The organism is Bradyrhizobium sp. Ce-3 (assembly GCF_022835695.1).
Taxonomy (GTDB): domain Bacteria; phylum Pseudomonadota; class Alphaproteobacteria; order Rhizobiales; family Xanthobacteraceae; genus Bradyrhizobium.
On the sequence record NZ_BQUV01000007.1, the window covers coordinates 393,255 to 444,691 of the forward strand.

A 51,437-nucleotide genomic window follows, 5' to 3' on the forward strand; every position below is an offset into this window, starting at 1 on the left:
GACTGCCCGACGACAAATGGGGCGAGCGGATCGTCGCCGTGGTGCAGCCGCGCGCCGGCCACATCGTCGATGCGGCGGCGCTGGCGGCATTCGTCAAGCTGCAGATCGGCAGCATCAAGACGCCGAAGCAGATCGAGGTCTGGGACGATCTTCCGCGTTCCAAGGTCGGCAAGGTGCTGAAGCCGGATATCCGCGCGCGGCTGACCGGGCGTTAGCTCCGCGCGATCCGGCAGCTACCTCTTGCCGTATTCGGTGAACACGTAGTCGCGGTTCTGCACCACGGTGTGGCACGCGTAACCGCACTTGGCGTCGTTCTCCTGTGGCGGATTGTCGGCCGTGGTGGCGGGCCTGAACACATCCGACGCCGGATCATACTCGAACGCGCCGTATCCCCAGCCGCCGCTATCCGCGAACCGCTTGCTGTCCTTCACCATGAAGTCGACGTCATGCTGGGCGCCCGGCACCGTCGGCTGGCCGGGATACGCCTCCTGCTTCTTCGGGATCCAGTGAATCTTCGCCATCTTGGCGCCATCCGGGAACGGCTTGCCGTTGCCGGGCACGCCCTCGCGGTAGGCGCCGATCATCGCCGGATTGCCCAGGATCACGGCGATGACGCCTTCGTTCTCGCTGATCGCGATCACGGGCCAGTCCTCGTATCCCCTGAACTCGGAGAACGCGAGCCCACCAGGCACTTGCAGGCTGTACTTGTCCTGCGCGGAAATCGCGACACCGGTCGCGAGGATGGAAATCGACACCGAAGCAACGAGATTGATCAGCGCGCTCTTCTGCATGGTCGCATCTCCTTCAATCGATCTGGCGGGGAATAATTCTTGCGGGAAATTCCTTTGTCGCACTGCCTTTCACGGGGACTGATTACAGCACGGAATTGGACGGGGCGAAATGGAGCCGCAGCCATCGTGCGTTGCCCAAGCTGCACAAACGAAAGGCCCAAATTGAGCGGACTGTGGCCGGCTACTGTGCATGGGGTTGTTTTCGATGTTTTTCGCCTGGTGTGATCGAAGGCGTGCGCGCCTATTGACAACCGGCCGGCGACGCCAGAAGACCGACGGGCGCAACATTGCGCATGCGAACCAAGGGATGACGGATGTCCCGCGATTTTCGCCTTGATCGCGTTCCGGTCGACGTTCTCGCTTACGAGCTCGCCGAGGAAAGGGCGAGTGCGCTCGGGCGCATGGGCCGCGCGCTGGAACAGGCCCTCGACAAGTTGCGCGCGTTCGACGCCGCCGGGCCGCGCGCTGAGGCGCCGGCATCCGCCCACCATGCGCGGCGCATCCTGGTGCGTGAAGCCGGTCACGCGCTCTGGATGTTCGTCGTGCAGCGGGAATCTTGCGGTATGCGCGACAGCCGCGCGATCATGCGCACGTACAATGTGCCCGGCGAAGTGCAACTCAGCATGGGACCGCTGCTCACCACGTCGACAACATCGTCATAAAAAAATGCGCGGGCCGCCTCGATCGGTATCGAGGCATGCCCGCGCATTGAACTCGCGGATGCTTGGTTCAGCCGTGTGTCAATGGACGCTGACGGCTTGCAGCTCGTTGCTCCAGGCGTTCGCGATCGCGGCTTCGCGGCTGTCGGTCAGCATGATCGGCGTGCCGTCGGCGGCATGCAGTGCGAACAGCTTGAGGCCCGGCGCGATCTTCGGCGCCTGCGGGAAGAGATCGGGTACGTCCTCGGAACGGACCTGCTTCACATAGGCGATATGGCCTTCGCCCAGATGAGCCAGTGCTTCCGGCGTGACGCCGTCGGATTGGTAGATGATACTCGCTTCACTCATGGTCTCGACTCCTCAGTCAGATAAGCGGTCGAGTCCGCTCGTTGTTTCTATTATTCGTGCTCATTGATAGCGATTGTCTTAACGACCCGTTCAGGTTCTGGCCTGGCCAGGTCGATCGACAACAGCCCGTTCTTCAGATCCGCGCCCAGCACCTGCATCCCCTCCGCCAGCACGAAGGTGCGCTGGAAGTGGCGCGCGGCAATGCCGCGATGGATGTACTGCCGAGCCTTGTCGTCCTGCTGGCGGCCGCGGATGACGAGCTGATTTTCCTCAATAGTTACATCGAGTTGGTCGCGGGTGAAGCCCGCTACTGCCAGCGTGATGCGAAGCCGTTCAGGCTGGCCGTTGGTACGGTCGCACCGCTCGATGTTGTACGGAGGATAGCCGTCGGCGCCCTTTACGACGCGGTCGAGCGCACGCTCGATCTCGTCGAATCCCAGAAGGAACGGACTGGACAACGATGGAACACGAGACATCACAAAGTCCTCTCGAAGCGACTTTGAGGGGCCCTTGCGGCGCCCCATGCAACCGGCGGGCCGCCTGGCCTGCCGGTCAGTGAGGGATATGGGGGCGATCTGGTTAGCGTTCAAGCAGCCCCGAAACCAGCCTAAACGCCCGCAACATGAGGGTAAATTCTTCCCGATCGGTTACCCTGCGACCCGCTTGCGGCCGTCGGCGGTAAAGAGATGCAGTTTGTCGCGCGGAGCGACTGCCCGGATCCGCTCGCCGATGGCAGGTCCGGTGGCGCCGGGAACCCGGACGATCACCTCCCCTGGCGGCAGCTCGCCCGGGTTGGCGGCAACGCCCTGCTCCTCGCGCTGGCGGCTGCCGTAGACGAAGGTCTCGGCGCCGACATGCTCGATCGCCTCGACCGTCAGGCCGAGCGCGATGCCGCCGGATGCGGTCTCGCTGGAGATCACGAAATCCTCCGGCCGGATGCCGACAATGCCGGCACCGTCGGCACCCGTGATCTGGGAGGTCAGCTCGTCGGAGCGCAGCGGCATCAGGTTCATCGGCGGAGCGCCGATGAAGGAGGCGACGAAAGTGGTCGCCGGCTTCTGATAGATATCCAGCGGATTGCCGATCTGCTCGACCTGGCCGCCATTCATGACCACGAGGATGTCGGCCAGCGTCATCGCCTCGAGCTGGTCGTGGGTGACGTAGATCGAGGTGGTGTTGAGCCGGCGCTGCAGCTTGCGGATCTCGACCCGCATCGCGATGCGCAGCTTGGCATCGAGGTTCGACAGCGGCTCGTCGAACAGGAATACCTTCGGCTGGCGCACGATGGCGCGGCCCATCGCGACGCGCTGGCGCTGGCCGCCGGAGAGCTGGCGCGGCTTGCGTTCCAGCATCGGCGAGAGCTCGAGCACGCGCGCGGCTTCCTCGACGCGGGTCCTGATCTCGGCTTCAGCCATGCCGCGGTTGCGCAGGCCGTAGGCCATGTTGTTGTAGACGCTCATATGCGGATAGAGCGCGTAGTTCTGGAACACCATCGCGATGTCGCGATCGGCCGGCTCGACCTGGTTGACGACGCGGCCGCCGATGTCGATCTCGCCGCCGGTGATGGTCTCGAGGCCTGCGACCATGCGCAGCAGCGTGGACTTGCCGCAGCCGGAGGGGCCGACCAGCACGCAGAACTGGCCGTCGCCGACGTCGACATCGACGCCCTTGATGGCCTCGAAGCCGCCGGGATAGGTCTTGCGGACGCTGCGCAGCGTGACGTTGGCCATTACTTCTCCGTCTCCACCAATCCGCGCACGAACAGTTTCTGCATCACGACGACGACGAACACCGGCGGCAGCATCGCGAGCAGCGCGGTCGCCATCACCACCGGCCATTCGGTCAGCGCATCCGTCGTCGTGATCATCTTGCGGATGCCGACCTGGATGGTCTGCATGTCGTCGCGCGTGGTGATCAGAAGCGGCCAGAGATACTGATTCCAGCCGAGGATGAACAAAATCACGAACAGCGCGGCCATGTTGGTGCGCGACAGCGGCAGCAGCGTATCCCAGAAGAAACGGAACGGGCCGGCGCCGTCGATGCGCGAGGCCTCCAGCAATTCATCCGGTACCGTCATGAAGAACTGGCGGAACAGCAGCGTCGCGGTGGCGGACGCAATCAGCGGCAGCGACAGGCCGGCATAGCTGTCGAGCAGATGCAGATCGGCGACGATCTTGTAGGTCGGATAGATGCGCACCTCGACCGGCAGCATCAGGGTGATGAAGATGATCCAGAAGATCGCCATCCGGAACGGAAACCGGAAATAGACGATCGCATAGGCCGAGATGATCGAGATCGCGATCTTGCCGACTGCGATCAAAAGCGCCATCACCAGCGAGTTCAGCATCATGTTGAGCACGGGCTCGCGGGTCGAGCCGCTCGTGCCGACAAACAGCGTCTGATAGTAGGTCTCGAAGAAATGACCGCCGGGCAGCAGCGACATCTGGCCGTTGGCGATGACGGCATTGTCCTGGGTCGAGGCGACGATCGCCAGATACACCGGGAAGGCGACGATCGCGATCCCGATCCACAGGATGAAGTGAGCCAGATAGCGCTGGAAGCCCTCCTCCTCGACCATCAGTAGGTCACCTTGCGTTCGACGAAGCGGAACTGGATGCCGGTCAGCACGATGACGATCACCATCAGGATCACCGACTGCGCCGCCGACGAGCCGAGATTGCCGCCGAGCAGGCCGTCGGTATAGACCTTGTAGACCAGCGTCTCGGTCGCCTTGCCGGGACCGCCGCGCGTCATCGTGTCGATAATGCCGAAAGTGTCGAAGAAGGCGTAGACGATGTTGATCACCAGCAGGAAGAAGATGGTCGGCGACAGCAGCGGGAAGATCACGGTCCAGAACCGCCGCATCGGACGGGCGCCGTCGATCGCGGCGGCCTCGATCACGCTCTTCGGGATGCTCTGGAGACCTGCGAGGAAGAACAGGAAATTGTAGGAGATCTGCTTCCACGCCGCGGCGAGGATGATCAGGGCCGCTGCCTGGTCGCCGTCGAGCAGCGGATTCCAGTCAACGCCCATGGCGCGCAGATAGCGCGACAGCACGCCGAGCGAAGGGTGCAGCATGAACACCCAGAGCACGCCGACCACCGGCGGAGCCACCGCATAGGGCCAGATCAAGAGCGTGCGGTAGAGCGTCGAGCCGCGCAGCGGCCTGTCGGCCATGACAGCGAGCAGCAGGGCGAACGACAGCGAGGACACCGCGATCGCGAACGAGAACGCGAAGGTGCGGACGATCGCCGCGAAATAGGCCGGGTCCTTGAACAGCTCGAGATAGTTCTCGAACCAGACGAAGCTGGTGGAGAGGCCGAAGGCGTCCTGCAGCAGGAAGGACTGGATCACCGCCTGCGCGGCCGGCCAGTAGAAAAAGATCAGGACGATCGCGAGTTGCGGGGCAACCAGCGCGTAAGGCAACAGCTTTGACTGGAAAATCGCTTGCTTTTGCATGATCTCGAAAGAATTGGCAGGCCGCGCGCTTGCGGCCTGCCGGTTGATCGCCTCAAGGCATCATCATGTCAGTGGACGGCGGTCTTTTCAAACTGCCGCAGCATCTGGTTGCCGCGCTCGACGGCGGAGTCCAGCGCCTGCTTGGCGGTCTTCTTGCCGGCCAGCGCCTGCTCGATCTCCTCCGACCACATGTCGCGCAGCTGCACCATGTTGCCGAGGCGCAGACCGCGGGAATTCTCGGTCGGCTCCTTGTTGGTGAGTTCGAGCAGCGGGGTCTCCAGATAGGGCTGGTCCTTGTAGAAGCCCTCTTCCTTGGCCTTGGCGTAGGCGGCCTTGGTGATCGGCAGATAGCCCGAGGCCTTGTGGATCCAGACCTGGCGGTCGGTGTCCGAGAGGAAGGTCAGGAACTTGGCCACGCCCTTGTATTCCTCGGCCGACTTGCCGCCCATCACCCAGAGCGAAGCGCCGCCGATGATCGAGTTCTGCGGCGCGCCCTTGACATCGGGATAATACGGCATCGGCGCGGCGGTGAAGTTGAACTTGGCCTGCGCCTTGACGTTGCCGAAGAAGGCCGACGAGGTCAGGTAGATCGGGCATTCACCCGAGGTGAAGCGGCCCTCTCCGGTGTTGGTGCGTCCGGCGTAGTCGTAGGTCTTGTCCTTCTGCAGCTCGACCAGGTTCTCGAGATGCTTGACCTGCAGCGGGCCGTTGAATTCGAGCACGGTGTCGAAGCCGTCGAGGCCGTTGGCCTTGCTGGCGAGCGGCACGTTGTGCCAGGCCGACAGCTGCTCGAGATTGACCCAGGTGACCCACGAGCCGGAGAAGCCGCAGGTGGCGTAACCGGCGGCCTTCAGCTTCTTGGCGTCCTCGAACACCTGCGGCCAGGTCTTCGGGATCTCCGCGATGTTGGCCTTCTTCAGCGCATCGAGATTGACCCACATCACGGTCGACGACGAGTTGAAGGGGAACGACAGCATCTCGCCCTTCGAGGTCGAGTAGTAGCCGGTGATCGCGGGCAGATAGACGCTTGGATCGAACTTCTCGCCGGCGTCGGCCATCAGCTTGTAGACCGGCTTCACGGCGCCGGTGGCGGCCATCATCGTCGCGGTGCCGACCTCGAATACCTGCATGATATGCGGCGCGTTGCCGGCGCGGAATGCCGCGATGCCGGCGTTCATGGTGTCGGCGTAGCCGCCCTTGTAGGTCGGGATCACCTTATAGTCGGACTGCGAGGCGTTGAAGTCGCTGGCCAGCTTGACGATGACGTCATTGTTGGCGCCGGTCATCGCGTGCCACCATTGAATCTCGGTCACCGCAAATGCAGGCGACGCGAATGCAAGGGTAGCAGCGGCTACAGCAGCAGCGCCTAATCGTCGAAAAATCATCAAAAGCCCCTCCCGGTTGGAACATCATCTTTCGTTGCGCGCGTTATCAGCGCCGGATGACGTTCAAATGACCGTATAAACGAAAGCCATGGTAGGGGGGAAGCCGAGGCGAAGGGAAGCGGTAAAAAAGGCGGAGATCGCCGCCGGCGCTGTGCGGTGCAACGCCGGACGCGACGTTGCACCGCAGGGCGATGCGCGGGCGCCGGTTCGATACGAGCGGCCCCCGGCTTTCTTATAATGCGCTAGCGCTTGCGCTGGGGACCGCAGACCACGCCCTTGTCGACCAGGCCGTTGATCTCATCCCTGGAGTAGCCGAACTCGCCGAGCACTTCCGCAGCGTGCTGGCTGAACTTCGGCGGCGTGCGGCGCAGGCTCGGCTTGGTGCGCTCGAGCCGGATCGGCGAGGCGACGCCCTTGTACCAATCCTTCTCGATGACGTCGCCGCGGTGGATCGTGTGCGGGTTGGTCAGCGCCTGGTCGATTTTCTGCACCGGGCCGGCCGGTAGGCCGGCGGCGAGCAGCCGATTGCACAGCGGCTCGGCCTCGTGCTGGCTGAACACGGCCGCAAGCTCGACCCGCAGCGCGTCGCGATTGGCGATGCGGTCCTTGTTGCGGGCAAAGCGCGGATCGGTGCCGAGCTCCGGTTTGCCGATTTCCTTGGCGAGCTTGCGGAAGGTGCCGTCATTGCCGACGCCGATGAAGATGTTGTCGGTCTTGGTCGGGAAGATCGCGTAGGGCACGAGGTTGGGATGCTCGTTGCCGGTGAGCGAGGGCGGCTTGCCATGCATGAAATAGTTCGCGGTGTGCGGATGCATGATCGCAAGCCCGGTCTCGTACAGCGTCGTCTCGATGAACTGGCCGAGCCCCGAGCGCTGCCGCTCCGACAGCGCCATCAGGATGCCGATCGCCGCGTAGAGCCCGGTGGTGATGTCGACCAGCGGCACGCCGATCCGCATCGGGCCGCTCTCCGGCGAGCCGGTGGCAGCGATCATGCCGGTCATGGCCTGGATGATCGCGTCATAGCCGGGATTGCCGCCGCGCGGGCCGTCGGCGCCGAAGCCGGAGATCCGGCAGTGCACGAGGCGCGGAAATTTCCCGCGCAACACGTCGTTGCCGATGCCCCATTTGTCGAGCGTGCCCGGCTTGAAATTCTCGATCAGCACATCGGCGGTCTCGAGCATCTTCATCAGCACCACGCGGCCGCCCTCGGAGGCGAGGTCGAGGCCGATCGAGCGCTTGTTGCGGTTGATGCCGACGAAATAGGCCGCGTCTTCCTCGTGGAAGGGAGGGCCCCAGTCGCGCACCTCGTCGCCGGCGGGCGGCTCGACCTTGATCACGTCGGCGCCGTGGTCGGCGAGGATCTGGGTGCAATACGGGCCGCCGAGCACGCGCGTCAGATCGATCACGCGCAGTCCGGTCATCGCGCCCGTAGCCGCTGGGGTATTCATGGAAGCAACCTTCGCTCAGTTGGGATCGGATAACGAGGTCCCAGAGCTAACGGTCTTCAGGCGGGGCAGCAATGCTTCCGTCGGCGCAGGCCCATGCAGCGGGCAGCGCGTGCGTTCGCCAAGCGAACCGAAAAGAGCGAACTGGCATCAGCAAGGCAATGCTCTCTTGAAACGCAATAGTCCGCCACGCGGCACGTGGCGGACTATTGGCAATCGGTGATTTAGACGACGCTCAGCTTGACGTCGACATTGCCGCGGGTCGCGTTCGAATAGGGGCACACGTGGTGGGCCTTCTCGACCAGCGCTTCGGCGTCGGTGCGGGACAGGCCGGGCAGCGAGACGGCGAGATCGACGGCGAGGCCGAAGCCGCCTTCCGAGCGCGGGCCGATGCCGACCGTCGAGGTCACCGAGGCGTCGGCGGGAACCTTCGGGCCGCCCTGCGAGGCCACGAACTTCATGGCGCCGATGAAGCACGCGGCATAGCCGGCCGCGAACAGCTGCTCCGGATTGTTGCCGGCGCCACCGCCGCCACCGAGCTCCTTCGGGGTCGTGAGCTTGACGTCGAGCGCGCCGTCGAGCGTTGCCGCATGGCCGTCGCGGCCGCCGGTTGCCTTGGCGCTGGTCTTGTAGAGCACGTTCACAGACATCGTGGTCTCCCTTGGGTTTGGACTTCAGTTTGAATTCGACGGGCGATGTATTGCACACAGTTAGATTGTGCACAATATAAAATATGCCGCCTCACATTTAATTGTTCGCAATTGAATTCGCGGCCCGGTGCGGCCACAATGACCCGGAAACGAGATGGATTCGATGGGAATCATGGTCAGGAAACAGGCGGCGGCGGATCAGGCGCTGCGGCTCGACAACCAGATCTGCTTTGCGGTCTATTCGACCGCACATGCCTTCAACCGCGTCTACAAGCCGCTGCTCGACCGGCTCCGGCTGACCTATCCGCAGTATCTGGTGATGCTGGCGCTGTGGGACCGCGACGACGTGCCGGTGAAGGACCTCGGCGAACGGCTGTTCCTTGATTCCGGCACGCTGACGCCGCTCCTGAAGCGGCTGGAGGCGGCGGAGCTGATCAAGCGGACCCGCAGCACCGAAGATGAGCGCGTCGTGCTGATCGCACTGACGCCGCAGGGTCAGGCGCTGCGCGAAAAGGCCAAGGCCGTCCCGCAATCGATCCTCGCGGCCTCGGATTGCACGGTCGGCGAACTGATGGCGATGAAGGACGAGATCGTCGCGCTGCGCGACCGGCTGAATGCGGTGCTGGGGGAGTAGGCGGCCGAGCTGGTCAGAGGCGCTTTTTGGCGAAGGCGCGGCCGCTGTGGGATTTGAGATATTTCTCGAATGCCAGGGCTTTGTATTTGTCCGGAAACGCGCAGTACCAGACGAGGTGCCAAGGCTTGAATTTTGCAGTGTGGGCGGACTTGCCGGCGTTGTGCTCGGGAATCCGTCGTTTCAGATCCTCGGTGGCGCCAACGTATTCCTGATCAGGGAAGTTGATGCTGCGGATGATGTAGACGTACCACATTCGCATCCACTGAAGCGCGGGCAACAGAACCCTTGGCAGTCCGTCTTCGCCCTTCGGGCTACGCCGGACACCATGCTTCGCCCCTCGGGCTCTGCGCGGCTGCGCCACGCGTAGCCCGAAGGGCGAAGCGTGGTGGAGCCAGGCGGGATCGAACCGCCGACCTCTTGCATGCCATGCAAGCGCTCTCCCAGCTGAGCTATGGCCCCTTATCCAGTTGGGACGATCCTGGGGGATCAGTCCCGGCCCGCGCGGCCTAGGCGACTCGCGCGGCAGCACCGTTGATCACAGATCGGCGCCGATCTCAAGTCTCTTCGTCGCCGCCGACGTCACCAATGATGTCGGTCACGTCCTCATCGCCTTCTTCCTCGTCGGCGATGAAGGTCGAATCGTCGTCGTCATCGTCATCGATGGTCTCATCGACCTCGATATCGTCCTCGGATTCGGGAACCTGGGCCTTGACCTTGCCGGTGTTCTCCTCGGCATCGGCCTCCTCGAGCGAGACCGTCTCTTCGGTCTCGGCCGTTTCGGGCATCTCGGCGGCGGTCGCCGGCGAATGCACGGGCGCGCTACGGCCCCGCGGCGGGGCAACCGGCGCGATCGGCACGACCTCGCCGGTGTAGGGCGAAATCACCGGATTCTTGTTGAGGTCGTAGAACTTCTTGCCCGTGGTCGGGCAAATGCGCTTGGTTCCGAGCTCGGACTTGGCCAACGTGGTCATCCCAGAATTTTGCTGAAAAACGGTGCTTCACTTGGCTAGTTGAGCAGCCGCTGTCAATAGCGGTTTGCGCGCAAGTGACGGGCGCGTGACGCGGTGTTGCCTATGTGATACCTGCCGCGGCGCGAGAGGACACAATCTTGGCCCAATCTGACACCCCGACCCCGCTGGAATCGCGCGCTTGCGGCCCCCTGGCCGGCAAGGTCCGCGTTCCCGGCGATAAATCGATTTCCCACCGTGCCCTGATCCTGGGGGCGCTTTCGGTCGGTGAAACCCGCATTTCCGGCCTTCTGGAGGGCGAGGACGTCCTCAATACCGCCAAATCCATGCGCGCGCTCGGCGCCAAAGTGGAGCGCACGGCGCCTTTTGCCTGGTCGGTCGCGGGCGTCGGCGTCGGCGGCTTCGCCCAGCCCGCGGCGCCGCTCGATTTCGGCAACTCCGGCACCGGCTGCCGGCTGGTCATGGGCGCGGTGGCCGGATGCCCGATCGCGGCCATTTTCGACGGCGATGCCTCGCTGCGCTCGCGGCCGATGCGCCGGATCCTCGATCCCCTGGAGCTGATGGGCGCCCGGACCAGCGACATCATGGAGGGCGGCCGGCTGCCGCTGACCCTGCACGGCGCCCGCTATCCGGTGCCGCTCACCTACAAGACCCCGGTCGCCTCGGCCCAGATCAAGTCCGCGGTGCTGCTGGCGGGCCTGTCCGCGCCCGGCATCACCACCGTCATCGAGCAGGAGGCGAGCCGCGACCACACCGAGCTGATGCTGAAGCATTTCGGCGCCGAGATCTCCTCCGAGAAAGAGGGCAGCCACGGCCGCCGCATCACGCTGAACGGCGAGCCCGAGCTGCGCGGCGCCAACGTCGTGGTGCCCGCCGATCCGTCCTCGGCGGCGTTCCCGATCGTCGCGGCGCTGATCGTCGAGGGATCCGACGTCGTGTTCTCCGACGTCATGACCAATCCGCTGCGCACCGGCCTGTTCACCACGCTGCGCGAAATGGGCGCCTCGATCGAGGAGAGCGATGTGCGCGGCGACGCCGGCGAGCCGATGGCGCAGTTGCGCGTGCGGGCCTCGAAGCTGAAGGGCGTCGAGGTGCCGCCGGAGCGCGCGCCGTCGATGATCGACGAATATCTGGTGCTGGCCGTTGCGGCGGCGTTCGCCGAAGGCACCACGATCATGCGCGGCCTGCAGGAGCTGCGGGTCAAGGAATCCGATCGTCTCGAAGCCACCGCCGACATGCTGCGCGTCAACGGCGTCAAGGTCGAGGTCTCAGGTGACGATCTGATCGTCGAGGGCCACGGCCATGTTCCGGGCGGCGGCCTCGTTGCCACCCACATGGATCATCGGATCGCGATGTCGGCGCTGGTGATGGGCTGCGCGTCGGACCGGCCGGTCAAGATCGACGACACCGCCTTCATCGCCACCAGTTTCCCTGATTTCATTCCGATGATGCGCTCGCTCGGAGCTGATTTCTCATGATCATCGCCATCGACGGACCCGCCGCCTCGGGCAAGGGCACGCTCGGCAAGCGGCTCGCTCACCACTACGGCTATCGCCATCTCGACACCGGCGTGATCTACCGCGCGGTGGCCTATGCGATGATGGCGCAGGGCGCCGACCTCAACGACGAGGCGCTGGCGGTCGCCGTCGCGCTCGAGCTCGACCCCGAGAAATTCGGCAATCCGATCCTGAAGACCCAGAAGGTCGGTGAGGGCGCGTCTTTGGTCTCGGCGTTTCCCAAGGTGCGCGAGGCGCTGGTGAACTTCCAGCGCCAGTTCGCCGCCGATCCGCCCGGCGCGGTGCTGGACGGGCGCGACATCGGCACCGTGATCTGCCCGGATGCCGACGTGAAGATCTTCGTGGTCGCCGATCCCCGCGTGCGGGCGCGGCGGCGGACCCTGGAGGCCCGTGCCCGCGGCGAGGATGCCGACGAGGCGGCGGTGCTGGCCGACATCCTCAAGCGCGACGAGCGCGACCAGAACCGGGCGATCGCGCCGTTGCGGGCGGCCGCGGACGCCCACACGCTGGATAATTCGAACCTCGACATCGAGGCCGGTGTCCGTGCCGCCATCGCCATCGTCGAGGCGGCGCGCGCCGCCAGGCGCTGATCCAGCCGGTCCCTGCAAAGAAAAACGCGATGACGAGGTCATCGCACCAAGGTCTTTGGACCTTCTGCTTCGGATCCGTCGGATCAGTCCTTCGACCAGTAGCGGTCGAACGGCAATTCCTGCTCGGCCATGCTGAGCAGCGGCTGTGCCGCCGTGGCCGATCGGCCGGGCGCAGCCGGGGCAGCGCCGGGCATCGCGGCAATTGCATTTCCAATCGTCAGGACGGCGATCGCCGCCAGCACCATAAAGCTTTTCATTGGTAATCTCCCTGTTCTGAACGGTGCTATCGTACGGGCCGTTGCTTAAGGGCGGGTTCCCGGACATTTGCCCGCGGGGCATTTCGCGCGGTTCGGTCAACAGCGCGTTGAGAGGCCGGATTGGTGCCGCCGCCCGGCGCCGTGATTAGCCTTAAACGCCCGTAAATCGGGCATTTCCGGCTTGCCCAAAATGGGCCCCGGGGCTATATCAGCGCCGTTCGGAGCAGCATCGACGGTGTCGAGGCCGTGTCTGAGCGGGCCGGCGCCGGGTTTGAACCCTCGCCGCATCTGGAGGAACGCCCGCTCCCAGGTCTTGAAGTCGATATTTTCGTTTCAGGCTCCGGATCATCAAAACGTACCGAACGTGCAGTTTTACTGCCGGCCCGCTGTTGCACCTCCTGCAATGAGCGGTCGTCAGGGTTTGCGGATCCCTGACACTTCACGAGCGGTGCGCCCATCAACCCGAATGGCCGGCGAGATCCCGTATCTGGAGAACAAATGGTTTCGAATTCTGCGTCTTCTTACACCCCGACCCGCGACGATTTCGCGGCGATGCTTGATGAGTCCTTTGCCGGCGGCAACCTGCAGGAAAGCTCGGTCATCAAGGGCAAGGTGGTTGCAATTGAGAAGGACATGGCCGTCATCGACGTCGGCCTGAAGACCGAGGGCCGCGTCGCGTTGCGCGAATTCGCCGGCCCCGGCCGTGAGAGCGACCTCAAGGTCGGCGACGAAGTCGAAGTGTTCCTCGACCGGATCGAGAATGCGCTCGGCGAAGCCGTGCTGTCGCGCGACAAGGCGCGCCGCGAGGAAAGCTGGGGCAAGCTCGAGAAGGCGTTCCAGAACAACGAAAAGGTCAACGGCGTCATCTTCAACCAGGTCAAGGGCGGCTTCACGGTCGACCTCGACGGTGCGGTGGCCTTCCTGCCGCGCTCGCAGGTCGACATTCGTCCGATCCGCGACGTTGCGCCGCTGATGAACAATTCGCAGCCGTTCCAGATCCTCAAGATGGATCGCCGCCGCGGCAACATCGTGGTGTCGCGCCGCACGGTTCTCGAAGAGACTCGCGCTGAGCAGCGCCAGGAGCTGGTGCAGAACCTCGAAGAGGGTCAGGTGATCGACGGCGTGGTCAAGAACATCACCGATTACGGTGCGTTCGTTGATCTCGGCGGCATCGACGGCCTGCTGCACGTGACCGATATCGCCTGGCGCCGCGTCAACCACCCGACCGAGGTGCTGACCATCGGCCAGACCGTGAAGGTCAAGATCATCAAGATCAACCACGAGACGCACCGCATCTCGCTCGGCATGAAGCAGCTGCTGGATGATCCGTGGCAGGGCATCGAAGCCAAGTACCCGCTGGGTGCCCGCTTCACCGGCCGCGTCACCAACATCACCGACTACGGCGCGTTCGTCGAGCTCGAGCCGGGCATCGAAGGCCTGATCCACGTCTCCGAGATGTCGTGGACCAAGAAGAACATGCACCCCGGCAAGATCGTGTCGACCTCGCAGGAAGTCGAAGTGCAGGTGCTCGAAGTCGATTCGGTCAAGCGCCGCATCTCGCTCGGTCTCAAGCAGACCATGCGCAATCCCTGGGAAGTCTTCGTCGAGAAGTTCCCGGTCGGCTCGACCGTCGAAGGCGAGGTCAAGAACAAGACCGAGTTCGGTCTGTTCCTTGGTCTCGACGGCGACGTCGACGGCATGGTCCACCTCTCCGACCTCGACTGGAAGCTTCCGGGCGAGCAGGTCATCGACAACTTCAAGAAGGGCGACATGGTCAAGGCCGTGGTGCTCGATGTCGATGTCGAGAAGGAGCGCATCTCGCTCGGCGTCAAGCAGCTCGAAGGCGACCCCTTCGCGGAGCCGGGCGACGTCAAGAAGGGCGCGGTCGTGACCTGCGAAGTGCTCGAAGTGAAGGAAAGCGGCATCGAGGTCCGGATCTCGGGCACCGAGTTCACCACCTTCATCAAGCGGTCCGAACTGGCCCGCGATCGCAACGACCAGCGCGCCGAACGCTTCGCCGTCGGCGAGAAGGTCGATGCCCGCGTCATCCAGTTCGACAAGAAGGCCCGCAAGGTGCAGGTCTCGATCAAGGCGCTGGAAGTCGCCGAAGAGAAGGAAGCCATCGCGCAGTACGGCTCCTCCGATTCGGGTGCGACGCTCGGCGACATCCTCGGCACCGCGCTGAAGAACCGCGGCACCGACAAGTAAGCGTCCGCGCGATTTGAGCGAACAATTGGGGCCCCGGCGAAAGCCGGGGCCCTTTTGTTTGGGGAATACCGTAGCCCGGATGAAGCGCAGCGAAATCCGGGGCCTTGTATCCGCGGCTGAGGCCTTCCCGGATTACGCTTCGCTTCATCCGGGCTACAGGTACCTCCAATTACCGGGCCTTGTTTTCTTCATATTGCGTCGCAATTGATGTATTTGGCTAAGCTGATAGTGACGCTGCGACTGCAAAACGCGCTGACTATTTCTGGAGAGATCGGATGTCGCTGGATTCGGACGTGATCGTCGACCGCCGCCGTATCAGGCGCAAGCTGACGTTCTGGCGGGTGGCCGCCGCAGTGATTGCCATCGCGGCCATCGTCGGCGTGGGCGTGATCGCCGCCGGCGGACGCGGCAGCTTCTCGACCTCGAACACGATCGCGCGGATCAATATCGACGGACTGATCCGCAGCGACCAGGAGCGCGTCGAGGCGCTGGAGCGGCTCGGCAAGTCGAGCTATGCGGCGGTCGTCGTGCACATCAATTCGCCCGGCGGCACCACTGCTGGCTCCGAGCAGCTTTACGACTCGCTGATGCAGCTGAAGGCGAAGAAGCCGCTCGTCGTCGTGGTCGAGGGTCTGGCCGCCTCGGGCGGCTACATCACCGCGATCGCCTCCGACCATATCGTCGCCCAGCAGACCTCGCTGGTCGGCTCGATCGGCGTCCTGTTCCAGTTTCCCAACGTTTCGGAATTGCTCAAGACCGTCGGCGTGAAGATGGAGGAGATCAAATCCTCACCGCTGAAGGCGGCGCCCAACGGCTTTGAGCCGACCAGCCCCGAGGCCCGCGCCGCGATCGACGGTCTGGTCAAGGATTCCTATGCATGGTTCCGTGGATTGGTGAAGGAACGGCGCGGTATGGACGACGCGCTGCTGGAGAAGGTCGCGGACGGCCGCGTCTTCACCGGCCGGCAGGCGGTCGATCTCAAGCTGGTCGATCAGCTGGGCGACGAAAAGACCGCGATCGCCTGGCTGGTTGCCGAGAAGAAGATCAAAAGCGACCTGCCGGTGCGCAATTACAAGCTCAATCCGCGGTTCAGCGACCTGACTTTCCTGCGCACTGCGGCATCCATGACGCTCGATGCATTCGGCCTTGGCGCCATCGCGCGGCGGATCGAGCAGGGCGGTGTGGCTCAGGCGGTCGACCGGTTCGGGCTCGACGGCATGCTGGCGCTGTGGACTCCCGGAGGAACCGACTAGCCGACAGCGAAGGGCGTACTGATCAGGGTATTCCCGCTGTGCGGGAATCGCTGCATGCCCCAATTGGGCTATTTGTCACGCGATTTCACGGCACCCTAAATCGATTTAGCGTCTTGACAGTGCACGGCATTTTCACGGAAATGGGTTTCCGCAAGAGCCCGGATCCCATTTTCGATGATCAAATCCGAACTTGTTCAGCGCATCGCCGAGCACAACCCGCACCTCTATCAGCGGGATGTCGAGAATATTGTGAATGCGATTCTCGATGAAATCGTCGCGGCGCTGGCGCGTGGCGACCGCGTCGAGCTGCGCGGTTTCGGCGCATTCTCGGTGAAGCATCGCCCGGCGCGTGCCGGCCGCAATCCGCGCACCGGCGAGCATGTGCCGGTCGATCAGAAGAGCGTGCCGTTCTTCAAGACCGGCAAGGAAATGCGCGAGCGCCTCAATCGCGACGTGACCGAGGCGGGCGGCTCCAAGGTCGACGCACCCAAGGCCGATGCGTAACGAAGCCGACGCCTAACGCGCGACGTCGCGCGTTGCCGTGCTGCGGGCGAGGTGCCCGCACCTTCTCCATCGTTGCGAGAGATGGTCATGCGAAAGTTCTTCACGGCAGTGGTCGTCATTCCGCTCGGACTGATCTTCATCATCTTTGCAGTCGCCAACCGCCACTGGGTGACGGTGTCGTTTGATCCCTTCAACTCTGTGACGCCGGTGGTCGCGGTCACACTGCCGCTGTTCGTCGTCATCATCGCTTCGGCGATCCTCGGCGTGCTCGCCGGCGGCATCGGAACCTGGTTCAAGCAAGGGCGCTGGCGCCGTGCCGCCCGGCAGCACGAGGCCGACGCCCGCCACGTCCGCACCGAGCTCGCCGATCTCCGGGCGGCGGCCTCCCGGGACGACGCGCAGCGCCGTTCAGCTCCGGCCCAGCTGGGCTTTTACGGGGCCAATGGGCGAGACAAGCAGGGCGCGACGTTGTAGAACCCGCCCCGTCGGACCCGGGTAGACCCCTGTTCCGGCCGCCAGAAAACCCGTTTTGAGAGCCGTTTCGAGACCATGCCCCTGCTCGTCAAAATCTGCGGCCTGTCCACGCGCGAGACGCTCGACGTCGCGCTCGAGGGCGGCGCTGACATGGTGGGGTTCGTGTTCTTTCCGCCGTCGCCGCGCCATATCAGCCTCGAGACCGCGCGCGAGCTCGGCGGCCGCGCCAAGGGCCGCGCCGTCAAGGTCGCGCTGACCGTCGATGCCGACGACGCGACCATCGAGAACATCATTGAGACGCTGCGGCCGGATATCCTGCAACTGCATGGCACGGAGACCACGGCACGGCTGCGTGATCTCAAGCAGAAATTCGGCCTGCCGCTGATGAAGGCGCTGCCGGTCGAGACCGCAGCCGATCTCGCGCCGCTGCCGGGCTATGCCGGCGTCGCCGACCGCATCCTGTTCGATGCCCGCGCGCCGAAGGATGCGACGCGGCCGGGCGGTCTCGGCGCGCCGTTCGATTGGCACCTGCTGGAAAATCTCGATCTCGCGCTGCCCTACATGGTCTCCGGCGGGCTCAACGCCGAGAACGTCGCTGAGGCCGTCCGCGTGACCCGCGCCGGCGGGGTCGACGTGTCGTCGGGTGTCGAGCGCACGCCCGGCGTCAAGGATCCCGAGCTGATCCGCGCCTTCATCCGCGCCGCACGCGCAACTCAAGAACTGATGGTTCGATGAATCCAAACCTGCCCAATTCCTTCCGCAGCGGCCCCGACGAGCGGGGGCATTTCGGCATTTTCGGCGGACGCTTCGTCGCTGAAACGCTGATGCCGCTGATCCTCGATCTCGAAAAGGCCTATGCCGACGCCAAGGCCGATCCGGCGTTCCAGGCCGAGATGAATGTCTACCTGAAGGACTATGTCGGCCGGCCCTCGCCGCTGTATTTCGCCGAACGGCTCACCGAGCATCTCGGCGGCGCCAAGATCTATCTGAAGCGCGAGGAGCTCAACCACACCGGTTCGCACAAGGTCAACAACGTGCTCGGCCAGATCATGGTCGCGCGCCGCATGGGCAAGAAGCGCATCATCGCCGAGACCGGCGCCGGCCAGCACGGTGTGGCGACGGCGACGCTGTGCGCGCGCTTCGGCCTGGAATGCGTGGTCTACATGGGCGCGGTCGACGTCGAGCGGCAGCAGCCGAACGTGATCCGCATGGAGATGCTCGGCGCCAAGGTCGTCCCGGTGCAGTCGGGCGCGCGGACGCTGAAAGACGCGATGAACGACGCGCTGCGCGATTGGGTCACCAATGTGCACAACACCTTCTATTGCATCGGCACGGTGGCGGGGCCGCACCCCTATCCGATGATGGTGCGCGACTTCCAGTCGATCATCGGCCACGAGACCCGCAAGCAGATGCAGGAGGCCGAGGGCCGCCTGCCGGACTCGCTGATCGCCTGCATCGGCGGCGGTTCCAACGCGATGGGTCTGTTCCATCCGTTCCTCGACGATCCCTCGGTCGAGATCTTCGGCGTCGAGGCCGCCGGTCACGGGCTGACACAGCTGCACGCGGCCTCGCTCGCCGGCGGCCGTCCCGGCGTACTGCACGGCAACCGCACCTATCTCCTGATGGACGCCGACGGCCAGATCGAGGAAGCGCATTCGATCTCGGCGGGGCTCGACTATCCCGGCATCGGCCCCGAGCATTCCTGGCTGCATGAGACCGGCCGCGTGAAGTATCTCTCGGCGACCGACGAGGAGGCGCTGGCCGCCTTCCAGCTGCTGTCGCGGCTCGAGGGCATCATCCCCGCGCTGGAATCCGCGCACGCCATCGCGAAACTCTCCGAGCTCGCGCCGCAGCGGCCGAAGGATCACCTGATGGTGGTCAACCTTTCGGGCCGCGGCGACAAGGACGTGCCGCAGGTCGGCGACATCTTGAAGGCGAGGAAGAAGTGACCACCCGTATCGACGCACGTTTCGCCGAGTTGAAGCAGCAGGGCCGCTCCGCTTTCGTCACCTTCGTGATGGCCGGCGACCCCGACCCGAAGACCTCGCTCGACATCCTCAAGGCACTGCCGAAGGCCGGTGCCGATGTCATCGAGATCGGCATGCCCTTCACCGATCCGATGGCCGATGGCCCGTCGATCCAGGCCGCCGGCCTGCGCGCGCTCAAGGGCGGCATGACCTTGCGCAAGACGCTGGCGATGGTCCGCGACTTCCGCAAGGAGGACAACGCGACGCCGATCGTGCTGATGGGGTACTACAATCCGATCTACATCTATGGCGTCGACAGCTTCCTGGCCGACGCCAAGACGGCCGGTGTCGACGGGTTGATCATCGTCGACCTGCCGCCGGAGGAAGACACCGAGCTCTGCATCCCCGCGATGAAGGCCGGGCTGAACTTCATTCGGCTGGCGACGCCGACCACCGACGACAAGCGCCTGCCGGCAGTGCTAGCGAACACCTCGGGCTTTGTCTACTACGTCTCGATCACCGGTATCACCGGCGCCGCGGCTGCCGATTCGACGGCGGTTGCGGAAGCCGTCGCCCGCATCAAGCGGCACACCAAGCTGCCAGTCTGCGTCGGCTTCGGCATCCGCACCCCCGAAACGGCCCGCGCGATCGCCGAGAACGCCAATGGCGCGGTGGTCGGTACCGCGATCGTCGATGTGGTGCGTGCCAACCTCGACGCCGAGGGCCGCGCGACACCGATGACCGTGGCCGCGGTGGCGGACCTGGTGTCCGCTCTGGCGCAGGGCGTCCGGGGCGCCAAGCAGGCCGCTGAATAAGCCACATTTTGCAGTAACAAGGCCGCAAATGGCGGCTTGCCGGGTTCGCCCGGCCCGCCATATATCCAGCTGGTGCGGGACCGACCCGCATTTCGGAGCGAACCATGAACTGGCTCACCAACGTCGTCCGGCCGAAGATCCGCAACATCCTGCGGCGCGAGACGCCGGAAAACCTCTGGATCAAGTGCCCGGATTCCGGGCAGCTGGTGTTCTACAAGGACGTCGAGGCCAACCAGTTCGTGATCCCCGGCTCGAACTACCACATGCGCATGGGCGCAGTGGCGCGGCTGAAGTCGGTCTTCGACAACGAGACCTGGTTCGACGTCGCGCTGCCCGAGGTGACGGCCGATCCGCTGAAATTCCGCGACGAGCGCAAATATGTCGACCGCATCAAGGATGCCCGCACCAAGACCGGGCTGAACGATGCGATCAAGGTCGGCTACGGCAAGCTCGAGGGCGCCGGCGTCGTGGTCGCGGTGCAGGATTTCGATTTCATGGGCGGCTCGCTCGGCATGGCCGCCGGTGAGGCGATGGTGCGCGGGCTCGAGCTCGCGGTCGAGAAGAAGTCGCCCTTCATCGTGTTCGCTGCATCGGGCGGCGCGCGGATGCAGGAAGGCATCCTGTCGCTGATGCAGATGCCCCGCACCACGGTCGGCGTGCAGATGCTGCGCGAGGCGAAGCAGCCCTACATCGTGGTGTTGACCAATCCGACCACCGGCGGCGTCACCGCCTCCTATGCGATGCTCGGTGACATCCAGATTGCCGAGCCCGGCGCACTGATCGGCTTTGCCGGCGCGCGCGTGATCGAGCAGACCATCCGCGAGAAGCTGCCGGAAGGTTTTCAGCGTGCCGAATATCTGCGCGAGCACGGCATGGTCGACATGGTCGTGCATCGCCACGAGATGAAGGCGACGCTGGCGCGGCTGTGCCGCCTGCTGACCAGGGCGCCGGCGCTTGAAACCGCATCGAAGCCCACGGCCGCCGTCACCGAGCCGGCCCAGATCGTCACGGCCCCGGAGACGGTGCCGGCCGCGCCGCACGCGTGACCGCAAGCGCCGCCCCATCGCAAGCCTCGTTCGAGGCCTTGATCGCGCGGATATCGGCGCTGCATCCGAAGCGCATCGATCTCAGCCTCGATCGCATGCGCGGCCTGATGGAGCGGCTCGATCATCCCGAGCGCAAGCTGCCGCCGGTGATCCATGTCGCCGGCACCAACGGCAAGGGCTCGACGATCGCCTATCTGCGCGCGATCCTCGAAGCATCGGGCCTGCGCGTGCACGTCTTCACCTCGCCCTATCTGGTGCGGCTCAACGAATGCTACCGGCTGGGCGCGACGGGCGGCGGCAAGCTGGTCGGTGACGACGAGCTGCGCACGACGTTCGAGCATTGCGAGCGCGTCAATGCCGGCCATCCCATCACCATTTTCGAGATGGAAACGGCGGTCGCGTTCTGCCTGTTCGCGAAGCATCCGGCCGACGTCGCGCTGCTCGAAGTCGGCCTTGGCGGCCGGCTCGATTCCACCAATGTGGTGGAGACGCCGCTGGCCTCGGTGATCGCGCCGGTCAGCATGGACCACATGGAATTCCTCGGCGATACCTTGACTTTGATCGCCGGCGAGAAGGCCGCGATCATCAAGCGCAAGGTGCCGGTGGTTTGCGCCGAGCAGGCGCCGGATGCGATGGCGGTGATCGAGGCGGAGGCGAACCGGATGCGCGCGCCGCTGCATGCGGCCGGCCAGCAATGGCATGTCGGCGTCGAGCGCGGCCGGCTGGTCTATCAGGACGAGCGCGGCCTGCTGGATCTCGCCGCGCCAAAGCTGTTCGGCCGGCACCAGTTCGACAATGCGGGTCTTGCGATCGCGACGCTGCGTGCGATCGACACCTTCAAGCTCAACATTGCGGCGTACGAGGCTGGTATCGTCAACGCGGAATGGCCGGCGCGGATGCAGCGGCTGGCCTCAGGCAGCCTGGTCTGCCAGGGACCGCAGGGCTCCGAGGTCTGGCTCGATGGCGGCCACAATGCCGAGGGTGGCCGGGTTGCGGCGGCGGCGCTCGGCGATCTCGAGGAGCGGGTGTCGCGGCCGCTGGTCGTGATCACAGGCATGATGGCCAACAAGGACGCCAACGCATTCCTCGCCAATTTCGCCGGGCTGACGCGTCACATCATCGCGGTGCCGGTGCCCGGCCGCGACAACGGCATGGCGCCGGACAAGCTCGCCGATGCCGCGCGCGCACTCGGCATGCGAGTCGAGATCGCCGATGGCGTCGACGCCGCGCTGCAACGGCTTGCCACGCTGGCCTACGAGGTGCCGCCGCGGATCCTGATCACCGGCTCGCTGTACCTCGCCGGCCCGGTGCTTGCGGCCAACGGCACGCCTCCTGCATGAGCTCGCATGTAGCCCGGATGAAGCGCAGCGAAATCCGGGGCCAGTCGATCCGTGGATGAAGACCCCGGATTGCGCTTCGCTGCATCGGGCTACGGGAGCGGGACGAGAGAGAAGGGGACACCATGCGCTTTGCTGCGATCGCCGACATCCATGGCAACCATCTCGCGCTTGAAGCCGTGCTGTCGGACATCCGCGCGCAGGGCATTTCCGACATCGTCGATCTCGGCGACATGGTGAGCGGGCCGCTCGACGCCCGGCCGACCATCGACATGCTGATGGCGCTCGATGCGGTCCATCTGCTCGGCAATCACGATCGCTATCTGATCGACCGCCCGCACGAGAAGATGGGCTCCTGGGAGCGGCTGATCTATACCCAGCTCGAGCCGCGGCATCTCGATTGGCTGCGCACGTTGCCGGCGAGGTCGGTTTATCGCGATGAGGTTTTCCTCTGTCACGCCACGCCGCAGGACGATGAGACCTACTGGCTCGACACCGTGTTGCCGGGCGGCGAAGTCTGTTTATCCCCGCTTGAAGCGATCGAGGTGAGAGCGGCCGGCATCACGCAATCGCTGATCCTCTGCGCACACACCCACACCGCGCGGGCCGTGCGGCTTCGCGACGGCCGGCTGATCGTCAATCCCGGCAGCGTCGGCTCGCCCGGCTATCGCGCCGGCAAGCCGTATCCGCATGTCGTGGAGGCCGGTTCGCCCGACGCGCGCTACGCGATCCTCGAACAGGTCGATGGTGGCTGGGACGTGACCTTCCGCCACATCCCCTACAACTACGCGGCGATGGCAGCGCTGGCGCGGCAGCACGGCCAGGCGGAGCTCGCCTCGGCACTGGCGACCGGATGGATCAGGTAATCAGTCCGTAGCCCGGATGGAGCGCAGCGAAATCCGGGGACGCTACGTCCGCGGTACAACTGTTCCCGGATTACGCTTCGCTCCATCCGGGCTACGAAGCTGTGTAGCTCCACAAACAAAACGGCCGGCATGACGCCGGCCGTTTGTACAAATCAGCTAATTCGAATCGGATCAGACCGCAGCGGTGATCCACTGCTGCAGCTTCGCCTTCGGCGCGGCGCCGACCTGGCGGGAGGCCATCTCGCCGCCCTTGAAGATCATCAGGGTCGGGATCGACATCACGCCATACTTCGACGCGGTCTTCGGGCTCTCGTCGACGTTGAGCTTCACGATCTTGACCTTGTCGCCCATCGCGCCGGAAATCTCATCGAGAGCGGGCGCGATCATGCGGCAGGGGCCGCACCATTCGGCCCAGAAGTCGACGACCACCGGCCCGGTCGCCTTGAGCACTTCGGCTTCGAAATCGGCGTCAGAAACCTTGCCAACGGCCATGTCAGTACCTCGTTCGGTTGGGACAAAAGGGCGCGGTTGAGAATCGCGCCCGGGAGCATGGGGCAAACGTATGAATGCCCCCTTGCCGGGTCAAGCTCGCTCACGCCGACATGAACTTATGCCAGCCCGGCGTCCAGCGCGGGGGCGGGAATCTCCATCATTTCAGGGGTTTCGGTCCAGAGCAGGGCGGCGTGAATGATCCTTTGGGGATAAAGCTTGGCCAGCACCGCACGGTACAGCGCGAGCTGCCGGATATAACCCTTGGGGGCCTCGGCGGCGGTCTTGGGCGGGGCGTGGTTGGTCTTGAAATCGACGATCAGGACCTCGTTCGGCGTCACCACCAGGCGGTCGATCTGGCCTGAGACCAGCGCCTTCGGCCGGCCCGGCCGCTCCAGCCGGCCCACGATCGAGACCTCGGCACGGCTGCCGGGAGCAAACACCGGCGCGAAGCGCAGATCGACGGTCAGGGCGACCACTTGCCGAGCCAGCGCCGCGCGCTCTTCCTCGCTCCAGCCATCGGCGTTACGCGCAAGATAGCCGAGCGCCGCGCCGAGCCGTCGTTCCACCGCGACATCGGGAAGTGACTGCAGCAGGCGATGCACCAGCGTGCCGCGTTGCAGGGCGCGGGCACGCAGTTGCACCGATTCGCCGGTGCGGATCGGGTGGCTGTCGGCATCGGCCGGATCGGACGGGCGCAGCACGCCCGCGGCGGCGGCTTCCGGTGCGGCCGCGGTCCGCAGCCAGGACGGCAGCGCGATCGGCGCCACGGCCGTCGACGCCGCAGCCCCGGTGAGATCGCCGGCGTCGTCCGGCCGCGAATAGCGCATCACCTTGCCGGCCGGCGTCTCGAGCTCCTCGAGCTTCAGCCCGGCATTGGCGAGCCCCTTGGTGATCAGATCGTACCAGGAGGATTTCCGCACCGTGCTCATGTTGCCGGGCATGCAGCCGCCGACGATCAGCCGGTCGGCCGCACGGGTCATCGCGACATAGAGCAGCCGGCGATACTCGTCCTCGGTGTCGCCGAGCATCGCCTTGCGCGCATCAGCCACATTGGGCGGATCCTCGGCCTTCTTGCCGGCCCACACCACGACGCCGGGCGCGTTCGGCGCGGCGTTGCCCTGCGGCAGATGGATCAGCCGCAGCCGCTGCGTGTCGGAGGGCGAGGTCGTGGTGTCGACCAGGAACACGACAGATGCTTCGAGGCCCTTGGCGCCGTGCACCGTCATGACGCGAACCTCGTCGCGCGAAATCTCCATGTCGCGCTTCACCTCGGTGTCGGCGGCGCGCAGCCAGGCGATAAAGCCCTGCAGCGAGGCCGGCGCCTTGCGCTCATAGCCCAGCGCGAGCTCGAGGAATTCGTCGAGCGCGTCATTGGCCTCGTGGCCGAGCCGGCGCAGGATGCGCGCGCGCCCGCCGTCGCCGCCGAGCAGCCAGGCGTAGAACGCGAACGGCGTCTCCTCGGTGAAGCGGCGCTCGCATTGTTCGAGCCGGCGCAGCGCGGCCCAAAGGCGTTCGTCGTTCGGCGCCTGCGCGGCCAGTGCCTCGCGCAGCGAGCCGCGGCGGTTGTGTGCCAGCTTGAACAGATCGTCATCGTCGAGGCCGAACAGCGGGCTCTTCAGCGCCACTGCGAGCGCGAGGTCGTCCTGCGGCAGCAGCAGCGCGTCGGCGAGGTTCATCAGGTCGATGATCGCGATGTGTTCGGTCAGCTTCAGCCGGTCGGCGCCGGCGACCGGGATGCCCGCGTGCTTCAGCGCCTGGATCACCGCGTCGAAGGCGTTGCCGCGCCGCCGCACCAGGATCAGCATATCGCCATAGCGCAGCGGCCGCCGCCCGCCTTCGCTGCCGGTCATGGTGCCGCTCTCGACCAGGCGCTTGATCTCGGCCTGGATCCGCCGCGCCAGCTTCACCTCGGGGCTGGTCACCGCCACGCCGTCGAACGGCGCCCGCCAGCCTTCGATGTCCTGGCGATCATCGGCGACCGCGAGATCCCAGAGCTCGATCAGGCTCGGGCCGGCGTCGGTCATCGCATTGTGGATCGGATAGCCGTTCTCGACCGCATGAATGCTGCGGAAGATCTCCTGCTCGCGGAACACATGGTCGACCGAATGCAGGATCACCGGCCCCGAGCGGAACGAATAGGTGAACGACACCGGATCGAATTTCAGCCCGGCTTCCTCGAACCGCCGCTTCAGCTCGCGGCGGCGCAGGTCGAATTCGCGGGGTGCGGCGCCCTGGAACGAGAAGATCGACTGCTTTTCGTCACCGACCGCGAACACGGTGCGCACCAGGCCGTCGCGCGCGCCGGCGCCGGAGGTGAATTCCGAGATGATGTGCGCGACGATGTCCCATTGCCGCGGGCTGGTGTCCTGCGCCTCGTCGATCAGCACGTGATCGACGCCGCGGTCGAGCTTGTAATGCACCCAGCCCGAGGAGACGCGGTCGAGCATCGCCAGCGTCTTGTCGATCAGGTCGTCATAGTCGAGCAGGCCGCGCTCCAGCTTCTCGCGCCGGTAGTGCGCCGCCGCCGCGGTCGCGATGTGGATCAGCGCTTCGGTGCGATCGCGCGCCACCACGGCGCGGCGGCGCTCGATCAGGGGACCGAGCCGGTCGATCTCCGCTTCGAACCGGTGGCCGGCAATGGGGTTCTTCTTGATGAAGCTGTTGGTGATGACGGAGGCGCGCGGCGCGCGGTCGTCGGTCAGGAACACGCCGAGATATTCGTCGACCTGGGCCGCCCCGGTGAAGGTCAACGCGCTGCGCAGCCGTTCAGCCTGCTTCTGATCCGCCTTGCTGCTGGTGTCGAGCAGCGTCGCCAGCTCCTTCCAGCCCGACCGCGGCAGGTTCGGTCCGTCGACGATCTCGCGCTCGACATCCTCGATGCGAATATCGGCGGAGACGCCGAGCGCGGCCGACATCTGCGCGGCCGCGGCCGCGGCGCTGCCGGCGGCGTCGGTCCAGGCCATGAAATGGTCGCGGCTGAGGCAGGCCTCGCGGACCACCTCCTTGAAGGTGACGTCGGCGGCATTTGCCATCGCCGTCCGCAGCGCGCGGCCGATCGGACTGTCGGGAATCCGCGAGGCCTCGAGGAACACCGCCAGATTGGCGCGTTCCATCATCTCGTTCTGGTCGCGGTCGTCGAGCACGGCGAAGCGCGCCGGCACGTTGGCCTCGAACGGAAACTGTTGCAGCAAACGGGTGCAGAGCGCGTGGATGGTCTGCACCTTCAGTCCGCCCGGCGTCTCCAGCGCGCACGCGAAAAGCTTGCGGGCCTCGCGCCGCAGCGAAGCGGATGGATGCGCGATGCCGGTCTCGCGGATCGCGGCATCGAGCGCGGTGTCATCGAGCGTCACCCAATGGCCGAGCGTGGTGAAGACGCGTTCGGCCATGTTGGCCGCGGCGGCCTTGGTGAAGGTGATGCAGAGGATCTTTTCCGGCGGCACGCCTGACAGCAGCAGGCGGATCACGCGCTGCACCAGCACATGGGTCTTGCCCGAGCCGGCATTGGCCGACACGAAGGTCGACGCCTTCGGATCGGACGCGCGCGCTTGCGCGTCGCGAACCGCCGGCGGGATCGGTCTGATCGCCTTCACCATTCCTCGATCCCCAGGCCGCCGGCCGCGGACCATTCCTTGATCCGCGCGAGGTCGTCATAGGCGCCGTAACGATTGGCCCACATCGAGAGGTTCAGCGAGGTGTAGGCCTGGCTCTCGTCGTCGAAGGCGCGGATCAGGGCTTCCAGCTTGCGCCGCGCGCTGTCGGCGGCTTCATCGGGCGGCTGCGGCGTGTCGCTGGTCTTGATCTTCAGCTCCAGCGAACGCTGCTCGCCCGGCGGGTTGTTGCCGCTCAGCCTGACATAGACGAGGTCGCCGACCGAGGAGTCCGCCGGGATATCCGCAAAGCCGCCCTCGCGCAGGATCGCCGCTTCCAGCGTCAGCTGCGGCGACAGCCCCATGCGCACCTGCTTGCCGGTCGGCGGTTGGCCGGTCTTGTAGTCGAGGATCGCAAAGCTGCCGTCGTCGCGCCGCTCGATACGATCGGCACGCGCGGAGAGGGTGAACGTCCTGGCATCGTCGAGCGGAATCCCGATCTCGCCGCGGATCTCGGCCTTGATCGCAGCGATGCTGCCGCGCCGGGCCTGTTCCCATTCGGCAAACCACCCCGCGATGCGCTGGAAGCGCGGCCACCACAGCGCGCGCGCCTCGGGCCGCTCCATCAGCGGCGCAAAATGTTTGGCCCCGATATCGCGGAGCGCGCTCTTGATGTCGTCAGGCAGCGCACCGGCGTAAGTTTGCGTGAACTCGCCGAGCGATTCGTGGATTGCGGAGCCGCGATCCGCTGCCGACAGCGGCATGTCGACGGGATCGAGCGGATCGAGCTTCAGGATGTAGCGCGCGTAGATCGTGTAGGGATCGCGCAGCCAGTCCTCGATCGCGGTCACCGACATTTTCAGCGGCCGCGCCTCGCGCGGTGGCCGCGGCTCCGGCTGCGGGATCGGCGCGACGGTGTCGGGCCGGTCGAGCTCGGCGGCATATTGCACGTAAATCTCGCCGGCCGACGTCGCGGCCTTCCAGCGCGCTTCGCCCGCGACCGCCTCTAACCGATGCAGGAAGCGCGAGGCGACCGCCGGCGCGCCGCCGACTTTTGCGGCGTGGGTCAGGACCACCTCGTCATGACCAAGCAGTTGCGCGAAGTCGTGCGCGGAGAGGCCGATGCGCCGTTCCGGGAGATCGAGCCCGAGCTCGTGCCGCATCGGCCGGCTCAGCCACGGATCGACCCGCGGCGCCGGCGGCCAGACGCCCTCGACCAGGCCGCCGAGGATGACGCGATCCGATTCGGTCAGGCGCGCCTCGAGCTGGCCGAAGATGTTGAGCTGCGCGCGCGCCGATTCCGGCCGCCGCACCATGCGGTCGGCGAACGCCGTCTGGAACACCTCGGGATAATCTGACAGCGGCGTCGCCAGCCCGCTCGGCTGCTGCTTGGCGAGCAGCTCGTCGAAGGCGGAGGCCAGCGATGCGCCGGCGCGCTCTTCGAACACCATGGCGACGCCATTCTGGTCGGCCGACAGCGCGATCAACGCCTCGCGATGACGCGCGGCCAGTTCGGCGAAATCATACGGCTTTGACGACGCCATGCCTTCGAGCGGCGCCAGCGCCGTCTGCAATCTGGCGATCAGGCCCTCGGCCTGATTGAGCTCGTTGTCGCGCAGCCGCGCGCGTGGCTCCATGGCGTGCAGCGACGAGGTCTCGCCGCCATGCAGTTTGACCAGCTCGGCGCGGAAGCGCGCGAAGTCGCGGGCGAGGCCGCTGGTTCCGGCTTGCGGCCGCGTGCCGCGGAGCAGCGCGATCTCCAGCACCTCGATCGCGCGCTTCAGCGCGCCATGGGCGCCGCCGAGCCGCAACAGCGGATGCTTGAGCAGCGCGAGCAAGGTCGGCGGCTCCAGCCCCTTGGCCGCGGCCTCCGCGGTGAGGCGGGCGAACACGCCGGCCGGGGTCTCGATCAGCGCATCGCCGCCGGAATCGTCGAACTCCAGCTTCCAGCGCGTCAGCGAGGCCATCACGCGGCGCGCCAGCGCGCGATCCGGCGTCACCAGCGCGGCCGATTTGCCGAGGTGCCGCGCCTCGCGCATCGCAACTGCAATGGCCAGCGCCTCCATCTCCGGATTGGGCGCCTCGACCACGGTGAGATTGCTCATCCCGGCCGAAATCCGCGCCACGATCTCGGGCCGCTCCAGCCGGTCGTGCCACTGCGCGGTCGCGGTCGAGGGCCGCATCGTCTCCGACACCAAGACCTCGCGTCCCTGCGGCGCAGGCTCGGCCAGGCTCTCGACATCGCGGCGCTTGATGCCGAAGCGGTCGAGCAGGGCCTGCATCGCGAATTGCGGGTGGTTCGACGAGGGCGGCGTTTTGAACCGGCCGTCGTCGCCGCGCTCGCCGCCGATCGTGTCCCAGCTGTCCTCGTCGAGATCGGTGTCGAGCCCGGGCAGCACCACGGCGCCGTTCCGAAGCTTCGCGACCGCATGAAGAAATTTCGCCGTCGCCGGCATCGAGCCGGTCGAACCGGCTGCGATCACCGGTCCCGCATGATGCGCGGTCAGCCGCGCCGCTTCCGCCTCGATCAGCTGATCGCGCCGTGCCGCCGGTTCGATCCGGCCGATCTCCTTGAGGTAGTTCGGCCAGGCATCGCGCGCGATGCGCAGGAATTCCAGCGAGTGCTGCCAGTATTTGTCGAGCTGGTCCGGCACCAGCCGGTCCAGCGCGCGCCAGTCGACGCCGCGCGTCACCATGTCGTCCATCAGCCGCGCCAAATCGCCGGCGAGCTGCAAGGTCGAGGCCGGGCCGCCCACCACCAGCGGCGCCGACACCGGCGTCTTGGCCCAGGCGGCGACCAGATGCGCAAGCGTCAGCCGCCGCTCGAGCTCGCCGAGCCTTGGCGGGATCTCCAGCGGCGCGGCGCCGCCGACGTCCTCGCCCTGATCGGCGAAGGCAAGCTCGTCCTCGTCGATCTCGCCGAGCGCGACGATGCGCGGCAGCACCGCGGCATCGGAATCGAGCACGTCGAGGAATATCTCGCGCGCCAGCCGTCCGGCGCGGCGGGTCGGCAGATAGAGCGTGGCGTTGGCGAGCCTGGCCGGATCGTTGCGCGCCTCGAATCCCGAGACCAGCCGGCCATCAACCAGCGCCGCAATCACGGTGCGCAGGAACGGCGCGGAAACGGGAACGCTGAAGACGCGCATGGGCTGCCTTGTTCGAATCAGGCGCCAATATAGGGAGCGGCGGCGGTCGTTAGCCACCCCTGCCGGTCAACATGACAGCTCAATGCCGCAGTCGGTCGGCGCAGCGGTCGACGGCATCCAGGAACCAGCGCAGCGCCGGATCCTGGCCGGCGCGGCTGGCATTGATCAGGTCGATCGCGAAGGCGGGGATGTCGATCGGCGGCATCACGACGGCAATGTCGGCGAGATGCGTGAAGCGGCGGGCGACACGCTCGGCGATCGTGGCGATGAGATCGGTGCCCGTGACCGCGAAGGGAACGGCCACCACATGGGCCAGCGTCACCGCCACCCGCCGCGTCAGTCCATGCCGCGCCAGCAGCGCGTCGATCACGCTCGGCAGGCCGTCGCCGCCGGCCGCCGAGAACAGCGCGTGCGGCAGCGTCGCATAATCTTGCAGGCTCAGCCGTTCCGATCGGCCCGCGCGCGCCATGTCGCGGACGCAGACGAAGCGTTCCTCGAACAGCCGGTGCCGAACGCAGCGCGGCGAGTCCGGCAAATGGCCGCCGATCAGCACATCGAGTTCGCCGCGTTCGAGGTTCGCCAGCGCCGCGCTCGCGTCGGTCAACGGGCGCACGGCAAGGTCGATGTTGGGCGCTTCCGTGCGCAACAGGCGGGTCAGTTCCGGCACCAGAACGAGATCACCGTAGTCGGTCGCGGCGATGGTGATGCGCCGTCGTGCGGTGGTCGGATCGAACTCCTGGTCCGGCGCCAGCGCGCCCCGGATCTGGCGCAACGCTTCGCCGATCGGCCCGGCCAGCGCCAGCGCCTTTTCGGTCGGCTGCATGCCCGCGCCGGCACGCAGGAACAGTTCGTCGGCAAAGAGCGAGCGCAGCCTGCGCAGCGCGCTGCTCATCGACGGCTGGGCGAGGCCAATGCGCTCGGCTGCGCGGGTGACGTGGCGCTCCTCCATCAGCGCCTCGAAGGCGACAAGCAGATTGAGATCGACGGCAGCTAAATTCATCGCAACAATAATGCATATGTAAATAATCGATTTCAACAATGATTTGCCCGGCCCTATGATCGTTGTCGGGGCATGGCGATGAGGCCTGAAGATTTGATGCGATCATTGGAAAGGCTGGTGCCTCGCGGCCCAACCTTGTTGATCATCGGCGTCCTGGCCGGGCTGGCTTTCCCTGCCCTGGCGGATGGCGCGCGCCCGCTGATGGCCGCTGCGATCTTCGTTCTGGTGCTTGGCACCTTTCTCCAGGTCGATGGCGTGGCATTCCGGCGCGCCTTGCAGCGCCCGCTGGTCTGGCTGCTGTTGCCGGCGCTGGCGATGCTGGCCTGTCCGCTTGCGGTCGGCCTCGCCGCACGCGGCGCCGGAATTCGGCCGGAGCTGATCGTCGCGCTGGTGCTGTCGGTGTGCGCGCCGCCATCGAGCGGCACCGCGGCGGTCGCACGCATGCTCGGCTTCGACGCGACCATTCCGCTCGCGGTGACGCTGCTGTCGATGGCGCTGGCACCGGTCACCGTGCCGCTGATCGCCGCGGGATTTGCCGATCTCGCAATCGATCCGCTGGCGCTCGCGACGCGGCTGGCGCTGCTCGTTGGCGGCGCGGGTGCGCTGGCGTTGCTGCTGCGCCATCACGCCAGCGCGCGATTGGTGCAGCATGCGCGCACCATCGACGCCATCGTGCTCGCCTCGCTGTTGCTGTTCGCCGTTGCCACCATGGCCGGGGTGCGTGCCCAGATCGAGACGCAGCCGGTTGCTGCGGCGACCTGCGTCGGGCTCGCCTTCGCCTGCAACGTCGCCCTGCAATTGCTTGGTGCGCTGCTCACACCGGGCAATCTGGCTGCGCGGCTGACCAGTGGCCTCGTTCTCGGCAACCGCAATGTCGGATTGGTCTGGTCGGCGATGGGCGCGGCGGTGTCGCCGATGACGGCGCTGTTCTTCGCGGCCACCCAGTTTCCCATCTATATGACGCCGCGGCTGATCGAACTGCTGGTTCGGCGCGCGCCGAAGGAGAAGACCTCACCATGAGCGAGACGATCCTGACCGAAGACCTCGCCGTCCGCTTTGCCCGCGTTGCGCTCGGCCATGTCACCCGCGAATATCCGAACAAGCCGGATCACGTGCTGGCGGGGCCGCAAGATGCGCGCACGCCGCGCGAGCTGCATCCGGTGTTCTTCGGCAGCTATGACTGGCATTCCTGCGTCCACAGCTACTGGATGCTGGCCCGGCTGCTGCGTCGCTATCCGGCATCCGACGTGGCGAGTGAGATCCGCGCTCTGTTCGACGCGCAGTTCGTAGCGGAGAAGGTTGCCGCCGAATGCGCTTATCTATCGGCGCCGACCGCGCGCGGCTTCAAGCGCCCTTATGGCTGGGGCTGGCTGCTGAAGCTCGCGGCAGAACTCACGTCATTTGACGAGACGCGGTGGCGTGAGCAGATCGCGCCGCTCGCCGCAACCTTCGCGCAGCGCTATCGCGATTTCCTGCCGCTTGCCACCTATCCGGTGCGGGTCGGCACCCATTTCAACACGGCGTTCGGGCTTCGGATGGCCGCCGACTACGCGGCAGTGACGCAGGACGATGCGCTCAGTGCGCTGCTGCGCGACACGGCGCTGCGCTGGTATGGCGCCGATCAGGACTGCCCCGCCTGGGGCGAGCCGAGCGGCGACGATTTCCAGTCGTCCGCGTTGATCGAAGCGGAGTGCATGCGCCGGCTGCTCCCGCCCGGCGAATTCAGCTCCTGGTTCGATCGCTTCCTGCCGCGGCTCGCGCAACGCGAACCCGCAACCTTGTTCCGGCCCGCCACGGTCACCGATCGCTCCGACGGCAAGCTGGCGCATCTCGATGGGCTCAATCTCAGCCGTGCCTGGTGCTGGCGTTCGCTGGCCGTTGCGTTGGGGGAGGATGATGCGCGCCGTCCGATTCTGCTCGATGCCGCGCGCCGCCATCTCGACGCAGGTCTGCCGCATATCGCGGGCGACTATATGGGCGAGCATTGGCTGGCGAGCTTTGCGGCGCTCGCGATCGACGCGGAAGGCTGAGGGCGGCGCCGCCTACGCGACGCTTTCCAGATAGGCCTCTTCCGCGGCCTGGATCGCGTCGGGGGTTCCGACATGCATCCAGACGCCGTCGAGGCGCAGGCCGAACAGCCGCTCCTGCTCGTTGGCGCGATCGAACATCTTGGTCAGCGAGAACTCGCCGGCCGGCGCATCGGCGAACAGCGCCGGCGACATGATCGCGGCGCCGGCATAGACGAACGGCACCACCTGATGTTCGCGCCGCGTGCGCAGCGCGCCGTCCGGCAACATCGAATAATCGCCGCGGCCGGTATAGCCGATGCTCGAGGCGGTCGGCGCCATCAGCAGCAGGATGTCCATCCGCGCCGGATCGAAGGTTTCCGCAAGCCGCGCCAGATTGGAGCGCACGCCGTCGATCCACATCGTGTCGGCGTTGAGATGGAAGAACGGCGCGTCGCCGAGCAGCGGCAGCGCCTTCACCACCGCGCCGCCGGTGCCGAGCACCTGGTCGCGTTCGTCGGAGATGATCACGCGCGGGCGGCTGCGGGTCTTGACGTGCTCGATGATCTGGTCGGGCAAATAGTGCACGTTGACGACGGCCTCAGTGACGCCGGCGCCGGCGAGCTTGTCGAGCACGTGGTCGAGCAGCGGCTGGCCGGCGACGCTGACCAGCGGCTTGGGCATCGTGTTGGTCAGCGGGCGCATGCGGACACCGAGGCCCGCAGCGAGCACCATGGCTTTATGGGGAGTGACGGGCATCTTCCGGATATTCTCGGTCATCATCTCTCATGCGCCGATCATATCACGGCGATTCGGCAAGCACATCAATCAGACGCCATAGTCATAGGACATGACGGCCGTAAGACGGCAATAATGGCGACAATGCCTGGAGCGTGATCTTGCCGGAAAACCGTCTCCACTTTTCCGGATCATGCTCTAGACGTCGGCAGCCTGCGCGCCGCGTCTGGCAGTTTTCTTCTTCTTGTCGCCTTGTTTGAGGAAGTTGACGCCGATCTGGTCGCCGTTGACCCATGCCAGCTCGCAGCGGCGATAGGCCAATCCTGTGGACGACAGCAGCAGAAAGAACTCCTTCAGGTTCAGGCCCTCGACCGAGCCCTCGACGGAGAGCTTGGCGCCCGTCTCAGACACGTCTTCCATGGTGCAGTCGCGCCGCCAGGTGCCGTCAATGCCCATCATGTGCGCGGCTATGCCGCGCTCAAACGTGACACGATCGCCCTTGCGTCGTTCCGTCCCCATCGTGTGGTCCCGCTCCTGATCAGGCCGTGCCCTCGATGAGGTGCGGCCCCGCAACTTTAGGAGACCCAAGGCTAATAAAGGGCTAACAAGCCGTAAACTACGGTACCGGGGGAGGGACGTTGGCCGTGTACCAGATGCGGAAGGTGGTCAGCGCAGGATGCGCCAGCGACCTTTCAAGGTAGGTCCAGATCCGCGGCTGGTGCTTGAGATAGTGCGGCTTGCCGTCGCGGCGGTTGAGCCGCGCGAAGGTGCCGAGCAGGCGGGTGTTGCGCTGCGCCGACATGATCGCATAGAGCTCGGCGAAGCCGGCCGGATCGAAGCTGTCGTCGGTGGCGCGCCGCGCCTTGATGTAGCGGGTCAAGAGCGCCAGCTCGAGCTGCTCGGGCACGTCGATCCGCGCATCCTGCAGCAGCGACACCACGTCATAGGCCGCGGGGCCAAGCGTTGCGTCCTGGAAGTCGATGATGCCGACGCGCAGGATGCCGGTGCGCTCGGCCAGCCAGATGATGTTCGGCGAATGGAAGTCGCGGATCACCCAGGTCTGCGGCGCCGCGGCGGGCTTTTGCAGAAGGCCGCGCCACATCCCGAGGAAATCGGTGCGGAGCTCCTCGCTCGGCTGCACGCCGCGGTCGGGCAGGTACCATTCCAGCATCAGTCCGATCTCGATCAGCCAGGCGTCGATATCGAACACCGGGATGGCGTAGCTCTCGTCCGAGGTCAGCGGCAGCGTGTCGGGCAACGCCTCGCGATGCAGCGCCGCCAGCATGTCGACGGCGGCCTCGTAGCGCTCGGCGATCGGCTGCGGCGGATCGCCCTCGATCACGCCTTCGGCGCCGAGATCCTCGGTGATCAGGAAGCCCGATTCGAGATCGGTGTGGCGGATCGCCGGTGCGGAGAAGCCCTGCTTGCGCAGGCCGTTTCCGATCGCAACGAAAGGTCGGACATCCTCGGCGAGATGCACCGCGGCGCTGTAGGATCTGCCGTTGTAGATCGCCGGGCCGTCGGGTCGGCGCGGCGAGTTCATCAGGATGACGGTGCCGTCGTCGTTGCGCAGCCGCGCGTAGGAGCGCGTCGAGGCATCGCCCGGCATGCGCTCGCGCCGGGCGTTGAGGAAGCCCGCACGGTCGAGGAACTGGCGCAGCTCGTGGAGCCGCGCGACCTTCGCCGCGCCCTTGCCATGGCCGGTGATCTCGGCGGCGCGGGCGGCCGATCCGAGCGCCGGGCGGTGGCTGAACGCGATGTCGATGCGGTCGGCAGGCATCGCGCCGGGCGCGCGTTCCGGCCACTCGATCAGCGCCACGATGTCGTCGGGCAGCGGCGACAGCCCGATCTCCTCGAGCTCGCTGGCGTCGTTGATGCGGTAGAGGTCGGCGTGAACCAGCGGAAACGACGGCAGCTCGTAGCTCTGCGCCAGCGTGAAGGTCGGGCTCGGCACTTCCAGCGTATCGTCGGTGGCGAGGTAGCGGATCAGCGCGCGGGCGGCCGCGGTCTTGCCGGCGCCGAGGTCGCCGGACAGCGTGATGACGTCGCCGGCGCCGATCAGCAGCGCAAGGTCGGCCATCAGCTCTGACGTCGCGGTTTCGTTCGCGAGCGCCACCGAGAATGTCGAGGTCGCCGTCATTCCGCAGCGTTGCGATGTGCGGTCTGGTCGATCGGGAAGTCGCAGGTCACGGTCGTGCCGCGGCCTACGGTCGAATCGACCCGCACCCGTCCGCCATGCAGTTCGACAAAGGAGCGGACCAGCGACAGGCCGAGCCCGGCGCCGCGATGCCGCGAGCCGTGGGAGTGGCTCTCGAACCAGTTGAACACCTTGTCGCGCATCTCGGCCGGAATGCCGGGCCCGGCGTCGGTCACCGCAAACACCACGCTGTGCTCGGTGCGGTGGGCGCTGATCGTGACGGTGGCATCATGCGGCGAGAAGCCGACGGCGTTGGCGAGCAGATTGTACAGCACCTGCACCACGCGCCGCTCGTCGCCGACGAAGGCGCCGATGTTGGGTTCGATGTCGACCTTCAGCGTGATGCGGTCGGTCGCGAGGCGATCCTGGATGCCTTCGGCGGCGGCCTCGATCGCCTGGCCGATATTGACCGGGCCGAGCTCGAGCTTCATCGCGCCGGCGTCGATAGTAGCGAGATCGAGGATGTTGTTGGTCAGCGCCAGCAGCGCATTGGTCGATTTGGTGACGTAGTCGAGATATTCGGCCTGCTTCGGCGTCAGCGGCCCGGTCGAGGGATCGCTGAGGAAATGCGCGAAGCCGATGATGGTGGTGAGCGGCGCGCGCAGCTCGTAGGAGACGTGGTGGACGAAATCCACCTTCATCTGGTCGGCGGCTTCCAGCGCCTCGTTGCGCTCGCGCAGCGCCCGCTCGACATTCTCGGTGTCGGTGATGTCCTGGAAGGCGAGCAGGGTCTTGCCGTCGGGCAGCGGGACGGTCATGCAATTCAGCACGCTGCCATCCTTGCGCTCCAGCTTGAGCGCGACCTGGGCGCGGTTCTCGATCGCGGTGATCTGCTCGCGCAGCGTCCGCCAGGTCAGGGCGTCGTCGAAGAGCGGCCGGCACAAAGCTTCCACCGCCTCGATATGCGGCTCGCCCTGCAGCGCATCGGCCGGCAGCTTCCACATCTTGGCGAATGGCGGGTTGAACAGTTCGGCGCGGCCATTGCTGCCGAACACCGCGACCGCCTCGCCGAGATTGTCGAGGGTCTCGCGCTGTACCCGGGTCAGGCGGTCGTAGCGGCGCGCGAGGTCGAGGCTCTCGGTGACATTGTCGAACAGATAGGTGACGCCGCCCTCGAGGTTCGGCGTGGTGACGACGCTAATGGCCCGGCCGTCGGGCAGGAACCAGGTGTAGGTCTCGGATTCGACCGCGCGATAGGCCTCGTGCAGCTTGGCCTTCCAGGCGCGGAAGTCCGGCTGCTCGGGCAGCTTGCGGTTGGCGCGCAGGCGATCGAGCACGCTGGAATCGTCGGGGTTGCTGTCAAGGAAGGCCTGGTCGAGCCCCCACAGCCGCCGGTAGGATTCGTTGTAGAAGGTGAGCCGCCGGTCGGTATCGAACACCGCGACGCCCGACGACAATTGGTCGAGGGTGCGCCGGTGCGCCTCGACCATCCGCGCGATCGCCGCACGCAAGGCCGCCGCTTCGCTGGCGTCGATCGCGATCCCGGCGCTGCCGCCGGAGAGCTTCAGCGCCTGCACGTCGTAGATCCGCCGCTCGCCGCTGACCACGATCGGCAGCCGCGCGGTGTAATTGGCATTGTCGTTCAGCGCGCGGGTCAGTTCGCTACGCTGGTCGCTTTCGAGCAGTTCGAGATTGCGCTGCAACGCGTCCGACACGCTCTTGCCCTCGGTGGCGCGGACATAGGCCGCGTTGGCATAGCGCAGATTGCCCTCGAGGCTCTTGGCCCAGATCGGCCATGGCGCGGCGGCGGCGAAATCGCGCAGCAGCTCGGTCTCCTCCTGCAGCGTCTTGTAGCGCAGGTTCGACTCCGCAAGCTCGCGGCGCAGCCCGCCCAGCTCGCGGATCCGGACGATGGCCTGGCCGCCGATCGCGCGGCCCATCGCCTCGATGGCGCGGCCGGCCGAGGTCGAGAGGTTGAGCAGGAACGCCTCGCCCTTCTCGCGCAGCGCGTCGACGGCGTGGTCCATCTGCAGCGCCGGCTCGGGCGGCAGCCAGGTTCCGAAGGCGAGGACGCGCTGCGGAGAGCCTTCCTGCGACATCACCAGCGAGGTATCGCCCGAGATCTGCGGCCGGTTGTCGCCCGCAGCCCAGGAGATCAGGACCTGCGGTTCGACGAACAGCAGCGCGCGCAGCCGGTCCGATTGCGACTGCAGGTCGGATATCTCGGACTGCAGCTGCTCCTCGTTCCGCGTTGCGCGCAGGCGGGTGCGCATCAGCAGGATCGCGGCGACGACGGAGAAGCCGACCAGCGCGAACGACGTCGCGAGAACCGCGACCTCCTGGTGATTGAAGCCGAAATGGTCCGACATCGCCTGCACCACCAGGCTCTCGGCGGCAAACGAGGTGCGGGCCGGCAGCAATGCGGTGATGGCGAGCCCAAGCATGCCGTCGCGCGCCAGTGAGGTGCATGACAGCAGGGTTCGACGCATTGCCGCGACTACGCCCGACATATGTTGCCCCAGAACGCACAAACCTTAAGGCATGATCCGGAAAACAGGAGACCGGTGTTCCCCCACGGCAAACATACGACGTTTGTCCGGCGATCATGCCCAAGCAGGACCCGACAGCCCGACGAAGACCCCCCGTCGCGCTCGAATCAAACCAGAATAGTCCCAACGGGACTCGGCGAGTAAGAGTCCAGACCGTGAACGCAGAATCCGCTGTGAAAAAATGCGGCGGCTGATGTGGATTTTACGCGAATTGACTCCGTATTCGTGCGGAGAGCTCGCGCCAAGCGTGACCTCACGGAGGCGTCCCGCACACTTCGCGCGCTAGCGTCCGGTCGAGCCGAAGCCGCCGCTGCCGCGATCGGTCGGCGACAGCACGTCGACCGGAACCAGCTCGGCCCTTGTGACCGGTGCGATCACCAGCTGCGCGATGCGCTCGCCGCGCCGGATCGAGAACACCTCATGGCCGTGATTGATCAGCAGCACGTTGATCTCGCCGCGATAGTCGGCGTCGATCGTGCCGGGCGAATTCAGCACCGTGACGCCGTATTTGGCGGCGAGGCCGGAACGCGGCCGTACCTGCGCCTCGTAGCCCGGCGGCAGCGCGATCGTCAGTCCGGTCGGAACCATCTCGTAGCGGCCCGGCAGCAGCAGCAGCGGCGCCGACCGCGGCACCGCGGCCAACAGGTCGAGCCCGGCGGCGTCAGCGGTCTGGTAGATCGGCAGCAACAGATCGGCGCCATGCGGCAATTGGTGGACTTCAACCTTGATGGTGGCACTCACGATGCGGTTCCTACGGCTCTTGCGATCCGCGACACCAGCGCGGTCGCGACTTCTTCCTTGGTCATGACCGGCCAGGAGTCGACGGTGACCTCCTTGCCCTCGCGCGACAGCAGGTGAACGGTGTTGCGGTCGCCGCCCATCACGCCGGTTGCCGGCGAGACGTCGTTGGCGACGATCCAGTCGCAGCCCTTGCGCGCGAACTTGGCCTTGGCGTTCTCGATCAGATGCTCGGTCTCGGCGGCGAAGCCGATCACCAGCGGCGGCCGCTTCTCCTTCAGCTTGGAGATGGTCGCGAGGATGTCGGGGTTCTCGACCAGCTGCAGCGGCGGCATGCCGGCTGCGGTCTTCTTCAGCTTCTGGCTGCCTTCGCTGGCAACCCGCCAGTCGGCGACCGCAGCCGCGAAGATAGCGACATCGACCGGCAGCGCGGCCTCGACCCGGTGCAGCATGTCGCGCGCGGATTCCACGCGCATCACGGAGATGCCCTGGGGGTCGCCGAGCTCGACCGGGCCGGTGACAAGCACCACCTCCGCGCCGGCGGCGCGCGCGGCCGCCGCGATGGCAAAGCCCTGTTTGCCGGACGAGCGGTTGGCGATGTAGCGCACCGGATCGATCGCCTCATGGGTCGGACCGGCGGTGATCAGCATCCGCTTGCCGGCGAGCGGGCGCGGCTGCGGCGGCCGCAGCATGCGGTCGGCGGCGGCGGCGATTTCGACAGGCTCGGCCATCCGCCCGACCCCGGCTTCGCCGGCTTCCGCCATCTCGCCGGCATTGGGGCCGACGGTGTGGACGCCGTCGCGGCGCAGTTGCAGCACGTTGCGGCGGGTGGCCGGGTTGTTCCACATCAGCGGGTTCATCGCCGGCGCCAGCAGGATCGGCCGGTTGGCTGCAAGCAGCGTGGCGGTCGCGAGATCGTCGGCATGGCCCTGCGCCATCTTGGCCATCAGGTCGGCGGTCGCCGGCGCCACCACGATCAGGTCGCAGTCCCGCGCCAGGCGGATATGGCCGGCATCGAATTCGCTCTCGGCGTCGAACAGGTCGGTGTAGACGCGCTCATGCGACAGCGCGCTGGCGGCCAGCGGGGTGACGAATTGCTGGGCTGCCTTGGTCAGCACGCAACGGACCTGGATGTGCCGCTCCTTGAGCCGCCGGATCAAGTCCAGCGCCTTGTAGGCCGCGATCCCGCCACCGATGATCAGGGTCACCCTGGGCTCGCCGGCCGCGCTGGCGGCCCGTGGCGCAGGGGCTGCAACCGTCAGGGAACCCGCGCCGGGCGTCTCGGCGGGCGCCGTACCGCCGTCTGCGAGCTCGCGGAGGATGACCCGGACCTCCTCCTCGACCGAGCGTCCGTTCCTGGCGGAGCGCAGCCGCAGATAGGCCTTCAGCGTGTCGTCGAGTTTGCGGATGGTCAGGCTGGCCATGGCGGGGCCTCAGGCGTGCTCAACAAATTTGATAGCGATGCTATCACACAGTGCATGCATTGCAATCAGTGCGCCCGGATGGCGAAAAAGATCGCGATCGAGGCGATCGCGATGACCCAGAGACCGACGGTCTGCACCCGTGCCTTGCGGGCCTCGGCGCGGGCCATTTCGTCGATCGAGTCCGACGACAGCATGTGGCCCTCCCGCGTCATGCTCTCGAGCTGCTCGAGCACCGTCACCGCGCGGTTGGCGATCGACGGCAGGTTGGCGAGGATGCGGCTGAGCTCGCCCACACCCGATATCGCGCCCTGGATGCGGCCGGCCGGGCCGAGATTGTGCGTGATCCATTCGCGCACCACGGGGTCCGCGATCTTCCAGATGTCGAGCTTGGGGTCGAAGCCGCGCGCCACGCCCTCGACCACCACCATGGTCTTCTGCAGCAGGATCAGCTCGGGGCGGGTCTGCATGTCGAACAGGCCGGTGACCTCGAGCAGAAGCGTCAACAGCTTCGCCATCGAGATTTCCTCGGCGGTGCGGTTGTGGATCGGCTCGCCGATGGCGCGGATCGCCTGCGCGAAATTCTCCACCGAATGGTGGCCCGGCACGTAGCCGGCCTCGAAATGCACCTCGGCGACGCGGCGATAGTCGCGGGTGATGAAGCCGAGCAGGATCTCGGCCAGGAAGCGCCGCTCCTTCAGTCCGAGCCGTCCCATGATGCCGAAATCCACCGCGACGAGCCGGCCCTGCTCGTCGAGGAACAGATTGCCCGGATGCATGTCGGCATGGAAGAAGCCGTCGCGCAGCGCGTGGCGCAGGAAGCTCTGGATCACCTTGCGGCCGAGATCCGGCAGGTCGACGTTGGCCTGCGCGAGGCGCGCGTGATCGTTCAGCGCGATGCCGTCGATCCACTCCATCGTCAGCACGCTGTGGGCGGTGCGATCCCAATCCACCGTCGGCACGCGGAAGTCCGGATCGTCGCGGGTGTTCTCGGCCATCTCGGATAGCGCGGCCGCTTCCAGCCGCAGGTCCATCTCCATCGCGACCGAACGCGACATCGTGTTGATGACCTCGATCAGCCGCAGCCGCCGCGCCTCGGCGGAATGCGTTTCCGCGTTGTGCGCGACGAAGAAGAAGTCGCTGAGGTCGCGGCGGAAGCGCGCGGCGACGTTGGGCCGGAGCACCTTGACCGCAACCTGCTGCCGCACGCCGTCGCGCTCGACCTCGGCGCGATGCACCTGCGCGATCGAGGCCGCGGCGACCGCCGGACCGAGATGCACGAAGGCCTGCGCCAGCGGCCGTTCCAGCGATTGCGTGATGACGGCTTCGGCCTCCTCCTGCGCGAACGGCGGCAGCCGGTCCTGCAGACTCTCGAGATCGCGCGCCATCGACACGCCGACCACATCGGGCCGGGTGGCGAGGAATTGCCCGAGCTTGAGATAGGCGGGACCGAGCCGGGTCAGTGCGCGCGACAGCCGCGGACCGGACTTGGCGGTACGCCGCTCCACCAGCTGTGCCAGCTTCAGCGCCAGCTGCCCGGGCGGCGGCACCAGCGCGGGATCGACGACGCCGAACACGCCCTCGCGCGCAAACACGAAACCGGCGCGGGCAAGGCGCGCGATGTGGGTCAGTGCAGAGATCACAAACGCCAGCCCGAATGCAGCGCCACGATGCCGCCGGAGAGACTCTGCCACTTCACGCGCGCGAAGCCGGCGGCGCCGATCATGTCGGCGAACGCGCTTGGCCGCGGGAATTTGCGGATCGACTCGACGAGGTATTGGTAGGACTCGGCGTCACCGGTGACGGCGCGGCCGAGCGGCGGGATCACCTTGAAGGAGAACAGATCGTAGATCTTGTCGAGGCCGGGCACGTCGACGGTGGAGAATTCCAGGCACAGGAAGCGGCTGCCCGGCTTGAGCACCCGATAGGCCTCGCGCAGCGCCAGCTCGATCTGCGGCACGTTGCGGATGCCGAACGCGATGGTGTAGGCGTCGAACGCGCGGTCGGCAAAACCCAGCGTCTCGGCATTGCCTTCGACGAACGACACGCGGTCATCGAGGTGCTGCTTCGCGGCGCGCTCGCGGCCGACGGCGAGCATGTCGGTATTGATGTCGCAGACGGTGGCATGGAAGCCCGCGCCCGCAGCCTTGGCGGCGCGGAACGCGATGTCGCCGGTGCCGCCGGCGACGTCGAGCAGCGCGAACGGCCGGTCGCCCTTCGGCGGATCGAGCGCCGTGATCATGGTGTCCTTCCAGGCCCGGTGCAGGCCCACCGACATCAGATCGTTCATCAGGTCGTAGCGCGACGCGACGCTGTGAAACACGTCGTTCACCAGCGTCTGCTTCTCGCCCAGGGGCACGTCCCTGAAGCCGAAATGGGTGGTTTGATCCGGCCGATCCATCAACTCATACTCTTACCTTTGGTCGCGTTTTCTTCACGCGAACCGGTGCCCGCTTCGCTCGAAAACGCTCCGGCCAGACCATAGCGCGGCGGCCGCAATGGCGCTATCACGTCACTTCCAAAAGGTGAATGCCTGCCATGCCGGAATTACCCGAAGTCGAGACCGTCCGCCGCGGCCTGCAACCGGCCATGGAAGGGTCCAAAATCCTCAAGGCCGAGGCCCGCCGCAAGGATTTGCGGTTTCCGTTTCAAAAAGACTTTATCGCCCGGCTCGAGGGCCAGACCATCACCGGGCTCGGCCGCCGTGCCAAATATCTGATGGCGGACCTGAACTCCGGCGACGTGCTGCTGATGCATCTGGGCATGTCGGGCTCGTTCCGTGTGCAAAAGCAGGACGGCGCGGCGGCGCCGGGGCAATTCCACCATCCGCGCAGCGACGATCGCGCGCATGATCACGTCGTGTTCCACATGTCGTCGGGCGCGGCCGTCGTGTTCAACGATCCCAGGCGCTTCGGCTACATGAAGATCATCGCTCGCAATGCGATCGAGGACGAGCCGCTGCTGAAGGGGCTCGGACCCGAGCCGCTCGGCAACGAGTTCGACGCGGCGATGCTGGCGCGCTCCTGCCACAACAAGAAGACCAGCCTGAAGGCGGCGTTGCTCGATCAGCGCGTGGTGGCGGGACTTGGCAACATCTATGTCTGCGAGGTGCTGTTTCGCTCGCATCTGTCGCCGCGGCGATTGGCCGCGACGCTCGCAACCAAGAAGGCCGAACCGACGGACCATGCCAAGCGCGTGGTCGCCGCGATCCATTCGGTGCTCAACCAGGCGATCAAGGCCGGCGGCTCCTCGATCAGCGACCATCGCCTGACCAACGGCGATCTCGGCTATTTCCAGCATTCCTTCCAGGTCTATGACCGTGAAGGCGAGACGTGCCGCACCTCGGGCTGCGAAGGCATCGTCCGGCGCTTCACCCAGAACGGCCGCTCGACGTTCTGGTGCCCGAAGTGCCAGAAATAACATGTTCGCGACGCCGCGCATCGAGACGCGTCGCCTGGTCCTGCGGCCGCTTGCGCGATCGGATGCCGCAGCGATCCAGCGTCACTTCAACGATTGGAACGTGATCAAGACGCTCGCCACCGTGGTGCCGTGGCCCTATCCCGGCGACGGCGCGGAAAGGTTCATCGAGCGCGAGCTCGACAAGATCGCGGCCGGCGAGGAAAGCTATCAATGGGTGCTGGTGTCGCGCGACGGCGACGGCGAGGCGATCGGCAACATCAATTTCCGGCCGCGCGCCGAGGGACGCAAAGGCAATCGCGGCTTCTGGCTGGCCGAGCCCTATTGGAATCGCGGCCTGATGACCGAGGCAATCGCCGCGGTGAATGATTTCGCCTTCCTGACGCTCGGCCTCGATCACTTCCATGTCTGCAACGCGCCGTCCAACGTCGCCTCGCGCCGGGTCAAGCAGAAGACCGGAGCCGAATTCGTCGGCTTCGTCGAGCTTCCGCACCACAACGGCGAATCCAGAGCGGAGAAATGGAAGGTCACGCGCGAGACCTGGCTGCGCGATCGCCCGGCGACGTAACGTCGGCTGCGAATGCCGCCGTAAGGAAATTCGCGGCGACTTGACCGCGGAGGCGGGGCTGGCGAACATGGCCCATCGCTCCTTCAAAAAACGAGAACACAATGGCGATGAACGGCAACTGGCGCGATCGCGCCGCGACAAGCTTTCAGTGTCAGAAGCAGCCGGCTACCAGCAGCCGCGGCATGGTGGTGAGCAATCATCCGCTGGCGTCGAGCGCCGGCGCCGAGATGCTGGCTGCCGGCGGCAATGCGATCGATGCGGCGATCGCCACTTTGTTCACGCTGACCGTGGTCGAGCCGATGATGGTCGGCATCATCGGCGGCGGCATGGCGCATATCCGCCTCGCCGACGGCAGCCATCGCTTCATCGACGGCCAGAGCACGGTGCCGAAGGCGGTGCGGCCGGATACCTACACCTCGAAGCCCGGCTCGGCGCATGACGTGTTCGACACCGTCGGCAACGAGAATTTGAACGGCCCGAAGGCGGTCGCGGTGCCGGGCTCGCTGAAGGCCTGGTGCGAAACGCTGCGCCGCTTCGGCACCATGAGCCTCGCCGACGTGATGCAGCCCGCGATCAAGCATGCTGCGCGCGGCTACGCGGCGACGCAATACCTGCACGAATGCATCACCGACAGCGCCACCGAGATGCTGAAGGACAAGCCGATTGCGGCGATCTATCTGCCCGACGGCACGCCGCTGAAGCCGGGCGAGCGCGTGGTGCAGGCCGAATATGCCGAGACGCTGAAATACATCGCCGATCATGGCGACAACGCGCTCTACCAGGGGCCGCTCGGCGACGTCCTGGCCGACTACATGAGGAAGCACGGCGGCTTCGTCGCCCAGGAGGATCTCGCGACCTACAAGACCGTCGAGCGGCAGCCGATCCGCTGCGACTACCGCGGCTGGGAAATCCTCGGGCCGCCGCCGCCCGCGGCGTCGGGCGTGCACATCACCGAGATGCTCAACATCCTCGAAGGCTACGACATCGCCGGCCTTGGCTTCGGCACGGCCGAGACGATCCATCATCTCGCCGAGGTGCTGAAGATCGCCTTTGCCGATCGCGAAGCGGCCAGCGGCGATCCCGCCTATATCAACGTGCCGGTGGAGCAGCTGACCTCGAAGGCCTATGCCGGGGAGCGCCGCCGCGCGATCGATCCCGACCGCGCGCAGGCGTGGGGCGCCGGCGTCACGCAGCTCGAAAGCGCGCACACCACGCACATGACCGCGGCGGATGCGATGGGCAATGTGGTTGCGACCACCCAGACCATCAACAACCTGTTCGGGGCCAAGATCCTGATCCCGGGCCTCGGCACCGTGCCGAACAACTACATGAACCTGTTCGATCCACGGCCGGGGCACGCGCTGTCGCTGGCCGCGGGCAAGCGCGTCACCACCTCGATGTCGCCGATGATGGCGCTGCGCGACGGCAGGCTGGTTTATGCGCTCGGCCTGCCCGGCGGAAAGCGCATCTTCCCGAGCGCGATGCAAGCGCTGATCAATCTGATCGACCACGGCATGGATTTGCAGGAGGCGGTCGAGGCGCCGCGGGTCTGGACCGAAGGCAATGCGCTGGAGGTCGAGCGGGCGGTGCCGGAGAGCATCCGCACTACGCTGTCAGCGAAGGGCCACAGGGTGCAGGTGGTGCCGACGGTTGCCGGCGGCATGAACGCGATCCAGTTTCACGCTGACGGCACCATGACGGGCGCGGCCTGCTGGCGCGCCGACGGCACGCCGATCGGCATTGCCGGCGGTCTGGCTCGCCCGGGCGTGCGGTTTGCGTTGGAGTGAGGCCAACAAAGCTGCATCCTCATCCACAACTGTCGTCGCCCGGCTCGACCGGGCGATCCAGTACGCGGCGGCTTCTCGGCTCTATCGTAACTGTCTCTGGAATACTGGATCGCCCGCCTTCGCGGGCGATGACAGCGTCTTACTTCCTGACGCAGATCACGCGGACCACGGCGGCCTTGGCGTCCGCCGATTCGCCTGACGCGGTGACGCCGTGCGCCTTCAGGAAGTTGCGCACCGTCTCGGCCGGCACCAAAGCGGCCTGCGCCGGCGGCGCCGCGTTTGCGGGGCCCGCCACGATCACGGGCTTCAGCACCGCGAGGCCGGCAAACTTGCCGCTGGCGTCGAGCGCCGCCGCGCCGGAGAACCCGATCGCAGGCGGCGGCGACAGCGCCTGATCACCGCCGACGAGTTGCGCGACCGACGCCTTGACGCTGCTCGCGGCGGCGCCGCCGCCCTGGTTCTGCGGGTCGGCGATGCCGGTGACGTCGAGCGCGGTCTGCGTCGCCTGGCCGGCGATGCCGAGCGGCTTCAGCCCGCGCGCGCCGTAGATGCGCAGCAAAGCGAGATCGTGCTCCTTGTCGGCGGCGACCCGGTCGGCATTGCCGAAACCCGGGATCGTCAGCGCGATGCAGTCGTCGGTCGCGACGCGGTCGGTGACGATGGCGCCGTCGTCGCTGACCACGACGCCGGTGGCGTATTCGACGGTCTTGCGCGGCGGCGGACCGGCCTGCGCGGACGGAAATGCGTTGAAGGCGCTCGACATCGCGATCACCACCGGCTCGACGGTGGTCTGCATCGCCTGATCATAAAGGATGGTGAGGATGCGGACCTCGTCGCCCTTCAAGGTGCCGCGCAGATAGAACTTCTTCAGCCCCTGCATGCCCGACAGTACGAAGAAATCCGGCTTCACCACGGTGTAGTCGATGGTGCGGCCGGCCGGCTCCTTCTTTTCCTGCTCGGCAAGCTTGGCGGTGGTCGGGCTCGCTTCCTTGCGTCGGGTCAGCAGCACCTGCACCGTGCCGGTCGGTGAGGTCCATCTGGCACCGGAGGCGTCGCTGGTGAGCTGCGGCACCAGTTTGGTGGGAATGCCGAGCCGCGCCCCGGTGGCGGGCTCGGTGACGATTCGCCAGCCGACGCTGTCCTGCTTCCGCCGCGCGGTGTCGGCGAGCACGCCGCGCTCCTGCGGGTTCAGCACGCCGGTCGGCTTGCCGCCGCGGTTCTTCTGGAATTCCTTGATCGCATTGACCATGCGCTCGCTGACGTCGCCGGTGATCGCGCCGTTGTATTCGCCGACCCAGGCGAGGTCGGATTGCAGCGCGAGCCGCTCGGCCTGCGCCATCGCATTGGCGGTATCCTCCGGCTTCTGCAGCGCGGGGCGAACCGGCACCGTCGTCACCGCCTTCGGCTTGGCCCCGGCCGTCGTCGGCGGCGTCAGCTGGGCGTTTGCGGCGCCCATGCCTGCGACCGTCACCGCTGCGGCCATCAATGTTGCCGAAAGCATCAATCTCATGACAAATCCGGGGGAAATGACTGATACCATTGACGTCCACGCAATTAAGCACATCTGCTTGGTCGGCAACAACCGCGCTCCGGTTCAGGGAACAGCGCGCAGGACATCGAGATGCTGAGTGCCGACGAACTTGAACGCTATGCCCGCCACATCGTGCTGCGCGAGGTCGGCGGCCCCGGCCAGAATGCGCTGAAACAGGCGTCGGTGCTGGTGATCGGCGCCGGCGGCCTCGGCGCGCCGGTGCTGATGTATCTGGCTGCCGCCGGCATCGGCCGGCTCGGCGTGATCGATGACGATATCGTCTCGCTCTCCAATTTGCAGCGCCAGATCATCCATACGACGTCGGACATCGGCAAGCGCAAGGTCGACAGCGCGGCGGCGCAGATCCACGCGCTCAATCCGCATGTGACATTCGAGGCGCACCCGGTGCGGCTCACCGCCGACAATGCGATGGCGCTGATCGGAAACTACGATCTGGTGCTCGACGGCTCCGACAATTTCGAGACCCGCTACCTCGTCGCCGATGCCTGTTTCCTGGCGAAGCGGCCGCTGATCACGGCGGCGCTCGGCCAGTTCGATGGGTCGCTGACCACGATCCGCGCGCACGAGAAGAATGCCGACGGCGCCTTCAATCCGACCTATCGCTGCCTGTTCCCGGAAGCACCGCCGCCGGGCACGGTGCCGGCCTGCGCCGAGGCCGGGGTGATGGGGGCGCTGGCCGGCCTCATGGGATCGATGATGGCGCTGGAGGCGATCCGCGAGATCGTCGGCTTCGGCGAGGGCCTGGTCGGCCGCCTGCTGATGGTGGATGCGCGCGCGATGCGGTTCGAAACCCTGCGCTACGCGCGCGATCCGCAGAACCCGCTCAATGGTGATGCACCTGGAATCACCGATTTGAGCGTGCATCGCTAGCCGGCTAAGACGCGGTCGCGGGCTTCTCGCTGTCCATGTGCCGCAGGTGCTCCTCCGGATAGCGTCCGCCGGCAGCCGCGCCGGGCGGAAATGCGTCGGCCAGCGCCGCAAGATGGGCCGCGGTCAGTTTCACGTCGAGCGCGCCGAGTGCTTCGGTCAGCCGCTCGCGCCGCCGCGCACCGACCAGCGGCACGATGTCGTTACCCTGCGCGGCCACCCAGGCGATCGCGACCTGCGCCGGGGAGGCGCCGATCTCGCCGGCGATGACGCGCAGCCGGTCCGCGAGCGCGAGGTTGGTGTCGATATTGCCGGCCTGGAAGCGCGGGCTCAGCAGGCGGAAATCCTTCGCTTCCCCGCGGTCTTTCGACCAGTGGCCGCTGATCAGCCCGCGGGCCAGCACGCCATACGCCGTGATGCCGATGCCGAGCTCGCGGCAGGTCTTCAGAATGTCGGTCTCGATGCCGCGCGAGATCAGCGAATACTCGATCTGCAGATCGGCGATCGGATGCACCTTGTGGGCACGGCGGATGGTGTCGGAGCCGACCTCCGACAGGCCGATGTGCCTGATCCAGCCGGCCTTGATCATGTCGGCCATCGCGCCGACCGTGTCCTCGATCGGTACGTTGGGATCGAGCCGCGCCGGGCGGTAGATGTCGATGTGATCGACGCCGAGCCGCTGCAGCGAATAGGCGACGAAATTCTTCATGGCATCGGGCCGGCAGTCATAACCGAGAAAGCCGTAGTTGCGATCGCGCAGCGCGCCGAACTTGACGCTGATCTGCACATTGTCGCGGCCGTGGCCCTTCAGCGCCTCGCCGATCAGCATCTCGTTGTGGCCCATGCCGTAGAAGTCGCCGGTGTCGAGCAGCGTGATGCCGGCCTCGAGCGCGGCGTGGATGGTGGCGATGCTCTCGCGGCGGTCGCTCGGGCCGTAGAAGTCGGACATGCCCATGCAGCCGAGCCCGATCTGCGCGACAACGGGGCCGGTGGAACCAAGTTTGCGTGTGTCCATGGTGGAGTTCCCAAGACGTTGCGGCGGATGATCCGCCGGCAAATGACGCCGCTGATATGGGCCGATCCGGTTTCCGGGATAAGCTGGACAATCCAGAATGGGTTGTTCACTATATCGAACAATGCAGGATTTCGACCTTCGCGACCTCGACGCCTTCGTGGCGATAGCGCGCACGCGCAACTTCCGGCGTGCCGCGCTGGAGAGCCACGTCTCGGTTTCGAGCCTCAGCCAGCGGCTGCGCGACATGGAGGAACGGCTCGGCGTCCGCCTGATGAACCGCACCACCCGCAGCGTCGCGCTGACCGAGGCGGGCGAGCTGCTGCTCGCCCGGGTCGCGCCGGCCATGGTCAACGTCGCCGATGCGATCACCGAGGTGCGCGGCCTGCGCGCCGAGCCGTCGGGGCGGCTGCGCATCAACGCGCCGCCGCCTGCGGTCGATCTCGTGCTGGCGCCGATGATCGCGCCGTTCCTCGCCCGGTATCCGCAGGTCGACCTCGATATCGTCGCCGAGAGCGCGTTCGTCGACATCGTCGCGCAGGGCTTTGACGCCGGCGTGCGCTATGGCGAGCATCTGGCGCAGGACATGATTGCGGTGCCGCTCGGCGCGCCGCAGCGCTACGCGGTGGTGGCGTCGCGCGATTATGTCGCAAAGCACGGCCGGCCGATGCATCCGAAGGATCTGCTGAAGCATGCCTGCATCCGCACCCGCTTCGGCAGTGGTGCGATCTTCGATTGGGAGTTCGAGAAGAACGGCCGCGTCGTCAAGGTCTCGCCGCCGGCCAGGCTGATCGCGACCTATCTCGGCCTCGCGCTGCGCGCGGTTCATGACGGCGTCGGCTATTGGGCGACGTTCGAGGGCTATGTCCGCTACGGCGTGAAATCCGGCGCGCTGGTCAGCGTGCTCGACGATTGGTGCCCGCCGTTCGACGGGCCGTTCCTGTACTATCCGAGCCGGCGCCAGCCGCCGCCCGCGCTCGCCGCGTTCGTGGCGTTCGTCACCGACTGGCGCAAGCAGGCGCGGCGGACGAAGTAAGACGGGCTGTCACCACATCGTCGTCCCGGCGCAGGCCGGGACCCATAACCACATACATAGATTGCCTTGCAGCGCTGGGGCCACAGCTCGTTCCAACAACAAGCCCCTGTGGTTATGGGTCCCTGTGTCTGGAAAGTCTGTCATGATGGGGTGGGCGGGAAGCCGTTGGGTCCTTGGCGCTTGACGCCGTGAGCCGGCTCGGTCTCCCGCC

The 51,437-nt window shown here is 66.3% G+C and carries 48 protein-coding genes and 1 tRNA gene (1 of these 49 only partly in view); 22 read left to right on the forward strand and 27 right to left on the reverse strand.

The features are described 5' to 3' along the window. Nucleotides 1–215 carry the final stretch of an AMP-binding protein gene (locus BRSPCE3_RS25300; protein WP_244069000.1) on the forward strand. Its footprint begins 1,315 nt before the window's first position, so only the last 215 of its 1,530 coding nucleotides appear in the window; its start codon lies off the left edge, out of view; its stop codon occupies nt 213–215. 18 nt (nt 216–233) lie between these two features. Here BRSPCE3_RS25300 and BRSPCE3_RS25305 read toward each other — a convergent pair whose 3' ends face one another. Further along, the gene (locus BRSPCE3_RS25305) at nt 234–791 is read right to left on the reverse strand and encodes a cytochrome P460 family protein (protein WP_244069001.1); all 558 of its coding nucleotides are present in this window, start codon (nt 789–791) and stop codon (nt 234–236) included. A gap of 314 nt (nt 792–1,105) precedes the next feature. On the opposite strand from BRSPCE3_RS25305, the gene BRSPCE3_RS25310 reads away from it, so the two are divergent. Then, nucleotides 1,106–1,453, forward strand: coding sequence for a DUF6665 family protein (locus BRSPCE3_RS25310; protein ID WP_244069002.1), 348 nt, complete (start codon nt 1,106–1,108; stop codon nt 1,451–1,453). A gap of 78 nt (nt 1,454–1,531) precedes the next feature. Here BRSPCE3_RS25310 and BRSPCE3_RS25315 read toward each other — a convergent pair whose 3' ends face one another. The 8 genes from BRSPCE3_RS25315 to BRSPCE3_RS25350 form a co-directional block, all read right to left on the reverse strand. Then, nucleotides 1,532–1,798 (reverse strand): DUF1150 domain-containing protein, encoded by a 267-nt coding sequence (locus BRSPCE3_RS25315; RefSeq protein ID WP_244069003.1) that lies wholly within the window; start codon nt 1,796–1,798, stop codon nt 1,532–1,534. Between the two features lie 50 nt (nt 1,799–1,848). Beyond that, entirely contained in the window at nt 1,849–2,274 is a 426-nt protein-coding gene (locus BRSPCE3_RS25320; RefSeq protein WP_092120814.1) for an Hsp20 family protein, read from the reverse strand. 171 nt (nt 2,275–2,445) lie between these two features. Continuing rightward, nucleotides 2,446–3,528, reverse strand: coding sequence for a sn-glycerol-3-phosphate import ATP-binding protein UgpC (locus BRSPCE3_RS25325; protein ID WP_244069004.1), 1,083 nt, complete (start codon nt 3,526–3,528; stop codon nt 2,446–2,448). Beyond that, entirely contained in the window at nt 3,528–4,376 is an 849-nt protein-coding gene (ugpE, locus tag BRSPCE3_RS25330) for a sn-glycerol-3-phosphate ABC transporter permease UgpE (RefSeq protein WP_244069005.1), read from the reverse strand. The genes BRSPCE3_RS25325 and ugpE overlap by 1 nt, the downstream gene beginning before the upstream one ends. Further along, nucleotides 4,376–5,257, reverse strand: a complete 882-nt coding sequence (gene ugpA / locus BRSPCE3_RS25335) for a sn-glycerol-3-phosphate ABC transporter permease UgpA (RefSeq protein WP_244069006.1) — start codon at nt 5,255–5,257, stop codon at nt 4,376–4,378. The genes ugpE and ugpA overlap by 1 nt, the downstream gene beginning before the upstream one ends. A 68-nt stretch (nt 5,258–5,325) precedes the next feature. Continuing rightward, entirely contained in the window at nt 5,326–6,642 is a 1,317-nt protein-coding gene (ugpB, locus tag BRSPCE3_RS25340) for a sn-glycerol-3-phosphate ABC transporter substrate-binding protein UgpB (RefSeq protein WP_244069007.1), read from the reverse strand. A gap of 242 nt (nt 6,643–6,884) precedes the next feature. Further along, a complete protein-coding gene (locus BRSPCE3_RS25345; protein WP_244069008.1) occupies nt 6,885–8,090 on the reverse strand; it encodes a CaiB/BaiF CoA-transferase family protein in 1,206 nt (401 codons plus the stop codon). Nucleotides 8,091–8,311: 221 nt separating this feature from the next. Next, nucleotides 8,312–8,737 carry an organic hydroperoxide resistance protein gene (locus tag BRSPCE3_RS25350; RefSeq protein WP_244069009.1) on the reverse strand — a complete coding sequence of 142 codons (426 nt, stop codon included), beginning with the start codon at nt 8,735–8,737 and terminating at the stop codon, nt 8,312–8,314. Nucleotides 8,738–8,909: 172 nt separating this feature from the next. On the opposite strand from BRSPCE3_RS25350, the gene BRSPCE3_RS25355 reads away from it, so the two are divergent. Beyond that, a complete protein-coding gene (locus BRSPCE3_RS25355; RefSeq protein ID WP_244069058.1) occupies nt 8,910–9,371 on the forward strand; it encodes a MarR family winged helix-turn-helix transcriptional regulator in 462 nt (153 codons plus the stop codon). 13 nt (nt 9,372–9,384) lie between these two features. Here the strand turns inward: BRSPCE3_RS25355 and BRSPCE3_RS25360 are convergent, their stop codons facing one another. The 3 genes from BRSPCE3_RS25360 to BRSPCE3_RS25370 all read right to left on the reverse strand — a co-directional run bounded on the left by BRSPCE3_RS25360 (nt 9,385) and on the right by BRSPCE3_RS25370 (nt 10,333). Beyond that, a complete protein-coding gene (locus BRSPCE3_RS25360) occupies nt 9,385–9,648 on the reverse strand; it encodes a GIY-YIG nuclease family protein (RefSeq protein ID WP_244069010.1) in 264 nt (87 codons plus the stop codon). 106 nt (nt 9,649–9,754) lie between these two features. Continuing rightward, nucleotides 9,755–9,830 (reverse strand) — tRNA-Ala (locus BRSPCE3_RS25365). Nucleotides 9,831–9,925: 95 nt separating this feature from the next. Next, nucleotides 9,926–10,333 (reverse strand): TIGR02300 family protein, encoded by a 408-nt coding sequence (locus tag BRSPCE3_RS25370; protein WP_244069059.1) that lies wholly within the window; start codon nt 10,331–10,333, stop codon nt 9,926–9,928. Nucleotides 10,334–10,479: 146 nt separating this feature from the next. On the opposite strand from BRSPCE3_RS25370, the gene aroA reads away from it, so the two are divergent. Both aroA and cmk read left to right on the forward strand, forming a co-directional pair. After that, nucleotides 10,480–11,817 (forward strand): 3-phosphoshikimate 1-carboxyvinyltransferase, encoded by a 1,338-nt coding sequence (aroA, locus tag BRSPCE3_RS25375; RefSeq protein WP_244069011.1) that lies wholly within the window; start codon nt 10,480–10,482, stop codon nt 11,815–11,817. After that, nucleotides 11,814–12,446: a (d)CMP kinase gene (cmk, locus tag BRSPCE3_RS25380; RefSeq protein WP_244069012.1), complete on the forward strand. Its 633-nt coding sequence runs from the start codon at nt 11,814–11,816 to the stop codon at nt 12,444–12,446. Before aroA ends, cmk begins: the two co-directional genes overlap by 4 nt. An 83-nt stretch (nt 12,447–12,529) precedes the next feature. Here cmk and BRSPCE3_RS25385 read toward each other — a convergent pair whose 3' ends face one another. After that, nucleotides 12,530–12,703 carry a hypothetical protein gene (locus BRSPCE3_RS25385; protein ID WP_244069013.1) on the reverse strand — a complete coding sequence of 58 codons (174 nt, stop codon included), beginning with the start codon at nt 12,701–12,703 and terminating at the stop codon, nt 12,530–12,532. Between the two features lie 498 nt (nt 12,704–13,201). Here BRSPCE3_RS25385 and rpsA point away from each other — a divergent pair, with 498 nt between their 5' ends. The 10 genes from rpsA (at nt 13,202) to BRSPCE3_RS25435 (ending at nt 23,173) form a co-directional block, all read left to right on the forward strand. Further along, on the forward strand, nt 13,202–14,911 hold the full coding sequence (gene rpsA / locus BRSPCE3_RS25390) for a 30S ribosomal protein S1 (RefSeq protein WP_076863580.1): 1,710 nt from the start codon (nt 13,202–13,204) through the stop codon (nt 14,909–14,911). Between the two features lie 275 nt (nt 14,912–15,186). After that, complete coding sequence (gene sppA, locus BRSPCE3_RS25395) at nt 15,187–16,164, forward strand: signal peptide peptidase SppA (protein ID WP_244069014.1); 978 nt, start codon at nt 15,187–15,189, stop codon at nt 16,162–16,164. 174 nt (nt 16,165–16,338) lie between these two features. Beyond that, nucleotides 16,339–16,668 (forward strand): integration host factor subunit beta, encoded by a 330-nt coding sequence (locus tag BRSPCE3_RS25400; protein WP_244069015.1) that lies wholly within the window; start codon nt 16,339–16,341, stop codon nt 16,666–16,668. An 87-nt stretch (nt 16,669–16,755) separates the two neighbouring features. Further along, entirely contained in the window at nt 16,756–17,142 is a 387-nt protein-coding gene (locus BRSPCE3_RS25405) for a lipopolysaccharide assembly LapA domain-containing protein (RefSeq protein ID WP_244069016.1), read from the forward strand. A gap of 75 nt (nt 17,143–17,217) precedes the next feature. Continuing rightward, a complete protein-coding gene (locus BRSPCE3_RS25410) occupies nt 17,218–17,877 on the forward strand; it encodes a phosphoribosylanthranilate isomerase (RefSeq protein ID WP_244069017.1) in 660 nt (219 codons plus the stop codon). Beyond that, on the forward strand, nt 17,874–19,091 hold the full coding sequence (gene trpB / locus BRSPCE3_RS25415) for a tryptophan synthase subunit beta (RefSeq protein WP_244069018.1): 1,218 nt from the start codon (nt 17,874–17,876) through the stop codon (nt 19,089–19,091). Before BRSPCE3_RS25410 ends, trpB begins: the two co-directional genes overlap by 4 nt. Further along, nucleotides 19,088–19,924 carry a tryptophan synthase subunit alpha gene (gene trpA, locus BRSPCE3_RS25420; RefSeq protein ID WP_244069019.1) on the forward strand — a complete coding sequence of 279 codons (837 nt, stop codon included), beginning with the start codon at nt 19,088–19,090 and terminating at the stop codon, nt 19,922–19,924. Before trpB ends, trpA begins: the two co-directional genes overlap by 4 nt. A 104-nt stretch (nt 19,925–20,028) precedes the next feature. Next, nucleotides 20,029–20,970, forward strand: a complete 942-nt coding sequence (accD, locus tag BRSPCE3_RS25425) for an acetyl-CoA carboxylase, carboxyltransferase subunit beta (protein WP_244069020.1) — start codon at nt 20,029–20,031, stop codon at nt 20,968–20,970. A gap of 95 nt (nt 20,971–21,065) precedes the next feature. Continuing rightward, nucleotides 21,066–22,310, forward strand: a complete 1,245-nt coding sequence (locus BRSPCE3_RS25430) for a folylpolyglutamate synthase/dihydrofolate synthase family protein (RefSeq protein ID WP_244069060.1) — start codon at nt 21,066–21,068, stop codon at nt 22,308–22,310. Between the two features lie 122 nt (nt 22,311–22,432). Beyond that, nucleotides 22,433–23,173 (forward strand): metallophosphoesterase, encoded by a 741-nt coding sequence (locus BRSPCE3_RS25435; RefSeq protein ID WP_244069021.1) that lies wholly within the window; start codon nt 22,433–22,435, stop codon nt 23,171–23,173. A 171-nt stretch (nt 23,174–23,344) separates the two neighbouring features. Here BRSPCE3_RS25435 and trxA read toward each other — a convergent pair whose 3' ends face one another. The 4 genes from trxA to BRSPCE3_RS25455 all read right to left on the reverse strand — a co-directional run bounded on the left by trxA (nt 23,345) and on the right by BRSPCE3_RS25455 (nt 31,398). Next, a complete protein-coding gene (trxA, locus tag BRSPCE3_RS25440; RefSeq protein WP_016847387.1) occupies nt 23,345–23,665 on the reverse strand; it encodes a thioredoxin in 321 nt (106 codons plus the stop codon). A gap of 116 nt (nt 23,666–23,781) precedes the next feature. After that, nucleotides 23,782–27,258: a double-strand break repair helicase AddA gene (gene addA / locus BRSPCE3_RS25445; protein ID WP_244069022.1), complete on the reverse strand. Its 3,477-nt coding sequence runs from the start codon at nt 27,256–27,258 to the stop codon at nt 23,782–23,784. Beyond that, nucleotides 27,252–30,398 (reverse strand): double-strand break repair protein AddB, encoded by a 3,147-nt coding sequence (gene addB, locus BRSPCE3_RS25450; RefSeq protein ID WP_244069023.1) that lies wholly within the window; start codon nt 30,396–30,398, stop codon nt 27,252–27,254. Before addB ends, addA begins: the two co-directional genes overlap by 7 nt. 79 nt (nt 30,399–30,477) lie before the next feature. Next, the gene (locus BRSPCE3_RS25455; protein ID WP_244069024.1) at nt 30,478–31,398 is read right to left on the reverse strand and encodes a LysR family transcriptional regulator; all 921 of its coding nucleotides are present in this window, start codon (nt 31,396–31,398) and stop codon (nt 30,478–30,480) included. A gap of 117 nt (nt 31,399–31,515) precedes the next feature. Between BRSPCE3_RS25455 and BRSPCE3_RS25460 the strand changes: the two genes are divergently transcribed. Both BRSPCE3_RS25460 and BRSPCE3_RS25465 read left to right on the forward strand, forming a co-directional pair. Continuing rightward, a complete protein-coding gene (locus tag BRSPCE3_RS25460) occupies nt 31,516–32,418 on the forward strand; it encodes a hypothetical protein (protein ID WP_244069025.1) in 903 nt (300 codons plus the stop codon). After that, the gene (locus tag BRSPCE3_RS25465) at nt 32,415–33,428 is read left to right on the forward strand and encodes a DUF2891 domain-containing protein (protein WP_244069026.1); all 1,014 of its coding nucleotides are present in this window, start codon (nt 32,415–32,417) and stop codon (nt 33,426–33,428) included. Before BRSPCE3_RS25460 ends, BRSPCE3_RS25465 begins: the two co-directional genes overlap by 4 nt. A gap of 12 nt (nt 33,429–33,440) precedes the next feature. On the opposite strand, the gene BRSPCE3_RS25470 is transcribed toward BRSPCE3_RS25465, so the two are convergent. The 8 genes from BRSPCE3_RS25470 to ubiE all read right to left on the reverse strand — a co-directional run bounded on the left by BRSPCE3_RS25470 (nt 33,441) and on the right by ubiE (nt 43,388). Next, nucleotides 33,441–34,163: a nucleotidyltransferase family protein gene (locus BRSPCE3_RS25470; protein ID WP_244069061.1), complete on the reverse strand. Its 723-nt coding sequence runs from the start codon at nt 34,161–34,163 to the stop codon at nt 33,441–33,443. A gap of 177 nt (nt 34,164–34,340) precedes the next feature. Continuing rightward, nucleotides 34,341–34,661, reverse strand: coding sequence for a PilZ domain-containing protein (locus BRSPCE3_RS25475; RefSeq protein WP_097671308.1), 321 nt, complete (start codon nt 34,659–34,661; stop codon nt 34,341–34,343). A 97-nt stretch (nt 34,662–34,758) separates the two neighbouring features. Beyond that, a complete protein-coding gene (tsaE, locus tag BRSPCE3_RS25480; protein ID WP_244069027.1) occupies nt 34,759–36,282 on the reverse strand; it encodes a tRNA (adenosine(37)-N6)-threonylcarbamoyltransferase complex ATPase subunit type 1 TsaE in 1,524 nt (507 codons plus the stop codon). Next, the gene (locus BRSPCE3_RS25485) at nt 36,279–38,789 is read right to left on the reverse strand and encodes a PAS domain-containing sensor histidine kinase (protein ID WP_244069028.1); all 2,511 of its coding nucleotides are present in this window, start codon (nt 38,787–38,789) and stop codon (nt 36,279–36,281) included. The genes tsaE and BRSPCE3_RS25485 overlap by 4 nt, the downstream gene beginning before the upstream one ends. 321 nt (nt 38,790–39,110) lie before the next feature. Beyond that, the gene (gene dut / locus BRSPCE3_RS25490) at nt 39,111–39,569 is read right to left on the reverse strand and encodes a dUTP diphosphatase (RefSeq protein WP_244069029.1); all 459 of its coding nucleotides are present in this window, start codon (nt 39,567–39,569) and stop codon (nt 39,111–39,113) included. Continuing rightward, a complete protein-coding gene (gene coaBC / locus BRSPCE3_RS25495) occupies nt 39,566–40,990 on the reverse strand; it encodes a bifunctional phosphopantothenoylcysteine decarboxylase/phosphopantothenate--cysteine ligase CoaBC (RefSeq protein WP_244069030.1) in 1,425 nt (474 codons plus the stop codon). The genes dut and coaBC overlap by 4 nt, the downstream gene beginning before the upstream one ends. A 65-nt stretch (nt 40,991–41,055) precedes the next feature. Next, nucleotides 41,056–42,630: a 2-polyprenylphenol 6-hydroxylase gene (gene ubiB / locus BRSPCE3_RS25500; protein WP_244069031.1), complete on the reverse strand. Its 1,575-nt coding sequence runs from the start codon at nt 42,628–42,630 to the stop codon at nt 41,056–41,058. After that, nucleotides 42,627–43,388 carry a bifunctional demethylmenaquinone methyltransferase/2-methoxy-6-polyprenyl-1,4-benzoquinol methylase UbiE gene (gene ubiE / locus BRSPCE3_RS25505; protein WP_244069032.1) on the reverse strand — a complete coding sequence of 254 codons (762 nt, stop codon included), beginning with the start codon at nt 43,386–43,388 and terminating at the stop codon, nt 42,627–42,629. Before ubiE ends, ubiB begins: the two co-directional genes overlap by 4 nt. 137 nt (nt 43,389–43,525) lie before the next feature. Between ubiE and mutM the strand changes: the two genes are divergently transcribed. From mutM to ggt, 3 genes are all read left to right on the forward strand, one after another. Continuing rightward, complete coding sequence (gene mutM, locus BRSPCE3_RS25510; protein ID WP_244069033.1) at nt 43,526–44,407, forward strand: bifunctional DNA-formamidopyrimidine glycosylase/DNA-(apurinic or apyrimidinic site) lyase; 882 nt, start codon at nt 43,526–43,528, stop codon at nt 44,405–44,407. A 1-nt stretch (nt 44,408) separates the two neighbouring features. Next, nucleotides 44,409–44,972 (forward strand): GNAT family N-acetyltransferase, encoded by a 564-nt coding sequence (locus tag BRSPCE3_RS25515; RefSeq protein ID WP_244069034.1) that lies wholly within the window; start codon nt 44,409–44,411, stop codon nt 44,970–44,972. 107 nt (nt 44,973–45,079) lie between these two features. Beyond that, a complete protein-coding gene (gene ggt / locus BRSPCE3_RS25520) occupies nt 45,080–46,759 on the forward strand; it encodes a gamma-glutamyltransferase (protein ID WP_244069062.1) in 1,680 nt (559 codons plus the stop codon). Nucleotides 46,760–46,898: 139 nt separating this feature from the next. Here ggt and BRSPCE3_RS25525 read toward each other — a convergent pair whose 3' ends face one another. Beyond that, nucleotides 46,899–48,269, reverse strand: a complete 1,371-nt coding sequence (locus BRSPCE3_RS25525; RefSeq protein ID WP_244069035.1) for a serine protease — start codon at nt 48,267–48,269, stop codon at nt 46,899–46,901. 111 nt (nt 48,270–48,380) lie between these two features. On the opposite strand from BRSPCE3_RS25525, the gene BRSPCE3_RS25530 reads away from it, so the two are divergent. After that, nucleotides 48,381–49,181 (forward strand): molybdopterin-synthase adenylyltransferase MoeB, encoded by an 801-nt coding sequence (locus tag BRSPCE3_RS25530; protein WP_244069036.1) that lies wholly within the window; start codon nt 48,381–48,383, stop codon nt 49,179–49,181. 4 nt (nt 49,182–49,185) lie between these two features. Here BRSPCE3_RS25530 and BRSPCE3_RS25535 read toward each other — a convergent pair whose 3' ends face one another. Beyond that, nucleotides 49,186–50,193, reverse strand: a complete 1,008-nt coding sequence (locus tag BRSPCE3_RS25535) for an aldo/keto reductase (RefSeq protein WP_244069037.1) — start codon at nt 50,191–50,193, stop codon at nt 49,186–49,188. Between the two features lie 121 nt (nt 50,194–50,314). Between BRSPCE3_RS25535 and BRSPCE3_RS25540 the strand changes: the two genes are divergently transcribed. After that, entirely contained in the window at nt 50,315–51,226 is a 912-nt protein-coding gene (locus BRSPCE3_RS25540; RefSeq protein ID WP_244069038.1) for a LysR family transcriptional regulator, read from the forward strand. The last annotated feature ends 211 nt before the right edge of the window (nt 51,227–51,437 follow it).

Bases quoted from the DNA above. Each gene is read 5' to 3' on its own strand.
- BRSPCE3_RS25305 (WP_244069001.1), bottom strand. From the start codon at position 791: ATGCAGAAGAGCGCGCTGATCAATCTCGTTGCTTCGGTGTCGATTTCC.
- BRSPCE3_RS25310 (WP_244069002.1), top strand. From the start codon at position 1,106: ATGTCCCGCGATTTTCGCCTTGATCGCGTTCCGGTCGACGTTCTCGCT.
- BRSPCE3_RS25315 (WP_244069003.1), bottom strand. From the start codon at position 1,798: ATGAGTGAAGCGAGTATCATCTACCAATCCGACGGCGTCACGCCGGAA.
- BRSPCE3_RS25320 (WP_092120814.1), bottom strand. From the start codon at position 2,274: ATGTCTCGTGTTCCATCGTTGTCCAGTCCGTTCCTTCTGGGATTCGAC.
- BRSPCE3_RS25325 (WP_244069004.1), bottom strand. From the start codon at position 3,528: ATGGCCAACGTCACGCTGCGCAGCGTCCGCAAGACCTATCCCGGCGGC.
- ugpE (WP_244069005.1), bottom strand. From the start codon at position 4,376: ATGGTCGAGGAGGAGGGCTTCCAGCGCTATCTGGCTCACTTCATCCTG.
- ugpA (WP_244069006.1), bottom strand. From the start codon at position 5,257: ATGCAAAAGCAAGCGATTTTCCAGTCAAAGCTGTTGCCTTACGCGCTG.
- ugpB (WP_244069007.1), bottom strand. From the start codon at position 6,642: ATGATTTTTCGACGATTAGGCGCTGCTGCTGTAGCCGCTGCTACCCTT.
- BRSPCE3_RS25345 (WP_244069008.1), bottom strand. From the start codon at position 8,090: ATGAATACCCCAGCGGCTACGGGCGCGATGACCGGACTGCGCGTGATC.
- BRSPCE3_RS25350 (WP_244069009.1), bottom strand. From the start codon at position 8,737: ATGTCTGTGAACGTGCTCTACAAGACCAGCGCCAAGGCAACCGGCGGC.
- BRSPCE3_RS25355 (WP_244069058.1), top strand. From the start codon at position 8,910: ATGGTCAGGAAACAGGCGGCGGCGGATCAGGCGCTGCGGCTCGACAAC.
- cmk (WP_244069012.1), top strand. From the start codon at position 11,814: ATGATCATCGCCATCGACGGACCCGCCGCCTCGGGCAAGGGCACGCTC.
- BRSPCE3_RS25385 (WP_244069013.1), bottom strand. From the start codon at position 12,703: ATGAAAAGCTTTATGGTGCTGGCGGCGATCGCCGTCCTGACGATTGGA.
- rpsA (WP_076863580.1), top strand. From the start codon at position 13,202: ATGGTTTCGAATTCTGCGTCTTCTTACACCCCGACCCGCGACGATTTC.
- sppA (WP_244069014.1), top strand. From the start codon at position 15,187: ATGTCGCTGGATTCGGACGTGATCGTCGACCGCCGCCGTATCAGGCGC.
- BRSPCE3_RS25400 (WP_244069015.1), top strand. From the start codon at position 16,339: ATGATCAAATCCGAACTTGTTCAGCGCATCGCCGAGCACAACCCGCAC.
- BRSPCE3_RS25405 (WP_244069016.1), top strand. From the start codon at position 16,756: ATGCGAAAGTTCTTCACGGCAGTGGTCGTCATTCCGCTCGGACTGATC.
- BRSPCE3_RS25410 (WP_244069017.1), top strand. From the start codon at position 17,218: ATGCCCCTGCTCGTCAAAATCTGCGGCCTGTCCACGCGCGAGACGCTC.
- trpB (WP_244069018.1), top strand. From the start codon at position 17,874: ATGAATCCAAACCTGCCCAATTCCTTCCGCAGCGGCCCCGACGAGCGG.
- accD (WP_244069020.1), top strand. From the start codon at position 20,029: ATGAACTGGCTCACCAACGTCGTCCGGCCGAAGATCCGCAACATCCTG.
- BRSPCE3_RS25430 (WP_244069060.1), top strand. From the start codon at position 21,066: ATGCGCGGCCTGATGGAGCGGCTCGATCATCCCGAGCGCAAGCTGCCG.
- BRSPCE3_RS25435 (WP_244069021.1), top strand. From the start codon at position 22,433: ATGCGCTTTGCTGCGATCGCCGACATCCATGGCAACCATCTCGCGCTT.
- trxA (WP_016847387.1), bottom strand. From the start codon at position 23,665: ATGGCCGTTGGCAAGGTTTCTGACGCCGATTTCGAAGCCGAAGTGCTC.
- addA (WP_244069022.1), bottom strand. From the start codon at position 27,258: ATGGTGAAGGCGATCAGACCGATCCCGCCGGCGGTTCGCGACGCGCAA.
- addB (WP_244069023.1), bottom strand. From the start codon at position 30,398: ATGCGCGTCTTCAGCGTTCCCGTTTCCGCGCCGTTCCTGCGCACCGTG.
- BRSPCE3_RS25455 (WP_244069024.1), bottom strand. From the start codon at position 31,398: ATGAATTTAGCTGCCGTCGATCTCAATCTGCTTGTCGCCTTCGAGGCG.
- BRSPCE3_RS25465 (WP_244069026.1), top strand. From the start codon at position 32,415: ATGAGCGAGACGATCCTGACCGAAGACCTCGCCGTCCGCTTTGCCCGC.
- BRSPCE3_RS25470 (WP_244069061.1), bottom strand. From the start codon at position 34,163: ATGCCCGTCACTCCCCATAAAGCCATGGTGCTCGCTGCGGGCCTCGGT.
- BRSPCE3_RS25475 (WP_097671308.1), bottom strand. From the start codon at position 34,661: ATGGGGACGGAACGACGCAAGGGCGATCGTGTCACGTTTGAGCGCGGC.
- tsaE (WP_244069027.1), bottom strand. From the start codon at position 36,282: ATGACGGCGACCTCGACATTCTCGGTGGCGCTCGCGAACGAAACCGCG.
- BRSPCE3_RS25485 (WP_244069028.1), bottom strand. From the start codon at position 38,789: ATGTCGGGCGTAGTCGCGGCAATGCGTCGAACCCTGCTGTCATGCACC.
- coaBC (WP_244069030.1), bottom strand. From the start codon at position 40,990: ATGGCCAGCCTGACCATCCGCAAACTCGACGACACGCTGAAGGCCTAT.
- ubiE (WP_244069032.1), bottom strand. From the start codon at position 43,388: ATGGATCGGCCGGATCAAACCACCCATTTCGGCTTCAGGGACGTGCCC.
- mutM (WP_244069033.1), top strand. From the start codon at position 43,526: ATGCCGGAATTACCCGAAGTCGAGACCGTCCGCCGCGGCCTGCAACCG.
- BRSPCE3_RS25515 (WP_244069034.1), top strand. From the start codon at position 44,409: ATGTTCGCGACGCCGCGCATCGAGACGCGTCGCCTGGTCCTGCGGCCG.
- ggt (WP_244069062.1), top strand. From the start codon at position 45,080: ATGAACGGCAACTGGCGCGATCGCGCCGCGACAAGCTTTCAGTGTCAG.
- BRSPCE3_RS25525 (WP_244069035.1), bottom strand. From the start codon at position 48,269: ATGAGATTGATGCTTTCGGCAACATTGATGGCCGCAGCGGTGACGGTC.
- BRSPCE3_RS25530 (WP_244069036.1), top strand. From the start codon at position 48,381: ATGCTGAGTGCCGACGAACTTGAACGCTATGCCCGCCACATCGTGCTG.
- BRSPCE3_RS25535 (WP_244069037.1), bottom strand. From the start codon at position 50,193: ATGGACACACGCAAACTTGGTTCCACCGGCCCCGTTGTCGCGCAGATC.
- BRSPCE3_RS25540 (WP_244069038.1), top strand. From the start codon at position 50,315: ATGCAGGATTTCGACCTTCGCGACCTCGACGCCTTCGTGGCGATAGCG.